The organism is Nocardia fusca NBRC 14340 (assembly GCF_001618425.1).
Classification (GTDB): Bacteria; Actinomycetota; Actinomycetes; order Mycobacteriales; family Mycobacteriaceae; genus Nocardia; species Nocardia fusca.
In genome coordinates this window covers 55,831-112,344 of record NZ_BDCU01000030.1, presented here as the reverse complement: position 1 = coordinate 112,344, position 56,514 = coordinate 55,831, and the positions used below count along the sequence as shown (strand labels likewise).

53 protein-coding genes and 1 pseudogene (2 of these 54 cut by a window edge) are annotated in these 56,514 nt (G+C 69.3%); 21 read left to right on the top strand and 33 right to left on the bottom strand.

The genetic code is table 11. From position 1 onward, the window contains the following. Together NF4_RS19450 and NF4_RS19445 are read left to right on the top strand one after the other, a co-directional pair. Positions 1-1,154, top strand: partial view of an ABC transporter permease family protein gene (locus tag NF4_RS19450; protein ID WP_063128781.1) — the 3' portion only. Its footprint begins 649 nt before the window's first position; the window shows 1,154 of its 1,803 coding nt (coding positions 650-1,803); its start codon lies off the left edge, out of view; it ends in the stop codon at positions 1,152-1,154. Further along, complete coding sequence (locus NF4_RS19445) at positions 1,151-2,881, top strand: tetratricopeptide repeat protein (RefSeq protein ID WP_063128780.1); 1,731 nt, start codon at positions 1,151-1,153, stop codon at positions 2,879-2,881. Before NF4_RS19450 ends, NF4_RS19445 begins: the two co-directional genes overlap by 4 nt. Positions 2,882-2,903: 22 nt before the next feature. On the opposite strand, the gene NF4_RS19440 is transcribed toward NF4_RS19445, so the two are convergent. Beyond that, on the bottom strand, positions 2,904-3,593 hold the full coding sequence (locus NF4_RS19440; RefSeq protein ID WP_369690941.1) for a TVP38/TMEM64 family protein: 690 nt from the start codon (positions 3,591-3,593) through the stop codon (positions 2,904-2,906). A 364-nt stretch (positions 3,594-3,957) separates the two neighbouring features. Between NF4_RS19440 and NF4_RS19435 the strand changes: the two genes are divergently transcribed. From NF4_RS19435 to meaB, 3 genes are read left to right on the top strand one after another with little or no spacing between them, the layout of a single operon-like run. Beyond that, positions 3,958-5,832, top strand: coding sequence for a methylmalonyl-CoA mutase family protein (locus NF4_RS19435; protein ID WP_084533256.1), 1,875 nt, complete (start codon positions 3,958-3,960; stop codon positions 5,830-5,832). After that, the gene (gene scpA, locus NF4_RS19430) at positions 5,832-8,117 is read left to right on the top strand and encodes a methylmalonyl-CoA mutase (RefSeq protein WP_063128778.1); all 2,286 of its coding nucleotides are present in this window, start codon (positions 5,832-5,834) and stop codon (positions 8,115-8,117) included. The genes NF4_RS19435 and scpA overlap by 1 nt, the downstream gene beginning before the upstream one ends. Beyond that, the gene (gene meaB / locus NF4_RS19425) at positions 8,114-9,106 is read left to right on the top strand and encodes a methylmalonyl Co-A mutase-associated GTPase MeaB (RefSeq protein ID WP_063128777.1); all 993 of its coding nucleotides are present in this window, start codon (positions 8,114-8,116) and stop codon (positions 9,104-9,106) included. Before scpA ends, meaB begins: the two co-directional genes overlap by 4 nt. A gap of 124 nt (positions 9,107-9,230) precedes the next feature. On the opposite strand, the gene NF4_RS19420 is transcribed toward meaB, so the two are convergent. The 3 genes from NF4_RS19420 to NF4_RS19410 all read right to left on the bottom strand — a co-directional run bounded on the left by NF4_RS19420 (position 9,231) and on the right by NF4_RS19410 (position 12,117). Beyond that, a complete protein-coding gene (locus NF4_RS19420; RefSeq protein ID WP_084533279.1) occupies positions 9,231-10,052 on the bottom strand; it encodes an amidohydrolase family protein in 822 nt (273 codons plus the stop codon). Between the two features lie 124 nt (positions 10,053-10,176). Next, positions 10,177-11,244 carry a nucleoside hydrolase gene (locus NF4_RS19415; protein ID WP_063128775.1) on the bottom strand — a complete coding sequence of 356 codons (1,068 nt, stop codon included), beginning with the start codon at positions 11,242-11,244 and terminating at the stop codon, positions 10,177-10,179. 105 nt (positions 11,245-11,349) lie between these two features. Continuing rightward, on the bottom strand, positions 11,350-12,117 hold the full coding sequence (locus tag NF4_RS19410; protein WP_084533255.1) for an MHYT domain-containing protein: 768 nt from the start codon (positions 12,115-12,117) through the stop codon (positions 11,350-11,352). Between the two features lie 436 nt (positions 12,118-12,553). On the opposite strand from NF4_RS19410, the gene NF4_RS19400 reads away from it, so the two are divergent. The 5 genes from NF4_RS19400 to NF4_RS19380 all read left to right on the top strand — a co-directional run bounded on the left by NF4_RS19400 (position 12,554) and on the right by NF4_RS19380 (position 17,571). Continuing rightward, positions 12,554-12,784, top strand: a complete 231-nt coding sequence (locus NF4_RS19400; RefSeq protein WP_063128773.1) for a hypothetical protein — start codon at positions 12,554-12,556, stop codon at positions 12,782-12,784. A 55-nt stretch (positions 12,785-12,839) separates the two neighbouring features. Beyond that, on the top strand, positions 12,840-13,742 hold the full coding sequence (locus tag NF4_RS19395; RefSeq protein WP_063128772.1) for a Sir2 family NAD-dependent protein deacetylase: 903 nt from the start codon (positions 12,840-12,842) through the stop codon (positions 13,740-13,742). An 11-nt stretch (positions 13,743-13,753) separates the two neighbouring features. Continuing rightward, complete coding sequence (locus tag NF4_RS19390; RefSeq protein ID WP_063128771.1) at positions 13,754-14,167, top strand: secondary thiamine-phosphate synthase enzyme YjbQ; 414 nt, start codon at positions 13,754-13,756, stop codon at positions 14,165-14,167. A gap of 28 nt (positions 14,168-14,195) precedes the next feature. Next, positions 14,196-15,284: a Gfo/Idh/MocA family protein gene (locus tag NF4_RS19385; protein WP_063128770.1), complete on the top strand. Its 1,089-nt coding sequence runs from the start codon at positions 14,196-14,198 to the stop codon at positions 15,282-15,284. Positions 15,285-15,366: 82 nt separating this feature from the next. After that, entirely contained in the window at positions 15,367-17,571 is a 2,205-nt protein-coding gene (locus NF4_RS19380; protein ID WP_063128768.1) for a molybdopterin oxidoreductase family protein, read from the top strand. Positions 17,572-17,893: 322 nt separating this feature from the next. On the opposite strand, the gene NF4_RS19375 is transcribed toward NF4_RS19380, so the two are convergent. Further along, entirely contained in the window at positions 17,894-18,517 is a 624-nt protein-coding gene (locus NF4_RS19375; protein WP_063128940.1) for a TetR/AcrR family transcriptional regulator, read from the bottom strand. A gap of 144 nt (positions 18,518-18,661) precedes the next feature. On the opposite strand from NF4_RS19375, the gene NF4_RS19370 reads away from it, so the two are divergent. Then, positions 18,662-19,618, top strand: coding sequence for an oxygenase MpaB family protein (locus NF4_RS19370; protein WP_063128766.1), 957 nt, complete (start codon positions 18,662-18,664; stop codon positions 19,616-19,618). A gap of 67 nt (positions 19,619-19,685) precedes the next feature. Here the strand turns inward: NF4_RS19370 and NF4_RS19365 are convergent, their stop codons facing one another. Then, positions 19,686-21,431 carry an N-acyl-D-amino-acid deacylase family protein gene (locus NF4_RS19365; RefSeq protein ID WP_063128764.1) on the bottom strand — a complete coding sequence of 582 codons (1,746 nt, stop codon included), beginning with the start codon at positions 21,429-21,431 and terminating at the stop codon, positions 19,686-19,688. Between the two features lie 83 nt (positions 21,432-21,514). Further along, on the bottom strand, positions 21,515-22,960 hold the full coding sequence (gnd, locus tag NF4_RS19360) for an NADP-dependent phosphogluconate dehydrogenase (protein ID WP_063128762.1): 1,446 nt from the start codon (positions 22,958-22,960) through the stop codon (positions 21,515-21,517). 384 nt (positions 22,961-23,344) lie between these two features. Here gnd and NF4_RS19355 point away from each other — a divergent pair, with 384 nt between their 5' ends. The 4 genes from NF4_RS19355 (at position 23,345) to NF4_RS38675 (ending at position 25,847) form a co-directional block, all read left to right on the top strand. Beyond that, positions 23,345-24,262 carry an alpha/beta hydrolase gene (locus NF4_RS19355; RefSeq protein WP_084533278.1) on the top strand — a complete coding sequence of 306 codons (918 nt, stop codon included), beginning with the start codon at positions 23,345-23,347 and terminating at the stop codon, positions 24,260-24,262. Positions 24,263-24,517: 255 nt separating this feature from the next. After that, a complete protein-coding gene (locus NF4_RS19350) occupies positions 24,518-25,108 on the top strand; it encodes a hypothetical protein (protein WP_232330559.1) in 591 nt (196 codons plus the stop codon). Positions 25,109-25,240: 132 nt separating this feature from the next. Further along, complete coding sequence (locus tag NF4_RS19345; protein ID WP_063128758.1) at positions 25,241-25,642, top strand: hypothetical protein; 402 nt, start codon at positions 25,241-25,243, stop codon at positions 25,640-25,642. A 49-nt stretch (positions 25,643-25,691) separates the two neighbouring features. Next, positions 25,692-25,847, top strand: coding sequence for a DUF6131 family protein (locus tag NF4_RS38675; protein ID WP_085995414.1), 156 nt, complete (start codon positions 25,692-25,694; stop codon positions 25,845-25,847). Between the two features lie 126 nt (positions 25,848-25,973). Here the strand turns inward: NF4_RS38675 and NF4_RS19340 are convergent, their stop codons facing one another. The 13 genes from NF4_RS19340 to NF4_RS19280 form a co-directional block, all read right to left on the bottom strand. After that, entirely contained in the window at positions 25,974-26,759 is a 786-nt protein-coding gene (locus tag NF4_RS19340) for an MHYT domain-containing protein (protein WP_232330558.1), read from the bottom strand. A 452-nt stretch (positions 26,760-27,211) separates the two neighbouring features. Further along, a complete protein-coding gene (locus NF4_RS19335) occupies positions 27,212-27,445 on the bottom strand; it encodes a hypothetical protein (RefSeq protein ID WP_157120457.1) in 234 nt (77 codons plus the stop codon). A 99-nt stretch (positions 27,446-27,544) separates the two neighbouring features. Next, entirely contained in the window at positions 27,545-28,285 is a 741-nt protein-coding gene (locus NF4_RS19330) for an SDR family oxidoreductase (RefSeq protein WP_063128755.1), read from the bottom strand. 210 nt (positions 28,286-28,495) lie between these two features. Continuing rightward, positions 28,496-29,419 carry a hypothetical protein gene (locus tag NF4_RS19325; RefSeq protein ID WP_063128754.1) on the bottom strand — a complete coding sequence of 308 codons (924 nt, stop codon included), beginning with the start codon at positions 29,417-29,419 and terminating at the stop codon, positions 28,496-28,498. Next, on the bottom strand, positions 29,416-29,778 hold the full coding sequence (locus NF4_RS19320) for a hypothetical protein (RefSeq protein WP_157120456.1): 363 nt from the start codon (positions 29,776-29,778) through the stop codon (positions 29,416-29,418). The genes NF4_RS19325 and NF4_RS19320 overlap by 4 nt, the downstream gene beginning before the upstream one ends. Before the next feature lie 226 nt (positions 29,779-30,004). After that, entirely contained in the window at positions 30,005-30,775 is a 771-nt protein-coding gene (locus tag NF4_RS19315) for an SDR family NAD(P)-dependent oxidoreductase (protein WP_063128750.1), read from the bottom strand. A gap of 157 nt (positions 30,776-30,932) precedes the next feature. Then, entirely contained in the window at positions 30,933-31,520 is a 588-nt protein-coding gene (locus NF4_RS19310; protein WP_063128749.1) for a TetR/AcrR family transcriptional regulator, read from the bottom strand. A 58-nt stretch (positions 31,521-31,578) separates the two neighbouring features. Beyond that, complete coding sequence (locus NF4_RS19305; protein WP_063128747.1) at positions 31,579-32,499, bottom strand: oxygenase MpaB family protein; 921 nt, start codon at positions 32,497-32,499, stop codon at positions 31,579-31,581. Between the two features lie 311 nt (positions 32,500-32,810). Further along, the gene (locus NF4_RS19300; protein WP_063128746.1) at positions 32,811-33,440 is read right to left on the bottom strand and encodes a class I SAM-dependent methyltransferase; all 630 of its coding nucleotides are present in this window, start codon (positions 33,438-33,440) and stop codon (positions 32,811-32,813) included. 60 nt (positions 33,441-33,500) lie between these two features. Continuing rightward, positions 33,501-34,217 (bottom strand): oxygen-binding di-iron domain-containing protein, encoded by a 717-nt coding sequence (locus NF4_RS19295; protein ID WP_063128745.1) that lies wholly within the window; start codon positions 34,215-34,217, stop codon positions 33,501-33,503. Between the two features lie 189 nt (positions 34,218-34,406). Further along, the gene (gene lppU / locus NF4_RS19290; RefSeq protein WP_063128744.1) at positions 34,407-34,997 is read right to left on the bottom strand and encodes an LppU family putative lipoprotein; all 591 of its coding nucleotides are present in this window, start codon (positions 34,995-34,997) and stop codon (positions 34,407-34,409) included. A gap of 560 nt (positions 34,998-35,557) precedes the next feature. Continuing rightward, the gene (locus tag NF4_RS19285) at positions 35,558-36,250 is read right to left on the bottom strand and encodes an SGNH/GDSL hydrolase family protein (RefSeq protein WP_063128743.1); all 693 of its coding nucleotides are present in this window, start codon (positions 36,248-36,250) and stop codon (positions 35,558-35,560) included. Then, the gene (locus tag NF4_RS19280; protein ID WP_063128742.1) at positions 36,247-37,650 is read right to left on the bottom strand and encodes an MFS transporter; all 1,404 of its coding nucleotides are present in this window, start codon (positions 37,648-37,650) and stop codon (positions 36,247-36,249) included. The genes NF4_RS19285 and NF4_RS19280 overlap by 4 nt, the downstream gene beginning before the upstream one ends. Before the next feature lie 101 nt (positions 37,651-37,751). On the opposite strand from NF4_RS19280, the gene NF4_RS19275 reads away from it, so the two are divergent. Then, positions 37,752-38,351 carry a TetR/AcrR family transcriptional regulator gene (locus NF4_RS19275; RefSeq protein WP_063128938.1) on the top strand — a complete coding sequence of 200 codons (600 nt, stop codon included), beginning with the start codon at positions 37,752-37,754 and terminating at the stop codon, positions 38,349-38,351. Between the two features lie 42 nt (positions 38,352-38,393). Here the strand turns inward: NF4_RS19275 and NF4_RS19270 are convergent, their stop codons facing one another. The 3 genes from NF4_RS19270 to NF4_RS19260 all read right to left on the bottom strand — a co-directional run bounded on the left by NF4_RS19270 (position 38,394) and on the right by NF4_RS19260 (position 41,891). Beyond that, a complete protein-coding gene (locus NF4_RS19270) occupies positions 38,394-39,527 on the bottom strand; it encodes an NAD(P)-binding domain-containing protein (RefSeq protein WP_063128741.1) in 1,134 nt (377 codons plus the stop codon). A 110-nt stretch (positions 39,528-39,637) separates the two neighbouring features. Then, a complete protein-coding gene (locus NF4_RS19265) occupies positions 39,638-41,221 on the bottom strand; it encodes a sensor histidine kinase (protein ID WP_063128740.1) in 1,584 nt (527 codons plus the stop codon). Next, positions 41,214-41,891: a response regulator gene (locus tag NF4_RS19260; RefSeq protein ID WP_063128739.1), complete on the bottom strand. Its 678-nt coding sequence runs from the start codon at positions 41,889-41,891 to the stop codon at positions 41,214-41,216. Before NF4_RS19260 ends, NF4_RS19265 begins: the two co-directional genes overlap by 8 nt. A gap of 117 nt (positions 41,892-42,008) precedes the next feature. Between NF4_RS19260 and NF4_RS19255 the strand changes: the two genes are divergently transcribed. Together NF4_RS19255 and NF4_RS19250 are read left to right on the top strand one after the other, a co-directional pair. After that, positions 42,009-42,386 carry a PepSY domain-containing protein gene (locus NF4_RS19255; protein ID WP_198165385.1) on the top strand — a complete coding sequence of 126 codons (378 nt, stop codon included), beginning with the start codon at positions 42,009-42,011 and terminating at the stop codon, positions 42,384-42,386. 170 nt (positions 42,387-42,556) lie between these two features. Further along, entirely contained in the window at positions 42,557-43,258 is a 702-nt protein-coding gene (locus NF4_RS19250; protein ID WP_063128737.1) for a dienelactone hydrolase family protein, read from the top strand. Between the two features lie 544 nt (positions 43,259-43,802). Here the strand turns inward: NF4_RS19250 and NF4_RS37880 are convergent. The 5 genes and pseudogenes from NF4_RS37880 to NF4_RS19230 all read right to left on the bottom strand — a co-directional run bounded on the left by NF4_RS37880 (position 43,803) and on the right by NF4_RS19230 (position 47,552). Then, complete coding sequence (locus NF4_RS37880) at positions 43,803-43,970, bottom strand: hypothetical protein (protein WP_157120454.1); 168 nt, start codon at positions 43,968-43,970, stop codon at positions 43,803-43,805. A gap of 176 nt (positions 43,971-44,146) precedes the next feature. Beyond that, the gene (locus NF4_RS19240; RefSeq protein WP_063128735.1) at positions 44,147-44,416 is read right to left on the bottom strand and encodes a winged helix-turn-helix transcriptional regulator; all 270 of its coding nucleotides are present in this window, start codon (positions 44,414-44,416) and stop codon (positions 44,147-44,149) included. A 60-nt stretch (positions 44,417-44,476) separates the two neighbouring features. Then, positions 44,477-45,499 (bottom strand): MSCRAMM family protein, encoded by a 1,023-nt coding sequence (locus NF4_RS39350; protein ID WP_232330576.1) that lies wholly within the window; start codon positions 45,497-45,499, stop codon positions 44,477-44,479. 32 nt (positions 45,500-45,531) lie between these two features. Then, positions 45,532-47,026 (bottom strand): annotated as a pseudogene (locus tag NF4_RS39345) (MFS transporter); the annotation flags it as partial. Between the two features lie 34 nt (positions 47,027-47,060). Continuing rightward, complete coding sequence (locus NF4_RS19230) at positions 47,061-47,552, bottom strand: MarR family winged helix-turn-helix transcriptional regulator (RefSeq protein WP_063034379.1); 492 nt, start codon at positions 47,550-47,552, stop codon at positions 47,061-47,063. A gap of 198 nt (positions 47,553-47,750) precedes the next feature. Between NF4_RS19230 and NF4_RS19225 the strand changes: the two genes are divergently transcribed. The 3 genes from NF4_RS19225 (at position 47,751) to NF4_RS19215 (ending at position 51,222) form a co-directional block, all read left to right on the top strand. Further along, positions 47,751-48,401 carry a nitroreductase family protein gene (locus NF4_RS19225; RefSeq protein ID WP_063128937.1) on the top strand — a complete coding sequence of 217 codons (651 nt, stop codon included), beginning with the start codon at positions 47,751-47,753 and terminating at the stop codon, positions 48,399-48,401. A gap of 331 nt (positions 48,402-48,732) precedes the next feature. After that, positions 48,733-49,638 carry a cyclase family protein gene (locus NF4_RS19220; protein ID WP_063128734.1) on the top strand — a complete coding sequence of 302 codons (906 nt, stop codon included), beginning with the start codon at positions 48,733-48,735 and terminating at the stop codon, positions 49,636-49,638. A gap of 51 nt (positions 49,639-49,689) precedes the next feature. Continuing rightward, positions 49,690-51,222: a long-chain-fatty-acid--CoA ligase gene (locus NF4_RS19215; RefSeq protein WP_063128733.1), complete on the top strand. Its 1,533-nt coding sequence runs from the start codon at positions 49,690-49,692 to the stop codon at positions 51,220-51,222. A gap of 203 nt (positions 51,223-51,425) precedes the next feature. Here NF4_RS19215 and NF4_RS19210 read toward each other — a convergent pair whose 3' ends face one another. The 5 genes in view from NF4_RS19210 to NF4_RS19190 are tightly spaced (at most 48 nt apart) and all read right to left on the bottom strand, a layout consistent with a single transcriptional unit that may run on beyond the window. Beyond that, entirely contained in the window at positions 51,426-52,790 is a 1,365-nt protein-coding gene (locus NF4_RS19210) for a phosphotransferase (RefSeq protein ID WP_063128732.1), read from the bottom strand. Continuing rightward, positions 52,787-53,965 (bottom strand): acyl-CoA dehydrogenase family protein, encoded by a 1,179-nt coding sequence (locus tag NF4_RS19205; protein WP_063128731.1) that lies wholly within the window; start codon positions 53,963-53,965, stop codon positions 52,787-52,789. Before NF4_RS19205 ends, NF4_RS19210 begins: the two co-directional genes overlap by 4 nt. Further along, the gene (locus tag NF4_RS19200; protein WP_063128730.1) at positions 53,962-54,345 is read right to left on the bottom strand and encodes a nuclear transport factor 2 family protein; all 384 of its coding nucleotides are present in this window, start codon (positions 54,343-54,345) and stop codon (positions 53,962-53,964) included. Before NF4_RS19200 ends, NF4_RS19205 begins: the two co-directional genes overlap by 4 nt. A gap of 48 nt (positions 54,346-54,393) precedes the next feature. Next, the gene (locus tag NF4_RS19195) at positions 54,394-55,314 is read right to left on the bottom strand and encodes a hydroxymethylglutaryl-CoA lyase (protein ID WP_063128729.1); all 921 of its coding nucleotides are present in this window, start codon (positions 55,312-55,314) and stop codon (positions 54,394-54,396) included. Next, a protein-coding gene (locus tag NF4_RS19190) for a CaiB/BaiF CoA transferase family protein (RefSeq protein WP_063128728.1) crosses the window boundary here: on the bottom strand, positions 55,311-56,514 show its 3' portion. The gene runs 56 nt beyond the window's last position; only the last 1,204 of its 1,260 coding nucleotides appear in the window; its start codon lies off the right edge, out of view — the gene reads right to left on this strand; it ends in the stop codon at positions 55,311-55,313. Before NF4_RS19190 ends, NF4_RS19195 begins: the two co-directional genes overlap by 4 nt.

Sequence of the window (56,514 nt, the reverse complement as noted above, 5' to 3'; positions counted from 1 at the left end):
GCGACCCCGTGCGATGGACCCGGCTGCAGGAGAAGACCGGGCTCGCGCTGGTATGGCGGCTGTTCACCCTGCAGCGGCCGATAGTCCTGGTGGCCGGACTCGTGGTGGGGGTCGCCGCGGCGCGCGTGTTCGATGTGGTGCTCATCGGCGTACCGGGCTCGGTCCAGTACCAGGTGGACAGTGCCACGGTGTCGTGGTGGCGACTGGCCACCGATCCCGCCACCGCGGGCGAGGCCGCCGCCTACGCCCTGCCCCTCGCCGCGTTGCTCGGGGTGGCGGCCTGGGCGCTGCAGACCGATCTCCGGGACCGTCGCGCCGGTTTCCCGCCCGCCGCCCATCCCACCGGCGAGATACCCGCCGCGCCCGGCGACGGTACTGTCGCCGACCGGGTCCGGGGCGTGGTGATCGGCGCGGTATCGGTGGCCGCGGTGGTACCGCTGGTAATACTCGCGGTGGTGGCCTTACGTGGGCCGGACGGCTGGTCGGTGGCCGCGTTCACCGATGTCTGGCGGGACCGGTGGCTGCTGCATTCGGTCGAGGCGACCTTCTGGGTGGCGCTGCTCGCGACGATCATCGTGGTGGCGGCCGCCGCGCCGCTGGCCTACCGTCTCGCGGTGGCTCCCGCCGGGTGGGTGACCCGCACTATCGTCAGCGGACTCGTGGTGCTGGCAGTGCTGCCGGTCCAGGCGTATCTGGGTCCGCTGGACATCTTCATCGACGACCACGGCCTCTCCGGGACCCGGGTGCCGCTCGTGCTCGTGCACGCCGCGGCCGGGCTGCCGATCGCGGTGCTGATCCTGCGCGGCGCGGTCGCGGCACCGCCCGGTAGCCCGGCGGCGGACGCGTTACGCGGGCTGGCGGCCCCGGGCACGATCAGCCGCCGGCTGCTCGATTCGGCGGGCCCGGCGCTGGGCGCGGTGGCCGTCCTCGAATTCGTTCAGGTCTGGAACGATTTCATCGTCGGTCTGCTGATCAGCGGCGCCGGGGCCTCACCCTGGTCGCTGCTGCTGTGGGGGGAGGCGCGGCAGTTCGGTGAGAACGCCGCCCAGCTGGCCGCCGGTTCGCTGATCGCGGCACTGCTGCCGGTGGCGCTGGTGCTGGCGACCTGGCGGCGCTGGATCGTGCCCGGACTGACCGGCGGGGTGTTGCGATGAGAGAACCGCTACCGCGGACCTCGGTCGTGTCGGGGGTATTGAGCGGTCTGTCGGTGCTTGCCTCGGCCCTGCTGCTGGAACTGGGCCGCAACCTGGTCATGAACTCGTTCGGCGAGAGCGCCGAGGTGCAGCTGGTGGCTTCCGGGCTGCGCTGGCTGGCGGTGCTCTTGGTCGTCCTGGCCCTGTTCTACACCGGTTTCCGGCTGACCGACGAACGGCGGGACCGGCGCCGGTTGCGGCGCCGCCGCGATCTACTCGGGGACCTGGACGGGCCGCCACTCACCGGTCTGCCGGCCCCGCATCCACCGCCGTCGTCCTCCGTGCTCGCCGACGCCGACGACGGCGGCGACAGCGCCGGTGCGGACAACGACGCCGGCAACGATCTCGGTGACCATCCGGTCGCGGCCGCTCTGCACGCCCTGCCGGTGACCGAGTACGACGCCGCCACCGTGCAGGCGATCCTGACGGCGGTCGGAATGGAACTGGCGCTCGTCCCGGGTACCGGGAGCCCCTCGGCCGGGGAGCAGCCGATCGCGCTGGGGGAACGATGGACCGCGACCGGTCTGCTGGAACAGCTGATCTCGGATCGGGTGCTGGTCTGCCACGCACCCCAGCGATACCGGCTCGGCCGGGAGCCACAGGTACCGGACCGCAGCGCCGTGATCGCCGGGCCGATCTGGCAGGCGGCCCTTTTCGCACTGCTGCGCCACAGCGCCGACCGGGCCACCAGCTGGGCCATCGGGGCCACCACGGTGCCGTTCGGGCCGCGGGCCCGCCGCTGGTTCGCCGTGGAGGAGCCGCGCCTGCGCGCGCTGGTGCACCAGTGCTGCCGCGGTGATTTCGCCGCCGCGATCCCACCGGCCACCGCCGCCCAGCTGGTGCGTATCGGCGACGCGCTCGCCACCTGGTATGCCGTCGGCCCAGCCGACAACAGCGAAATGCGCTTGGTAGCAGCGGATCTGGAGGCGCTGGGCCCGGGCGTGCTGGGTGGTCACCACCGGGCGATCCAGTTGCGGGCGGGGACGGCCGCGGGGCCGCCACCGCGGCGGTGGCGTCCGTGGTGGCGACGGGCCACCGGGATCGGTGCCCGTGCCGAACACGCCGCCGGTCTGGCGCTGCTCCAAACGGCCGAAACCCCCGAGGCGCTGGCCGCCGCCGCGGACCGGTTACGGGCGGCCTGGTGGCGGCTGCCGCGTGAAGATCTGGCGAACCAGGTGCGGGTGCTGACCGACCTCGCCGTCGCGCATATCCATCAGGGCCGCCTCGACGCCGCCCAGGATCGGCTGGAGCTGGCGGCGATACGCGCCCGCGCCGACGAGAACGCCGACGGCTGGGCCCGGGTGCACGAGATCGCGGGCGCGGTCGCCTGGGCGCGCGGTGAACCGCGCGGCGCCCTGCGCTGCTGGCAGCGCGCCCTGACCGTCTACCGGGAGCTGGCCGACGACAACGGTATCGGGCGGTGTCTGCAACACCTCGGCGCCGCGGTGCTGGTCGCGCCCGAACACGGCGATCTGGTCCTGGACGGCGCGCCGGCGCACGACGTCGCCGAGGTCCGCCGCTGCGCGCACAGCTGGCTGGCCGAGGCCGGCCGGCATAATCCCGACGCGGCCCATGTCGGCTACTACACCGACCACGCCGCGACGCTCCGTGGCACGGCCGAACCGCCGGATTTCGAGCACTGGCCGCTGGAGGTGCGGGAGGAGGCGAGTTCCACGCCGATCCTGTAGCGCGTCGGACAGCCCCCAACGATCATGACGCGGTGTCGTGTTCCCGGGCCGGTAGGTCGCGGGCGGTGACCGGATCCGTCACCACCGGTTTCCACCGTTGATCGATCACCAGGCCCAGCAGTCCGGCGGCGATACAGGCGATCGAGACCGCCACCATCACCGGATGGGTGCCCCCGGTCAGCGCGTCGGCCAGGATGACGGTGGCGGCGGTGCCGGGCAGGATCCCGATGACCGTCGCGCCCAGGTACGGCCAGAAACGGATCGAGGACAGAGCGCAGCAATAGTTGACCACCGAGAACGGTGCGAAGGCGATCAACCGGAGCGCGCCCACGGCGAGCCAGCCCCGCCGGTGCAGGCGCTCGTCCACGATCCGTACGGTGGGATGGTCCAGGTACACGCCCACCCGGTCGCGTCCGTAGGCGCGGGCCAGGAGGAATGCGGCGGCGGCACTGAGCACGGTGGCGCCCACCGCCACCGCGAGCCCGACCGCGGGCCCGAACAGCAGGCCCGAGGCCACCGTGAACACAGTGCGCGGGACGGGGGCGATGGTGATCAGGGTGTGCGCCACGAAGAACAGCACCGGGAAATAGGGACCGGCTTCCCCGGCCCACTGCTGGATCTGCCCGGGGCTCGGCAGGGGGGTCAGCAGTGCCGCCGCGCAGATGAGGGCGGCGCAGCACAGCAGCAGGACCAGCCGCCGGTCGCGGAGCATTCGGGACACCGGCCGAGGTTACCGGTCGGCCGCCGGATACTCGCCGACCGGTGTGGAGCCGATCGGCCGGGGCCGGCTCGGCCGTCGGAGGACGGCCGAGATCGGAACGCGGTCACCGCGCCGGGCGCCTCTCCCGAGGGCCGCGGCCCGGGGCCGCGGTCGATAGGCGCTACGCGGTTCGCGTGCGGCGAGGTTACTCGCCGGTACTGGTGGCCACGGACGATGCCGTACGGGCATCCCGCTAGCATCGGAGGAGCGGGCTGAATGCTCGTTAACCAAAGTATTCGCTGAGCTGGGCGGATGCCAAGGTACCCGCGCACGCCACTGGTGCGCTTGTACTGGAACGACAATGAGGGAACAGGGTATGCCGATTGCTGCAGAGCCCGCGGCCGGAGCTGATCCGTCCTCGTCCGCGGTGCCCGAATATCCCGCCTGGCGCAAGGGTGTGGCGGGAGTGCTGGCCAAAACCCGCAAGGTCGACGCGGCCGAACTCGGTGCGGAACCCGAAAAGCTACTGAACCAGTCCACCTACGACGGGCTGAGTATCGCGCCGCTGTACACGCGCCGAGACGAACTGCCCGAGCAGCCGCTGCCCGGCGCCTATCCGTTCGTCCGCGGCGGCGACGCCACCCGCGATGTCCACCGCGGCTGGTTCGTCAGTGCCCGGATCGGCGCCGCCGATGCCGCGTCCGCCAACCGGGAGATCACCGGCGGGCTGGAGAACGGCTTGAGCGCCGTGGAACTCGGAGTCGGTGCGCACGGTCTGCCGGTGGCCGATATCGCCGCCGCGCTCGACGGTCTGCTCTTCGAGCTGGCGCCGCTGGCCCTGCGTGCCGGGACCGAGACCGCGGCGGCGGCCGCGGCGGTCTACGAGGTGCTCGACCGGTATTCGGCGCCCGATCGCGCCGCCATCCGGGTCTCTCTCGGTGCGGCACCCCTCACCAGCGCGTTCGCCGGCATCGAGGATATCGGCCTCGCCGAGACCGCGGCCCTGGCCGTCGCCGCCGGACAGCGGTCCGAAACCATCCGGGCGATCACCGTGGACGGCACCGTCTTCCACGATGCCGGCGCCTCCGACGCCCAGGAACTGGGTGCGGCCGTCGCCGCCGGACTCGAATACCTGCGCGTGCTGTCCGGGGAGATGCCGGTCCCCGAAGCGCTGCGTCGGCTGGAGTTCCGGTTCGCCGCCACCGACGACCAGTTCGCCACCATCGCCAAGTTCCGGGCCGCGCGGCGCCTGTGGGCGCGGGTCGCCCACGCGCTGGGCGCGCCGTCGGAGGGCGCGGCCCCGCAGCACGCGGTGACCTCGGCGGCCATGATGAGCCGGCGCGACCCTTGGGTGAACCTGCTACGTACCACCCTCGCCGCCTTCGGTGCCGGGGTGGGCGGCGCCGATACCGTCACCGTGCTGCCGTTCGATTCCGCGCTGCCTCCCGGTGAGCTCGGGGTCTCGGCATCGTTCTCCGAACGGATGGCCCGCAACACCCAGCTGCTGCTGCTCGAGGAGTCCCATCTCGGACACGTCCAGGACCCCGGGGCGGGTTCCTGGTACGTCGAGAGCCACACCGACGAACTCGCCACCGCCGCCTGGGCGTTCATGCAGGAGCTCGAAGCCGCCGGGGGCTACCGGGCCGCGCTGGAGGCGGGTCTGCCGGCCACCCGGATCGCCGAGACGAACACCCGCCGGGAAAGCGATATCGCCCATCGCCGCACCGCCGTGACCGGGGTGAACGAATTCCCCAACCTCGCCGAGGCGCCGTTGTCGGAAGCCGCCCGCACCGCCGGTCCCGGCCGGCGCTACGGCGCCGCCTTCGACGCGCTACGGGATCGCTCGGATGCCTACCTCGCGGCGCACGGTAGCCGTCCGCGGGCGCTGCTGGTGCCGTTGGGCACGGTGGCCGAGCACAATGTGCGGGTCACCTTCATCGCCAATCTGCTGGCGTCCGGCGGGATCGAATCCATCAACCCGGGGCCGCTCGCCGAGAGCGATATCGCCGCGGCGGCACGGGAATCCGGAGCCTCGATCGCGGTCGTCTGCGGTACCGACGCGCGCTACGGCACCGACGCGGCCGGTGCGGTGGACCAACTGCGCGACGCCGGAGTCGGGACCGTGCTGCTGGCCGGTCCGGAGAAGGTCCTGACCGGTATCGAGGAGGCCCGGCGTCCGGACGGGTTCCTGGCGGCCCGGATCGACGCGGTCGCCGCCCTGACCGCCCTGCTGGAGAAGGTGGGAGCCTGATGACGACACAGCGAATCGAGCAGGAGGTCGGCAGTTTCGCCGACGTACCGCTCACCGAGCCGGGTTTCACGCCCGACAAGGCCGACCGGAGCGCGCGTGACTCCTTCGTGCAGGAGGCGGCCGCGGCGAACAACTACGCTCCCGAGCAGCTGGTGTGGTCGACTCCGGAGGGGATCGATGTCCCGCCGGTGTTCACCAAGGCCGATCGTGATGCCGTCGCCGAAGCCGGTTTCCCGCTCGACAGCGTGCCCGGTGTCGCACCCTTCGTGCGCGGGCCGTACCCGACGATGTACGTGAACCAGCCGTGGACGATCCGCCAGTACGCGGGTTTCTCCACGGCCGCGGATTCCAACGCCTTCTACCGCCGTAATCTGCAGGCCGGACAGAAGGGCCTGTCGGTGGCGTTCGACCTGGCCACCCACCGTGGCTACGATTCCGACCATCCCCGGGTGCAGGGTGATGTCGGAATGGCCGGGGTGGCCATCGACTCCATCCTGGACATGCGCCAGCTGTTCGACCAGATCCCGCTCGATCAGGTCAGCGTGTCGATGACCATGAACGGCGCGGTGCTGCCGATCCTGGCGCTGTACGTGGTCGCCGCCGAAGAGCAGGGCGTGGCGCCCGAACAGCTGGCCGGAACCATTCAGAACGACATTCTGAAAGAGTTCATGGTCCGCAACACCTACATCTATCCGCCGAAGCCCTCGATGCGGATCATCTCCGATATCTTCGCCTACACCAGCGCGAAGATGCCGAAGTTCAACTCCATCTCGATTTCCGGCTACCACATCCAGGAAGCCGGGGCGACCGCCGATCTCGAACTCGCCTACACCCTCGCCGACGGCGTGGAATATCTGCGGGCCGGGATCGACGCCGGGATGGAGATCGACAAGTTCGCGCCGCGGCTGTCGTTCTTCTGGGCCATCGGGATGAACTTCTTCATGGAGGTCGCCAAACTCCGGGCGGGCCGGTTGCTGTGGAGCGAACTGGTCGCGAAGTTCGATCCGAAGAACCCGAAATCGCTGTCGCTGCGGACCCATTCGCAGACCTCGGGCTGGTCGCTGACCGCGCAGGACGCCTACAACAATGTGGCCCGCACCTGCATCGAGGCGATGGCCGCGACCCAGGGGCACACCCAGTCGCTGCACACCAACGCGCTCGACGAGGCGCTCGCGCTGCCGACCGATTTCTCGGCCCGGATCGCGCGCAACACCCAGCTGCTGATCCAGCAGGAGTCCAACACCACGCGGCCGATCGACCCGTGGGGCGGTTCCTACTACGTCGAATGGCTGACCCATCAGCTCGCCGAACGGGCCCGCGCGCATATCGCCGAGGTCGAAGCGCACGGCGGAATGGCTCAGGCCATCGGCGAGGGCATCCCGAAGCTGCGCATCGAGGAAGCCGCGGCCCGGACCCAGGCGCGGATCGATACCGGCCAGCAGCCGGTGATCGGCGTCAACAAATACCAGGTCGCCGAGGATCATGAGGTCGAGGTCCTCAAGGTCGAGAACTCCCGGGTGCGCGCCGAGCAGATCGAGAAGCTGCGGCAGTTGCGGGCCGACCGTGATCAGGACGCGGTGGACCGGGCGCTGGGTGAGCTCAGCCGGGCCGCCGCCTCGTCCGAGGGCGGGATGGAGAACAACCTGCTGGCCCTGGCCATCGACGCCGCGCGCGCGAAGGCCACGGTCGGCGAGATCTCCGACGCGCTGGAGAAGGTCTACGGCCGGCATCAGGCCGAGATCCGTACCCTGTCCGGTGTGTATCGCGACGAAGCCGGCAAGGTCACCAACATCACGGCCGCCGGGGATCTGGTGGACGAGTTCGCCGAAGCCGAAGGGCGGCGTCCGCGCATCCTGGTCGCGAAGATGGGCCAGGACGGGCACGACCGCGGCCAGAAGGTGATCGCCACGGCCTTCGCCGATCTCGGGTTCGACGTCGACGTGGGCCCGCTGTTCCAGACCCCCGAAGAGGTGGCCCGCCAGGCGGCGGACAACGACGTGCACGTCGTCGGTGTGTCCTCGCTGGCCGCCGGTCACCTCACGCTGGTGCCCGCCCTGCGGCAGGCACTGGCCGATGTCGGCCGGCCCGACATCATGGTCATCGTCGGCGGGGTCATCCCGCCCGGTGACTTCGACGAGCTGTACGAGGCGGGTGCGGCGGCGATCTTCCCGCCGGGCACCGTGATCGCCGACGCGGCGATCGATCTGCTGCGCAAGCTCGGTGCCGCGCTCGGGCACGAACTCGGTTCCGGCGACAGTGGATCCGGGGTCGAAAGCCAGGGATGAGCACACGTGTCGTCGACGTGGAAGCGCTCGCGCAGGCGGTCCGCTCCGGTGAGCGGGCCGCCCTCGCGCGGGCGATCACCCTGGTGGAGTCCACCCGGGCCGACCATCGGGATCAGGCGCAGCAGCTGCTGCTCCGATTGACTCCGGAAACCGGTGCGGCACTGTCGAACCGGGTGGGGATCACCGGGGTGCCCGGGGTGGGGAAGTCGACCTTCATCGACTCCCTCGGTATGCAGCTGATCGGGCAGGGGCACCGGGTCGCCGTGCTGGCGGTGGACCCGTCGTCCACACGGACCGGCGGTTCGATCCTCGGTGACAAGACCCGGATGGCGCGGCTGTCGATGGAGGAGAACGCCTTCATCCGCCCGTCCCCGACAGCGGGCACGCTCGGCGGGGTGGCGAAGGCGACCCGCGAGACGATCGTGCTGCTCGAGGCGGCCGGGTACGACGTCATCCTGGTCGAGACCGTCGGGGTGGGGCAGTCCGAGGTGACCGTGGCGAACATGGTCGATGTCTTCTGCTTCCTCACCCTGGCGCGTACCGGTGACCAGTTGCAGGGCATCAAGAAGGGTGTCCTGGAACTGGCCGATCTGGTCGCGGTGAACAAGGCCGACGGTAAGCACGAGATCGAGGCGAAATCGGCGGCCCGGGAACTGTCCGGGGCGCTGCGGCTGATCCATCCGCACGATGCGCTGTGGCGGCCGCCGGCGCTGACCATGAGCGGTCTGGAAGGGGTCGGCCTGGAGAAGTTCTGGCAGACCGTGCTGGAACACCGCCGGGTGCTCACCGACGCGGGTGAGTTCGCCGAGAAGCGCCGCCGTCAGCAGGTCGACTGGACCTGGACCATGGTGCACGACCAGTTGCTCCGCCGGCTGGCCGACAACCCGAAGGTGAAGGCGCTGCGCGGCGAAGTGGAGCGCGAGGTCCGGGACGGGACCCTGACCGCGGCGCTGGCCGCGCAGAAACTGCTGGACGCCTTCGACAGCTGAAAAGTTTCCGGTCCCACTGGGCCGGGCCGGTACGCCGGATGATCCGGCCGTGCCGGTGGGAGCCGGGACGGAACGACCGGCCCGACACCGGACCGCATCGACGCCGGGGCTGCCGAGATCCCCGTCAGGGTAGGCCGAACCGGTCGGCGGCATTGCGGTAGCAGACCCGGCGCAACCAGTCGTCGCCCAGCTCGAGTCGTTCCAGGGCCTGGACGGCGTGCCGGTACGGGTACGGGATATTCGGGAAATCGCTACCGAACATGATCCGGTGGCCGTGGTCGAGCAAACGGTGCCGGTCGGCCACCGGGAACGGGACATCGGCCTCGGCGAAATCGGTGAACGCCATCGTGGTGTCCAGCGAAACACCGGAATACCGGTCGGCGAGGTCGAGGAAATCGCGGTATTCGGGCATACCCATATGCGCCACGATCAGGGGCAGGCGCGGAAACCGCCGCAGCACCTCGGCGACCGGCTCGGGCCCGGTGAACGCGCCGGGCGCCGGGCCGGAACCGCAGTGGATGACGGTGGGTACGCCGGCGTCCTCGAGGAGGCCCCAGACCGGGTCGAGCAGGGGGTCACGGGGGTCGTAGGCGCCGACCTGGATATGCGACTTGAACACCCGCGCACCCTGGTCCACCGCCGCAGCCACGTATCCCGCCGCACTCGGCTCGGGGTAGAACGTGGCGGTGTGCAGGCATTCCGGCACCTCGGCGGCGAATTCCGCGGTCCACTCGTTCAGCCATGCCGCCATCTCCGGTCGATGCGGGTACACCAGTGCGGTGAACGCGCGGATCCCGAAGCGGCGCAGCGTCTCCAGCCGGACCGGTTCGTCGGCGCGATAGGTGATCGGCCAGGGGCGCCCGGTGAGCGGCCCGGCATCGTCGAAATACGCCCAGACCTTGCGCAGCACCCGGTGCGGCATGAAATGGGTGTGCACATCGATCATTCCCGGCAGACCCAGCCGCTGCCGGAACTCCGCCAGATACGCCTCGTCGGCCGGAATCTCGTGTGCTCCGGAAGAGTTCACGTTCGTACCTCTCGATCGGATCGAGCAGAGTGCGGCCGGTATCTCATCGCCGTCGGCCGACGGGCTCGCCGACCGGCTCGCCGGGATATACGGTGCGTGCGTGATCGCCGATCCGGGCGATCATGCGGTCGAAGAAGCGCACGGGGTCGGTGCCGACGACGATATCGGCGTTGGGCGGCCGCCCCCACATCCCGGCCCGGTCGGCGATGGTCGCGCCCCGCGTGAGTGTGCCCGTGAGCTCGACGTCCACGGTGGCGGGCCGGGTGCGCGCCAGCGCCGGGTCCAGGGCCACCGCGGCCGCGAACGGGTCGTGCATATGGGCCAGATAGCCGAGGTCGTACCCGTGGTGGAAATCGAAGTAGAAGCGGACCGCGTCGGTCAGGTACCGGATGATCGGGTTGCTCGCCGCCGAACGCGCCGTGGGCGGGTCGGTGGGCGATACCGTCTCGATCGGGTGGCTGCCCGCCCGCTCGGCCAGCCTGATCAGATGGGCGGGCCGCATCTCGATGGTTTCGGTGATATCGAGGGCGCAGATCAGCGGACGGCGGTCCGGCGGGGCGGCGGAGAAGGCGTCGAAGACGACTTTCGCGGCCTCGGGGTCGACGTGGATGTTCCACTCGTTGGTGGGTGTGGTGTTGCCGGGGTGGTCGAACGCCCCGCCCATGATCACGAGCCGGCGCAGCAACCGGGGCAGCTCGGGTTCCTCGCGGAGTGCGAGGGCGAGATTGGTGAGCGGCCCGGTGCACAGCCCGAGGAGCTCCCCGGGATGGCGGCGTGCCAGATTAACCCACATCCGCGCCGCGCTGCGATCGGAGATGCGCCGTGTCGGGGCGGGGAGTTCGGCGTAGCCGACGCCGTGCGGTCCGTGGGTGTCCTCGGTGGTGCGCAACGGGATCTCGAGCGGTTCGGCCGCCCCGAGGGCCACCTCGATCTCCGGGGCCCGGGCCAGCTCGAGCCAGGCGAGATTGTTGATCGCGACCTGGGCCGCGGGCACATTCCCGGCGGTGGAGGCGATCCCCATGATCTCGGCGTCCGGGCTGGCGAGCAGATAGAGCAGGGCGAGGGAATCGTCCACGCCGGTGTCCACGTCCAGGATGATCCGCTGCCGCACCCCATGACACTATCGGGGGACACGGCAGCGGATCCGGCACGGGTCGTGTCACAGTGACGCATTTCGGTCAATTCGCCGAAATGTCGCGATATGGACGACCTCCGGTCAGTCCCGGGTGGGCCAGTAGTTGTCGGTGGCAGGGCGGCGCGTAAGAGAGGCGCCACCGCTCACCTCGGTCAGGCCCAGGTGGAACAGCATGCCCACGGTCAGCAGGCTGACACCGACGATCAGCGGGGTCAGCAGCTGGGCGGCGCCGGCGCCGGAGGGCGCCATATGGTGCTGTTCGCCCAGGTGCATGGCGTACATACCGGTGTAGTGCATACCGGCCACGGCGACGCCCATCACCAGGGCGGCGCCCACGGTGGCCAGCGCGCCGCGCACATTGAGGGTGAACCAGAGCGCGGCGGTCGCGGCGATCACGGCGATCACCATGGACAACGCCACGGTCGACCATTCGTAACCGATCTCGACATCGGTCTTCATGGCGTACATACCGGCGTAGTGCATCGCGCCCACGCCGAGCCCGGTGACCACGCCGCCGACCAGCAGGCTCTGACCGCCCAGCCGCCGCTGCTGGGCCAGGCACAGTCCGAGCCAGACCACGACCATGGCGATCACGGCGCTGACCAGGGTGACGGGTACGTCGTAACGGATGGCGGCGCCGTCGATCCGGAAACCCAGCATGGCGATGAAGTGCATGACCCAGATGCCCGTGCCGCCGAGGGCGACCGATGCCGCGATGAGCCAGCCGTCGAACGGTGATCCGCTGCGTACGCGGCTCATACACCGTAGCGCGAGCAACGATCCGGTGAACGACATGATGTACGCGACCACGGGAGTGAGCCAGCCATGGCTGAAGTGGTCGATCTCCACCGGTGAACCTCCTCGCTGGGGTGGAATCCCGCCCCCGCAACAGCGGAACACGAGCATTCCAAATTGGTGAACGTGCAGGAGGTGAATTTAGAGGACTTATGTCGTAAAAAACAAGCGCCGTGAAAATGACATCGGCGCACTTGTGACATGAAATCGGCGCGACGATGTCCCCGCGGTCGCGCTATGACGTGGAGCACATTACCCGATTTCCTGCTATCGATCCCGGCAATCGTCCGGCATGTCGTTTCCGGTGCCCATGCCGCCCAACTCTTCTGGGTCCCGATGGCCGGCGGTGCGGCCGTGACACCGGTCCGTGTCCTGATCGGCGCAGGTGATGCGGTTCGGGCGGGTGTGCTCCCGCGGCCGGCTCGAGTTTTCGGTTGTGCTGTGCGTCATCGGCCCTCGGCGTAGGCTTCGGACAACTCGAAGGAGACCCATGCCTGGCACATCCAGCCGTCCCACCGCCGTCGAACACGCTCTTCCCGAGGCCGATCTGGCCGAATTCGCCGAAATCCGCAGTGCCGAACGCGCCGAGGCCGCCCGCCGCAGCGCCGTCGCGGCCCGGATCGTGGCCGGCCACGCCACCGATGCCGCCGACTGCCGCAATCTGCTGGCCATGCTCGGTCTCGACGCGGAAGCGGGCAAACTCGCCGGCGTCCAGACCTGAGCGGTGCTCTCCGGCCCCGGGTGGGCGGGGCCGGATCGGCACGTACGCTCGGGGTATGCCCGAAACGGCACTGCTCACCCCGCCGCACCCGGACTCCTGGCCCGATGCCCTCGACGATCTCGTCGAGCTGATCGGCGACCGGCCCACGGTCGTACTCACCGGCGCGGGGATCTCCACCGACAGTGGTATCCCCGACTACCGCGGACCGGACTCCCCACCACGGACACCGATGACCTACCAGCAGTTCGTCGGTGATCCGGTATTCCGGCAGCGCTATTGGGCGCGTAATCATGTGGGCTGGCGGTACATGGACGCCGCCCGTCCCAATGCCGGCCACCGGGCCCTGGCCGAATTGGAGCGCCGGGGCACGGTCACCGGCGTGATCACCCAGAACGTCGATCTGCTGCACACTAAGGCGGGTAGCCGCCGGGTGATCGATCTGCACGGCAGCTATGCCCAGGTGCGCTGTCTGGGTTGCGGAGCCCGCATTTCCCGGATGGTGCTGGCCGATCGGCTGGAACAGGCCAATCCGGGTTTTGCGACCGCTTCGGTGACCGGCCTCGAAGTGGCGCCCGACGCCGACGCCGTGGTCGAGGACACCAGCGGATTCCGGATGGTGGATTGCGCGCGGTGCGGCGGGATGTGGAAGCCCGATATCGTCTACTTCGGGGAGAGCGTGCCGCCGGAACGGGTCGCGGCCGCCTACGAACTGGTGGACGCGGCGGACGTGATCGTGGTGGCCGGGTCCAGCCTGACCGTGCTGTCGGGCCGTCGTTTCGTGCACCGGGTCGCCCGCAACGGCGGCACAGTGGTGATCGTGAATCGCGGCGCCACCCGCAGCGACGGCCTCGCCGACCGGCGGCTGGACGCCGGCTGCTCACCGGTACTGTCCGGACTCGCCGAGCGCTACCGGATCCGGGGCGCGCGTCCCACGGCCGGTCCGGCCGGGCCCGCGTAGGCTGCCCGGATATGCGCAGCACAGTCATCGCGGTGCACACCGGCCGCAGCGAAGTGGTCCATGACATCACCCCGCAGTGCCGGGCGTTCGTGAACGACGCCGGCGGCGACGGGCTCCTGCACATCTTCGTACCGCACGCCACCGCCGGGATCGCGATCCTGGAACTGGGCGCCCACAGTGACGACGATCTGCTGGCCGCCCTGCGGGACCTGCTCCCGGCCGACGACCGGTGGCGGCACGCGCACGGGTCGCCCGGACACGGCCGCTCCCACGTGATGCCCGCGCTCATCGCCCCGTACGCGACCGTTCCGGTCCTGGACGGCGAACCGGCACTGGGCACCTGGCAGTCCATCGCGCTGGTCGATATCAATATCGACAATCCGGAGCGTGAGGTGCGGTTGTCGTTCCTGACCTCCGTGGGATGAACGCGCCCGCCGGGTAACGTCGGCGGGTATGAGCAGTCTCGGAGTCGCCATCATCGGATACGGGCTGGCCGGTGCGGTGTTCCACGCCCCACTCGTGGCCGCCGAACCCCGGCTCCGGCTGGCCGCGGTGGTGACCGGCTCCGCGCAGCGGGCGGAGCAGGCGCGACAGGAGCACCCCGGGGTGCGCGTACTGCCCGATGCCGACAGTCTTTTCGCCGATATGTCCGGGATCGATCTGGTCGTGGTCGCCGCACCCAACCGCGTGCACGCCGAACTGGCCCGGCGGGCGCTCGCGGCCGGGGCGGCGGTGGTGGTCGACAAACCCTTCGCGGTGACCGTCGCGGAAGCCGAGGATCTGCTGCGCTACGCCCGGGGCGCCGGGGGAGTGCTGACCGTTTTCCAGAACCGGCGCTGGGACGGCGATTTCCGGACGGTGCGCCGGCTGGTGGCCGAGGACGCGCTGGGCCCGGTGCGCCGCTTCGAATCGCGGTTCCAGCGCTGGCGTCCGGTGCCCAAGGGCGGCTGGCGCGAACTGGGCGGCCCGGCCGATGCCGCCGGGATCCTGTACGACCTGGGCAGTCACCTGGTCGACCAGGCGCTCACCCTGTTCGGCCCGGCCGCGAGCGTCTACTGCGAGCTGGCCCATCGCCGCCCGGGGGTCAGCACCGACGACGATATGTTCCTCGCCCTGACCCATACCGGCGGTGTGCACTCCCACCTGTGGGCGAGTGCGGTGGCCCCGCTGCTGGGTCCCCGCTTCCGGGTCCTCGGAGACCGCGCAGGCTACGAGGTGCACGGACTGGACCCCCAGGAGGCGGCCTTGCGCGCCGGGCACCGCCCGGGCGACGGGACACCGTGGGGAGAGGCCGACGAAGCGGATTACGGTGTGCTCGGCGCCGGTGACGACCCGGCGCCGTACCCTACCCTGCCCGGTGATTATCCCGCCTTCTACGCGGCCACGGCCGCCGCCGTCCTGGATGGTGCGCCGGTACCGGTCGACCCCGCCGACGCCCTGGCGGGCCTGCGGGTTCTCGAGGCCGCCCGCGAATCGGCGGCGAAAGGTGTCATTGTGTCCCTCGGTGGCGCCTCCGGATCGGCGGGTCCGGGGCTCTGGTGACCGAGGCCGTCCATGCGGCAGATCTATCCGAATTCTCTCAATACACCTTCTGTCCGGTGTCTCAAAGAGTGATGATGGTGGCATGGTCGCACCGAACCCCGCCGCACCCGATACCACCGTCCGGAACCTGCTGCGCACCTGCCCGTTGTGCGAGGCGGTCTGCGGCCTGGAGCTGACCGTCGACTCGCAGGATCGGGTGACCGGGGCGCGGGGTGACAAGCTGGATCCGTTCAGCAAGGGCTTCCTGTGCCCCAAAGGGGCCAGTTTCGGGCAACTCGACGGCGACCCCGATCGCCTCACCGAACCCATGGTCCGGGACCGTGCCACCGGCTCGTGGCGGACCGTGGGCTGGGCGGAGGCATTCGATCTGATCGCCGCGCGCATCCCGGCGATCCGGGCCGAGTACGGCGCTCAGGCGATCGCGCTGTATCTGGGCAACCCCAATGCGCATACCATCGCCGGAACCCTGTACGCACCGGCGCTGATCCGGGCATTGGGGACGAAGAACGTGTTCTCCGCCAGCACCGCCGACCAGATGCCCAAACAGGTGGCCTGCGGGCTGATGTTCGGGGATCCGCTCGCCGTGCCGGTCCCGGATCTGGACCGCTCCGATTACGTGCTGATGCTGGGCGCCAACCCCTTGGAGTCGAACGGTTCCCTGTGCACCGCGCCGGACTTCCCGGGCCGGTTACAGGCACTTCGGACGCGGGGCGGCCGCCTGGTCGTGGTGGATCCCCGCCGGACCCGCACGGCCGCCCGCGCCGACGAGCACCTCTTCGTGCGGCCGGGTACCGACGCGTATCTGCTGTTCGGGATCGTGCACACCCTTTTCGCCGAGGGGCTGACCGACGTCGGTGTCGCGGTCACGGGCCTGGACGAGGTGCGGGCCGCGGCCGCGGAATTCGATCCGGAGACCGTGGCCGCGCGCACCGGGGTGCCCGCCGAGACCGTCCGCCGGCTCGCGCGCGAACTCGCGGCCGCTCCGACCGCGGTGGTGTACGCCCGGATCGGTACCTGCACCGCCGAATTCGGCACGGTGACCCAGTGGCTGGTGGACGTGATCAACGTGCTCACCGGCAATCTCGACACTCCCGGCGGCGCCATGTTCGCGACGGCCGCGGTCCGCGGGATCGTGCGCACCAAACCGTTCCGGCCGGGCCGCTGGCGCAGCCGCGTACGCGACCTGCCCGAGTCGATGGGTGAACTGCCGGTGGCCACCCTGATCGACGAGATCACCACCCCCGGCGACGGGCAGGTGCGGGCGCTGATCACGGCGGCGGGCAACCCGGTGCTGTCGGCGCCGGGCGGCGCCCGGCTGGACGCCGCGTTCGCGGGACTGGACTTCATGGTGAGCCTGGACTGCTATCTCAACGAGACCACCAGGCACGCCGATGTGATCCTGCCGCCGCCGCGTCCGGTGCAGTCCCCGCACTACGATTTCGCGCTGCTGCAGTTCGCGGTCCGCAACTACGCCCGGTTCTCGCCGCCGCTGGTGCCGCTGAGGGACCGGCCGTCGGAGGCCGCGGTCTATGTCCGGCTGGCGGCGGCGGTGAGCGGCCGGCCGCACACCCCTACCGCGGATTACGATCCGCTGACCGCGTTCGACGAGCTCGTCATCGGCACCACGCTGCAGCAGGCCGGTCTCGAACAGCGACGGCACGAGCTCACCGGTGGTACGAGTACCGAACAGCGTCTGGACCTGATGTTGCGGCTGGGACCCTACGGCGAATGGAACGGTGGCCACCTGAATCTGCGTACTCTGCTGGACAATCCGCACGGTCTCGACCTCGGTCCGCTGCGTTCGCGCCTGTCCGAAGTGCTGCGGACCGCCTCGGGGACGGTGGAGCTGGCGCCGGCGGCGCTGCTGGCCGATCTCGACCGCCTGCGTGCCCGATTCGCGACCGCGCCGGCGGAGATGGTGCTGATCGGGCGCCGCCACCTACGCTCCAACAACAGCTGGATGCACAATGCGCCTCGGTTGGTGGGCGGGACGAATCGCTGCACCCTGCAGATCCATCCCGACGATATCGCCCGGCTCGGACTGGGGGAGCAGGCGCTGGTGAAATCCGCGGCCGGGTCGGTCACGGTGCCGATCGAGCCCACCGATTCGATCATGCCGGGGGTGGTGAGCCTGCCGCACGGCTGGGGGCATGCGACCAGCTCTCAGCAGGTGGCGCGGCAGCACGCCGGTGTCAACGCCAATGCGCTGACCGACGATTCGGTGCTGGACGTCCCTTCCGGTAACGCCGTGTTCAACGGCGTCCCGGTGTCGGTGACGCCCGCCTGATCCGGCTCCTCCGCGGTTGCGGATCGAGAGGACGGCGGCCGAGATTCTCCGACCCTGTTTCATCGATCGGATATGGCTGGTCCGCGCCGGTCACCCGAACAATTGATAGCCTAGCGCTGGATTAACTATCACTGTGGAAGTTCGCCGATGCGGTCCTCCTAGATGACGCGGGCCGCCGCGCCAGGAGTCGCCATGTCCCGGGCCCGCGGTGCACCGGCCGGTGGACCGGTTGCGGCCCTGGCGGATCGGCTCGGATCCGGTACCCGCATCTTCGGTAGGACCGGCCGGTGCCGCCGCCGATCGGCCCCGCCCCGAAGGGCGTTCAGTTGCTACCGGGATGGGGATACATCAGCGGGGCGAGGTAGCGGCGGGCGAAGGCGCGGGCCGCGTCGGTATCTCCGAGCGGCAGCACGCCGCGCGGGTTGGAGATGAACGAGACAGTGAGCCGGACGAAGAGTTCGGCCACCACCTCCGGGTCGAAACTGCCGAGTTCGCCGCGCTCCTGCCAATAGGTCAGGAACCGCGCGACCAGCCCGCGGCCCTGCTGGATGACGTCGTCGTCGGCGAGGAAATCGGTGAGCTGGCCGGCCGCGCCGGAAACGCGCAGGCTGCGGGTCAGCAGCTTGGGTGCGGTGGCCTCGCCGACGAACGCGGCGAACATATCCGCCAGCGCCCCGACCGGGCCCGCGGACCGGTGCATCGCATCGGCGACGATCGTTGCCAGCCGCTGCGATTCGGCCATGAGCGCGTACCGGACGATCGCGGATTTCGTGCCGAAACGACGATAGACGGTGGCCACGCCGACGCCCGCGACCTCGGCGATCCGCACCATGGTCGTCTCCTCGAACCCGTGCACGGCGAAACATTCGCGCGCGGCGTCGACGATCATGCGGGATCTGGTGTCCAACTGCTGCAGTTCGGTCCACTGCGCAGCCGTTGATTCCATTCGGATCAGCCTACCGCCTTGCCGCCGCACCCGGCGTGGGCACCGGATCCGCGCGCCGACCATGGTTTCCACGGCGACCGAATGATAGAATGCAGGCGTTAAATCTATCATTTCCCTTTTTCTTCCCCGCCCCGAGGTGACGAGATGGCGACCCACGCAACGGAGCGCACCGCCGAAGAGTCGACCGACCCCCGAGTCCGGCCCGAGGTACTGCGTGAATTTCGCAAACATTCCGGTAGCGTCCTGGCCGGCGCCTTCGCCGGCGCCGCCTTCGACCAGGTAGCGCTGGTCCCGGTGGCCGCCGCCGTGGACCGGACCGGCCGGTTCGAGGAGAACTTCGCCGATCGCGGGGTCCGCAGCGGCGTCTCGGCGATGATCGCGCTGTGGGGTGACTCCGACGACCGCCGCGCCGAAGCCGAATGGCTCAAACTCAGGCACCGCGATGTCCGTGGGTCCGGCAGCGCGGCGTTCGGCGAGGTCAAGTACAGCGCGCTGAATCCCTTCACCTGGAAATGGATCGCGGTGAGCGGCATCTTCGTCGTGCTGAACACCTTCACCTACTGCACCGGGACCGAACTGCGCCCGGAAGAGGAGGAAGCGGCCTATCAGCAGTTGCGGGCCGCATTCGCCGATCTCGAACTGCCCGGCGCCGCCGGGAAACTGCCGGCCGATCTCGCCGCGGCGCGCACCTACTACGACCAGATGGCGACCCAGGAACTGGCCGAGAATCCGTTCCTGGTCCAGAAGTTCGCCGACTTGACGAAACTGCCGCTGCCGACCCTCGGGCTGCCGCCGCCGGCTCGCCGGGCACTGACCCCGATGTGGCTGGTGCTGCGACCGGTGGCCGGGCACGTGATCCAGGTGTGCTCGTCCAAAGCCATGCATCCGGCCGTGCAGCAGCTCACCGGATTCGAGCTCACACCACGCCACGACATGGAATTCGCGCTCTACGTGTGGCTGTTGCGGCTCGCCTGGCGGACGCTGCCCGACCGGTTGCTGATGCAACCCCTGGCCTACAACCGCTTCCAGTACGAGAAACTCGTAGCCGCCTGCCGCCGCTACGGTCTCGAATCCTTCGCGGTACCCGCCGACCGGCGCTGAGCACTTCCGGCGCCGACCATCGCCGAGGGGACACCGTGACAACGATCGAGAACTCCCCGGAACTATCTCAACGCTGCCCGGCCCGCAGGAAGCGTCCGGTACGAGTGCTGCCCAGGGCCGGATCGGCGGTACCGTCACCGAAGACGTACCGCCCGCCGATGTACACCGCCGAGACGGCGGCGTCGTTGCGGTTGACCATCCGCTCCAGTCCGCCGTACTGGGCCACCGGGCTCTCGGCGTAGGCGTCGAGCGAATCGTCGAGCCCCGCCGGATCGATCACGACCAGATCGGCGCGATCGCCTTCGCGCAGGCGACCGGCGTCGATGTCGTACCAGTCGGCGAGTTCGCCGGTGAGCCGGTGCACCGCCCGCTCAAGTGGGATCACCGGAGTGCCCGCCTGTTCGGCCCGGTACATCCGGCGCAGGAAGCGGAGCCCGAAATTGTAGAAGGCCATATTCCGCAGATGGGCGCCCGCGTCGGAGAAGCCGAGCTGGATTCCGGGATGGGCGGCGAAGCGGTCCAGGATCTCGGGCCGGTGGTTCGATATGGTGGTGCGCCAGCGCAGTTTGGTGCCGTGTTCGAGTACCAGGTCGAGGAAGGCGTCCACCGGGTGCAGCCCGCCTCGGTCCACCCCGACCTGTCCGAAGGTCTTACCCACGACCTCCTCGTCCGGGCAGCTCACGATCTCGGCGTCGAAGAAGTCGCGGTGCCAGACCCGCAGCCCGAATTTCGCGTCGTAGTCCTTGCGGAAGCGGCGGCGGTAGGCCTCGTCGGCGAGCAGCGCGTCACGCTCCACCCGGTCGGCCAGGTGCAGGGCCGCCGCGCCGGACCCGAACTCCTCGAAGATCACCAGATCGATACCGTCGGCGTACACCTCGAACGGCACGGGCAGATGCTGCCAGCGGAAATCCCCGCCGAGCGCATTCACCAGCCGCGCCAGTGTGCCGATCAGGACGACGGCGAACGGGTTGGCCTTGATATCGGCGGCGGACAGCAGGCTGGTCTTGAGCTTGCGGCGCCCGATACCCAGGCTGCTGAAGATCATCGCCCCGAGGCTGCGCGGTGACGTGATATCCGGCCCGCCCTGCAGAACCCGGCCGCGCCGGCGCAGGATCGCATTGAGGCGGCGGCGCTCCTTCGCCCGCGCATAGGTGGACGGCAGCGTACGTGAACGGCAGGTCTCGCCGTCGACCTTGTCGAACAGCAGTTGCTGCGCCGACATACCGAGGAATCCGGCGTCGAGTGCCTCGTGCAGCGCCGCCTCCATATCCGCCAGCTCCGCGCGGGTGGGGCGGACCTTTTTGCGCGTGGCGCGGTCCAGGCCGAGGCGGGCGGTCCGGATATCCGAATGGCCCAGCATGGCCGCGATATTCGGGCCCAGTGGCAGCTGCTCGAGGGCGGCCACGTACTCGCGGGCGCAGGACCAGGTCTTGGTCTCGTCGAGCGTATCGATCACATGGCGGCGCGGAATGGCCTCTACGCGACCGAAGATATCGCCCGCGCCGGTGGGGTCGATATGCACGGTGGACAGTGAGCACGAGCCCAGCAGCACCGTGGTGATGCCATGCCGGACCGATTCCGACAGCGCCGGGGACTTCAGTACCTCGATGTCGTAGTGGGTGTGGATATCGATCATTCCCGGCAGGACCCATTTGCCCGCCGCGTCCACCACATCCGGACAGCCGGTCTCGTCGAGCGGTTCCGCGGATACGGTGACGACCCGGTCGCCGCGCAGTCCGAGATGGCGAATCGCGGACGCCGCGCCGGTACCGTCGAACCAGCGGCCACCCTTGATGATCGTGTCGTAGCTCACACCTCATTGCAACTGGTCGGATGACCGGAGTCAAGAGGACGTGTGCGTCGCCGGGCGGACCGCCCCGCCCGGCGACCCGGTGTTCAGCCCGCCGGGACCTCGGAACGGTCCTCGCTCCACAGCGTATGGAACTTGCCCTCGGCGTCGACCCGCTCGTAGGTGTGCGCGCCGAAGAAATCGCGCTGGGCCTGGGTGAGTGCGGCGGGCAGCCGTTCGGCGCGCAACGCGTCGTAGTAGGACAGCGAGGAGCCGAATGCCGGCACCGGGATACCGAGCAGCGTGGCGGTCGAGACCACCCGCCGCCAGCTGTCGATCGCCGTCTCGATCGCGTCCCGGAAGTACGGCGCGAGGATCAGGCTCGGCAGCGTCGGATCGGTTTCGTAGGCCTCTTTGATGCGATTCAGGAAGCGGGCCCGGATGATGCAGCCGCCGCGCCAGATGGTGGCCAGATCGCCGGGAGTGAGATCCCAGCCGTATTCGGCACTGCCGGCGGCGATCTGATCGAACCCCTGGGCGTAGGCCACGACCTTGGAGGCGTAGAGGGCCTGCCGGATGTCCTCGGTGAACTGCGCGATATCGGTGGGCTTGGCGGCGAGTTCGCCGGCGGCGAGTCCCACGGCCGCGGCGCGCTGCCCCCGAGACCCCGACAGTGCCCGGGCGAACACGGCCTCGGCGATACCGGTCACCGGAACACCCAGATCGAGCGCGGATTTCACGGTCCAGCGTCCGGTGCCCTTCTGCTCGGCCGCGTCCACGATCACATCGACCAGCGGCTTCCCGGTCAACGCGTCGACCTGGTTCAGCACCTCGGCGGTGATCTCCACCAGGTAGCTCTCCAGCTCGCCGGAGTTCCACTGGGTGAAGATATCGGCGATCTGCTTCGGATCCAGGTCCAGTGCGGCCCGGAACAGGTGGTACGCCTCACCGATGAGCTGCATATCGGCGTATTCGATACCGTTGTGCACCATCTTCACGAAATGACCGGACCCGTCCGGGCCGATATGCGTGCAGCACGGGGTGCCGTCCACCTGGGCGGCGATGGACTCCAGCAGCGGTCCCAGCGATTCGTAGGATTCCGCGGGTCCGCCCGGCATGATCGACGGTCCGTTGAGGGCCCCCTCCTCGCCGCCGGAGATGCCGGCGCCGACGAAGTTGAGGCCGCGGGCCCGGAGCGCGGCCTCGCGCCGGATGGTGTCGGTGTAGAGGGCGTTCCCGCCGTCGATGATGATGTCGCCGGTTTCCATCGCGCCCGCGAGTTCTTCGATCACCGCGTCGGTGGCGTCGCCGGCCTTCACCATGATGAGCACCCGGCGCGGCTTCTCCAGCGCGGCGACGAACTCGGCGATGGTCTCGGTGCGAACGAAATCGCCGTCGTCGCCGTGCGCAGCGAGCAGCGCGTCGGTTTTGGCGACACTGCGATTGTGCAGTGCCACCGTGTAGCCGTGCTTGGCGAAGTTGCGGGCGATATTGCTGCCCATCACCGCCAGGCCGGTGACCCCGATCTGTGCACGCGCTGCGGAGGAAGTCATGAACCAGCTCTTTCGTTCGACTGTTCCAACATTTCGGCGGGTCCACCGGGCCGCGATGATCGTGGAGACCGGCCGCGCGTCCGGCGTGTGCCCTGTGTTCTTTCTACCGGGTGGCCCCGCCGGGCCGTGCGCAGACCCGCCGACAACCGATCCGCACGGCCGGGCCGGGCCCGCCGGCGGTGGGGTCGCCGTACCGGAGCATCCCGGCCGCGTGGCCCGGCGTTCTCCTGCCGAGTGGCTCCGGAGGTACCCGGACCGAGCAGCGGCTTTTCGTGAACGACCGCGAGACATACTGGCGCGCAATGGATGAACCGTAGAAGTCCGGCGACGATCCGGTGCGCGAATGGGTACACCGGAGGGGTGCGGTACAAATTCTTGCTCACGATGTCGACCGCGGTACTGACTGTCGCGGCGTCCCTGTTCACCGTCCAACCCGCCGCGGCCGCCCCGGGGCCGCGGGTCGACGCGGAGAAACCGATCGACGGTCGCGCGATACTGCTCGAGGTGTACTCACCTGCCATGGACACCGTGGTGACCAACCGGGTCATCCCCGCGCCGGATGGGGGACCGGCGCCCACGGTGTACCTGCTGACCGGGATCGGTGGCGGTGCCGACGGTATCTCCTGGTGGGACGATACCGATGTCCGCCAGTTCTTCGGGGACAAGAACGTGAACGTGGTGATGCCGATCGGCGGTGCCTACTCGATGTACACCGACTGGCACACCGACGATCCGGTGGTCGGCCGCGCCCGCTGGCAGACCTACCTGACCCGGGAGCTGCCGTCGGTCGTGGACGCCCGGTTCGGCACCACCGGACGCAATGCGATCGCCGGGGTGTCGATGAGTGGCGGGTCGGCCGTGGACCTCGCCATCCAGGCGCCGGACCGCTACGAGGCGGTCGCGTCCTACAGCGGATGTCCGTGGTCCGCCGACGCCGCGGGAATCGCGATGGTCAGCGCGCAGGTGGTGCGGGGCGGCGCCGATCCGGGCAAGATGTGGGGTCCGCCGGGGTCCGCGGGCTGGCAGGCCCACGACGCGTTCGCGCACGCCGCCCGGCTGGCCGGAAAGACCGTGTACCTCTCCGCCGCGTCGGGTATGCCCGGCGAGATCGACCGGGGCTGGGGGTTCCCGCCGGTCGAAGCCGTTGCCGCCGCCTGCACCTCGGCCTTCGCCGGCCGTCTGGAGGAACTCGGCATCGGCGCGGTGCACATCGACCGCCCGGCCGGCGCGCACACCTGGGGTCAGTTCGAATACGACCTGCACGATTCGTGGCCGCATCTGGCGCGGGCCATCGGCGCCTGACCCCCTGAGCCGCCCGCCGGTCTCCGTCGGCCGCCGGGCGGATCGGCGGTGGCGGCCAACCGGCCCGCCGCCGCCCTGGACCCCGCGAGCTGAGCGGCACGGTCACCTCGAACTCGTCATCCCGCCGCCGAGAATCGATCGGTCGTCGCCAATACCCTGCTCGGGGGCGGGATTGATACGGCCGGACCTGCCTTACCCGTTCTTCCGGTCTTCGCGGGCCGGACGGCATGCCGATATGACTGGTCGTTCGTCCAGGTGAAAGACTGGGCGGGTACCGCCCGACGCGGCACGGCACCGGTGGGTGATCCGGCGAAAGGAAGATCATGCGGATATTCGGTACGGCCGCGGTCACCGCGCTGCTGGCGACGGCGATCGCCGGGCTGCCCGGCGGGCACGCGGTGGCGTCACGGCTACGCGCTGTACCTGCTCAACGGCCTGCGCACCACCTACCCCGAGCTGGACATCGAATCCTTGCTCACCGATTCCGGCCGGTACTGTCTGGAACGCGCGCGCACCGAATGCCTGTCCCCGTTCGGTGACGAACTGGTGACCCACGGTGTGGTGATCGGAGACCTCTTCACCCGGCCGTTGGCCGATATCCCGGATCTGCGCGGGCTGCTCACCCGTTATCTCGGCCTGCCGGAATCCGGCTACGACAGACCACTCTTCCTCGGGCAGGGACTGCTCGACACCGATGTGATCACCCCGGAGACGCTGCGGTTCGCGGCGGTGCTCGGGGCGAACCGGCAGCCGGTGACGCTGAAGGTGTACCCCACCGATCACGATGGTGCCGTGAACGATTCGCTACCCGACTCGGCGCCGTTCGTCCGCGACCTGTTCGCCTGAGTTCCGGCCGTCCGAGTCCCCCGGGGCCACTCCCCGGTGAACCGGACTGGCGGACATGGCCTTCCCCCCGTTTGACATCGTCGTCGCCGGGAATAGCGGGAGCATAATGTTCCTCGACCCTTGGGAATTGCCATGATCATTGTTCTCGGGCTCGTGATCGCCGTCGCGGCGGTTGCCGCCGGTGTCGCCGGCGTCGCGGCCAATACCAGTGATGTCAATCGGCTGACCAGCGAATTCTCGGTCTTCGATTACCACTTCGCCGGTACCACCGGTGAACTGTTCCTCATCGGCATCATCGTCGGTGTGGTCGGCGGGCTAGGGGTGGGTCTCGTCTCCGCCGGTGCGTGGCGATCCACCCGCCGGGGTCTGGAGACCCGTCGTGAACTGCGGCAGTCACGTAAGGAGATCGCCGCCGCCCAGGCGGATCTCGCCAGGACCAAGGAACCGGCGACGAAGCCTGCTCCGGCGGCTCCGGTCTGGTCGATGAGCAAACTGCTGCGCAAGCCGGGCAAGGGCGCGGCCACCGCCAAGTGATCCCTGTCCCTCGCCCGGATATCGAATATCGAATCAGAAAGTCAGTGTCATGATCGTTCTCGGACTTGTTCTGCTCATCGTCGGTTACCTGCTCGGTATCGGCGTGCTCACCACCATCGGCCTCGTTCTGCTCGTGGTCGGCGCGGTTCTGGCCATCGCGGGCTCGGTGGGCCGGCCCGTCGGCGGCCGCCGGCACTATTACTGACGCCGTCCACCGGCGACTCCATCCAGCGGCCGCGGCGGTGCGGGCGATCCACGTGGATCGCCCGCACCGCCGCGGCCGTTCTCGGGGTCGAGACCGGAACCCGGTGGGATCGGCGCGTTCACCCGTTCAGCGCACCGGCCGCCGCTCGCGTGGCCGGGGGTTCGTCGCAGCCGGGGCTCCGGGTCCGTGGGGATTGGTCAGCGCCATGCTCACGCCGATGAGGAGCACGACGGTGACCACGCTGATGGCGCCGAGCAGCGGTCCCAGAATCTCCAGTGGCTCGGCGCCTTCGGGCGCCGCGGCATCGGGGACCTGGTGCGCGTGCATCGCGGACATACCGGTGTAGTGCATCGTTGCCACCGCCGCGGCCATGATCAGCGCCGCGCCCAGGGTGGACGCTATTCCCCACGAGCGCATGCTGAACCACAGCGTCGCGGTAGCCGCGACCGTGGCGATGACCAGGGACAGCGCTATGCGGGCAGGGTCGTATTCGATATGCGCGTCCGTGCGCATCGCGGCCATGCCGGTGTAGTGCATGGCCGCGATGCCGAGGCCGGTGACGGCACCGCCGGTCAGCAGTGCCGGAAGGCCCGAGCCCGGTGTGGTCACCAGATACAGGCCGATGGCGACCACGCCGATCGAGGTCCCCGCGCTCAGCAGGGTGAGCGGGACATCGAAGCGTATCTGTGCGCCGTCTATGGAAAAGCCCAGCATCGCAACGAAATGCATGACCCAGATACCGGTGCCGCCGATAGTGATCGCGGCGAGCGCGAGCCAGAGCAGCCGGCGCCGTCCGTGGCGGGCCTGCCTGGTGCACTGCAATCCGATGGCGCATCCGGTGGCCGAGAGGAAATACGCGAGGGCGGGTGTCAGCCAGCCGAACGCGAAGTGTTCGAGGTGAAGCATGTCCATCCAACGTTCCGCCGGGAAGCCCGGAGTTTCTGTGTAAGGCTAAACAGTACGACGCCCGCCTGGATGGTGTGCTGATCATTTGCTTGAATTGGTGTGGCATCAATCACATTCAAGTTTTGCGGTGTGTGATTCCGCAATATTGCATTGGCTATCTTGAGGGTGCATTTTCGGGGCAGATTTGCGGCGAGGTGAGCACCGGGGCGCCGGAAAGGCCGATGTTGCCACACTGTTGGAAGATCCCCGCTGCCGCTCCTGGCGAAACACCTTTTTTGGAAAGCGTGTGGTTCGGATTTCGGGCTCGCGTGACTACGCCCTTCTCCATCGCTGATAACTGCTCTATAACTGGTACATAACTTCTCGGCGTCGGTTCCGTAATCGGTGAAACGTTTCGATCGGCTCCGGCCGCCGGGCACGGCGACCGGGAGCCGGCTCCGACGGTCTCGGCGCAGTCGTCACCGCTGCGGCGAGCCCTCGCATTTCATCAGTTCCGACGCGGAGGTGACCCGGGAGTCGAACACTGTCCACAGCGACCCGTCCGTCAACCGCCGCAGGACGAACCGGTACTTGCCGTAGCACGCCCGCGAGGCCGTCGTCAGACGAGTCCTTCCCACCACTCGGTAGGGATATCCGTCGATGTGCACTGTCGGGTTCATGATCTGTTCTCCCCTTTCGCCGTTGTCGGTCATCGGCGGCCACTGTGGCAGGGAGGTGCTGAAGCCAGGCTGAAGCGGCCTGAAGGCCGCTTCAGGAAGCAGGGAAGATGTCGGTCGGAAGCGCTGTCGAGGTCAGCGGTGTGCGTCCAGCCAGTCCCGGTAGTGCGTAGGCGCCAGATGCGCGTCCGGTCCGGCGAGGAGTTCGTCGCCGGTGATCGCGGCGAACATGCCGGCGGTGTCGTCGGTGACGACGATCCGGTCGTCGTGCCGGGCGAGCAGGGTCATCCGGCCGATTTCGTCGAGCGGGAGCACATCGGGTCCGGCGACATTGCGAATACCCTGCAGCGGGGAGCCCAGCGCGACGCCCACCACCGCGTCGACGACATCCGCGGCCGCCATCGGCTGCAGCCGGGTCGCGGGCAGCCGGACGACGGTGTCATCGGCGGACCAGGACATCACCGCGTCCATGAACTCGAAGAACTGGGTGGCGCGCACGATCGAATACGGTGTGGGGCCTTTCCGGAGCAACTCCTCCTGCAGGGTTTTGGCCCGGTAGTAGTCCAGTCGAGGTACCCGGTCCACGCCGACGATCGACAGCACGACCTGGTGTTTCACCCCGGCGCGGTCGCCGGCGCCGAGGAGGTTGTCCATCGCGGTGCGGAAGAAATCCAGTGCGCCCTCGTCGAAGGTCGGGGAGTTGGCCAGCCCGACCACCACGTCGGCGCCCGCCACCGCCTGGTCCAGACCCTCGCCGCTGATCAGGTCCACGCCGGTGGACGGCGCGGCGGGTACGGCGTCGTGGCCGGCCGCCCGCAGTTTCCGGACGACCTGGGAGCCGATCCGACCGGTACCGCCGATGACTGTCAGCTTCATGTTGCTCACCTTTCACCGCCTGCCGCCGGGCAGGCCGGGGTTCAGAGAGTCCGATGTGCACTGAAATGTCGAGAGGCGGCCGGAGAGTAACCGGCCGCGCGAACCGGGTGATCACTGTGCTGCTGTATCCAGGATCGCATCAGTGATTCCGGCGGCCGCGGCCCGGCCACCGGAATAGATTATTTCGAGACCTGCGCGGCCCGGCCGAGATCAGGTGGTGAGCCGTGCCTCCGGCATCAGGCGCGTGATCGACAGATCTCGATGGGCTATCCCGGGACCGTGCTCGTGCACCGGACGCAGCGCCTCGATGACGTTGACGCAGGTCAGATGGTCGGCCGGATGGAGCCCTTCGGTGAAGCGGAAGCGGACGTTGGCGATGCCCCGCGCCGTATCGGTCGTGGTGACCAGCTGATAGCGCAGCGGCGCCCGATCCTCGGTGGTGGTGGTCCAGATGGAGCGATAACTCAGCCCGGGCCCCAGCCCCCGATCGACGATCACCTTCTGGACGGCCCCGGAACCGTCGGTGATCACCTCCACGGTGCTGCTCGGGGTGTCGGCGGCACCGGCGGCGCTGTGGAACACGGCGTCGTCGAGGACGCGCAGTCCCGCCGTGTAGTAGCCGTCGACCGCGGCGGCGCCGGCGACGGCGGCCTCGGACCCGGTGGCCCCGATACCGATATCGTGCCGATCGCCCCACGGATACACCCCGGCCTCGGGAAAATCGAGCTCCTCGACCAGTTCCACCCGCCGGATCCCCCGGGTCACCTCCGTCAGTGATCGGATGAGCCGGGCGGGAATCGTGGCCTGGAAGGCCCCGGTGGCGTGGAAGGTGGATCGTCCGGTGCGGCAGGCATCCAGCAGTGCGGGCGGCGGAATCCGGCCGTCCAGCGGCGCGGTGGATATCACGTCGTAGCCGTCGCTCAGGAGCTCCGGTAGCACGCGACCCGGTGTATCCGCGGCGATCTCGGCGAACGTCGGCACGTAGACGACGCACGCCGTGCCCGCCGGCGGGGACCGCAGGGTTTCGATCCGCGCGGATACCTCGAGATGTGCTCGCGCGCGGATCCGGTCGGCGATCCGGTCGGCGAAGGGGCCGGCGCCGAGCACCGCGACCGCGAGCGTGGGTGAACTCATGACGACTCCAGAAGGTAGTGAGGAAGCAGGTCCGGAATGACCACACTGTTACGCAGCTCGATGACACCGGGGTTGCCGTCGAGAGTGATCACATGGCCGCCGGCCGGGCTGCTCGGATGATCCTGACCGAACGCGTTACCGGTGACCTTCATATCCGCCACCGTCCGCCGCACCGAGAGCGGGGACCGCAAGGCGGACAACCAGGTCGGCATGGACGGATTGTGCCAGGTGGCCGCCGACACCACGTTCTTGCCCGAGACTCCGACGCCCTCGAAGTCGGGTGATTCGAGGGCGCTGCGCAGGGCCCGCTCGCCCATATCGCCAGCGCCCCGGATGATCAGCCGATATGGACCAGTCACCACCGTCTCCTTGCCGCCGCTCGCGGACTTTCTAACACACCGTCGGATGTGACACGCCAGGTCTGGGCGGCGCGGGCCAGGGGATATCGAAAAGGTCCACAGTACAAGCGGATTCTGCGCGATGTGGCAATCGGATGTGATCCGTCGTTCATCTTCCGTGCGATGTCTGTGACGCGGGGGATCGTGATCGGAGCGGCCCGTGGTGGTGTGGGTTCCGGATCGAAATTCAGCGGGCGACGGTACCGCCGTCGACCAGGAAGGTCTGACCGGTGACGAAACTGCCGGCGTCCGAACACAGCAGTAGCGCGGTGCCGACCATCTCGTCGGGTTCGGCGATCCGGCCCAGCAGCGTGGCTCCGGCCATGGCCGCGACGAATTCCGGTGGATTCTTGCGGACCATATCGGTGTCGACGGCGCCGGGGGCCATGGCGTTCACCCGGATGCCGTCGGCGGCGAATTCGGCGGCCATGGAGCGGGTGAACGACAGCAGGGCCGCCTTGCCCGCCGCGTACATCGACAGCGCGGGTGCGAACTGCAGGGCCGCGACCGAGCCGAGATTCAATACTGCCGCGTGTTCGCTGGCCCGCAGATACGGCAGGGCCGCCTGGACCAGGAACAGCGGTCCCTGCACATTGACGCCGAAGGATTTCTCGACCGCCGCGGGTTCCATGGTCGCCAACGGCTGGGCGAGGGCGTTGGCCGCATTGTTGACGACGATATCGATACCGCCGAAGGTGTCGGCGGCGGTCTGCACCAGTGTGCGCAGTGCTTCGACGTCACCCAGGTGGGTCGGTACACCGATCGCTTCCGCGCCGAGTTCCCGCAGCCGGGCCGCCGCCTGCTCGCACGCGTCCGGTTTACGGCTCGCCACCACGAGTCGCGCGCCCGCGCAGGCGAATCCCTCGGCGATGGCGAGCCCGATCCCCCGGGTGCCTCCGGTGACGATCGCGGTCCGCCCGCTCAGGTCGAACAACTTCTGAAAGGAGTTGTTGTCCACTGGATCAACCTTTCGATCGGCGGGCCGTGACCCGCTCGGCGGCCCTAGGATGCACCACGGCCACCGGCATTTGTATCAGTACTCGGATCGGTACCGAGCGGGCGGTTCCGGTCGGTGCGACCGGGCTCCGGGACGGTCGTGCGGTGCCGTGTCCGGTTCACCACACGAGCCGCGCGAGATAGCGGCGGGAGTACTCGCGTACCGCGGCCGGATCCGAGATATCCAGCTGCCCTTCGGGATCGAGCAGCAGCGACACAGTGAGCCGGACCAGCAGTTCGGAGACGGCCCGTAGGTCCGCCTCCGGCATCGTCACACCGCTGCGGCGCAGCGTCCTCGCGACCCGATCACCCGCCTCCGCGATGGGCAGACCCCGCGGCCGTCCGGCGGGCCCCATGAGCAGTTCCGGTTCGCTGGTCACGATGCGCCGGGCCAGCGGTGACCTTTCCAGGAGTTCGAAGAAGAGGGTGAAACATGCGGCCACCGCCTCGCCGGGTTCGCGGCCCGCGGCCGCCCGGGCCAATTGCTCGAGCAGGGTATCGGTCTCGCGGAGGACGAGAAGCTCGAACAACGCGTCCTTGGTGGGGAACCGCCGGTAGAGTGTCCGGCGGCTGATACCGGCGCGGAGGGCGATATCGTCCATGGTGGCGCGCCGGACGCCGTACTGTTCGAACTCCGATCGGGCGGCGGCCAGGATCCGCTGGACCTGTGGATCGGTCCGGCGCCCGGTAGCCGTATCGGGGGTCATCGGATCCCACCGGAAGAACCGGCGACCGGCCGGCGGGTACCGGGTCCGTGGCCCGGCTTCACCGCCTCGGCTTTCCGTTGTGGATCCGGCGTGGATCGACTCGGGCGCGTTCCCACGCCCGTGCTGCCCACGGCGTGTACAGCACCCGGACCGGGAGCCGGTTGAACAGTGGATTCGCCGTCCGCATGACCGCCGCGAAACGCTGGAACCGTCGCTCCGACCGCTCGTTCCAGGGCAGTTCGCAGACCTCGCGCATCTCCTGGGGCAGGGTTCCGATCAGGATCGTCCGCAGGACGGCATCGATCGGTGCGGCGACTATCCGCCACAGCGGCCGGGGGAGCCATCCGGGGCCTGGGATCCCCTTGCGGAGATAACCGGTCGCATACCAGATGGTGCGGGTCCGGACGAACCGGCCGAGCATCCGCTCCCAATACGCCTGGAACTCCTCATAGGTCTGCGGTTGGTTACGGGCGCTCACGCCGTAGAGCTGATACCAGAGCTTGCTCTCCTCGAAGATCTGGACCTTCTCCTCGTGGGACAGCCGCCGGATGAACGTATCGGTGATGTAGAGGACCTGGTCGACGAACGTGGCGTGGGCCCAGTAGAACAGCTCCGGGTTGAGCGCGTGATAGCGCGAGCCGTCGCTGATGGTGCCCCTGATGGACCCGTGGAAGTCCCGCACCCGCCGGCCCCAGTCGTGCGGGTCTTCGCTGTAGACGGTCTGCATGATGGGTGGGGCGCTGCGCCGGGCGCGGCCGAGGAAATCACCGAAGATCACCGAATGGTCCTCGACGCCCTGCGCGAGTTGCTCGATGCAGTTCTCGGTACCCGCGAGCCGCTGGAAGCCGAGCAGGTTGCGGACGTCGCCGTGGAACTTCCACACCAGCGAATCGGGCCCGAGCCGGAGCGCCGGTTCGGCGATCTCGTGGACCGGCATCGGCAGGCCCTCGCGGATTCCCGCGTCGGATTCGGTGGTCATCGGGCACCTCCGTGGCGCTTCGGTCACGGAGCATTGGCACAGATCCGTGACTTTGTGCCATCCACCGTAGAACCCCGGCCCGCACGGCACAAGGGCCCGATGCCCCCGCGCTACCGTGCGGGCCGGGCGGCTACGGATCCCGGATATGGCGATGAGCCCCATCAGCGGCATGGTGAGCGGGAAGGAGGCTCGGGCGCCGTCGAGAACCCGCAGCAGACCGCCGTCTGCACGGTCCACGACGAGCACATCGGTGAACGTAGCGGCCGTTGCAGGCGATGATGCTGCCGAGCAGGCCGGCCGCCGGGCCGCGCTCAGTCCGCGCGGGAGAACACCGCGACCAGGAACTCCGAGGAGTCGGTGAACGGCCGCAGATCCCAGGTCGACAGCAACAGATCGGCGGTGAGACCCTGCTCGGCGGCGTCGGCGCGGAACTCCGCGAAATCGTAGCCGCGGTCGGCGCCGAAACCGGTGACCACGCGGCCGTGCGGTGCCAGATGCCGGGCAAAACCGGACAGCGCCGCCGCCCGGGTCGGCGGCGCCAGGAATGTCATCACATTGCCCGCGCAGACGATCACATCGAAATCGGCGGTCACACCCCGGGCCGGCAGATCCAGTTCGGCGAGATCGCCGACCAGCCAGGTGGGACCGGGATAGTCGGCCTCGGCGGCGGCGATCAGCACCGGGTCGATATCGACACCGACCACCGTGTGACCGGCATTGTGCAGGTGGCCACCCAGGCGGCCGGGGCCGCAACCCGCATCGAGGACCCGGCCACGCCGGCCCAGCATGGCGTCGATCAGCCGGGCCTCCCCGAATATGTCGTGGCCTTCCGCCGCCAGCGTCCGGAACCGCTGCACATACCATTCGGAATGCGCGGGGTCGGCCGCGGTGAGTTCCTCCCAGCGGCTCCGTATGCGGTCCGACGGGGTATTCGCGCTCATCCGGTTCCTCTCGCGTCGGCTCACCCGGGGCGGTGGCACCGGATCGAACCATACGTGCCGTCAGCCCGCCAGCCGGTTCTCGTAGACCGTTGCGAGGTTGCGCAGGGCGGCCGACCCGTCACCGGTGAAGCTGGAGCCGTGCATCACGGCCAGTGTGGTCGGCTGCAACCCGGCCAGCCGGTGCAGTGTCGCGGGTACGGCCGGACCCAGCGACGTGGCGTGGAAAACGTCCTCGGCCACCTCGGCCGGTCCCACCAGATCGGCGCCGGTGAGGGCCGGCCCGTCGCCGAGCTGAGTCATCAGATCGCCACAGAACAAGACGCCGGTCGACTCCTCGTAGAGCACCCGCGCCTCCCAGTTGTGCGGTGCGTGTGGTGTATCGAAGTGCTGGATCCGGCGGTCACCGAGATCGATGATCTCGCCGTCGGCCAGGCGCCGTGGCCGCCGATCGGCGAGATCGTCCAGCGAGACCTGGCAGCCCACGGCGCCGTGGGCGACCTGGGCGTACGGCGCCGCGGCCAGGAACAGATTCATCGCCCCGCTCTCGTCGGCCTCCAGATGGCCGAAAGTGATCCAGCGGAGGTCTGCCACGGGTCGTATCCGCGCGATCGCCGCCGAAACCGAAGGGAACAGCGCGCGCATACCGGTGTGGAACAGCAGGGGTTCCGCGGCGTCGACGAAGAACTGATTGAACGTGAAACCGGTAGGGCCCACCTCGGGGACGAAGGTGGAGAAGCGGTAGACACCGTCGGCGATCTCGTCTGTTCGGATATCCATCACAGCAGTCCTGGTAGCGCCAAACCCCCCGCCGAGTACCTGACAGAACGCGTCTTCGAGCAGCGGATCCCAGTGTATCTCCGCTGGTCGGCACCGAACAGGGCCGGGAAATCCGGTGGCCGGGCAGGGCGCGCGTGGCCTCACACCCCGAGGTGAGGCCACGCATGCCGGTAGCCGGACGCGGTGCCGCTACACCTCGGCGACGCAGGTGACGAGCTGACGCTCGTCATAGGTGTAGTAGCTGGTGGCCTCCGCGGGGCACCCGGCTTCGTCGGTGGTACCGGTCAGGATCTTCAGCACGTGCACGGTATCGGGCTTACCCGGCGTGCACGGGCTGTGCGTGGGGCTGTCGCTACCCGACGGAATCGTCATGCACTGACCTTCGACCCAGTCGATGTCCAGGCACAGCGCGCCCTGCTCCTGGCCGGCCAGGGTCACATAGTAGGTCTGGTCGACGTCGGACGCGCAGCCGTCCTGGGTGGGGGCCTTGGCGACCACCTTGTAGTTCGAATTCTCCGAACCACACTCGGCGTGGTCGATCTCCGCGTCCATCATCGTCCCCGACAGCGTGACACAGTCGCCGATGGCGGCGTCGAAATCGACATCCCCGCCCTCGTCGGCTCCGTTCTGTCCGGGCACGGTGGATACCGCGCTCGCCGACGAACTCTGCGCCGAGTCGTTCCCGCCGGTACACGCCGACAGGGTCAGCACCGCACAGCCGAGTACAACGAGGCCTGCCAGCACACCGGGAATCCGGAACACGGGCGAACGTCTGGACATGCGAACTCCTTCATGGAAATACGTGAGGTGAACAGTGTTCGGGCAGTACATGATTCGGAACGGGTACGCCGGAATGTGGTGTCTGCGGGGAACGGAGCCGGGCAGGCCCCCGGCCCCGCGACCGCCGCCGGGAGTACCGGCCGTGCAGGGTTGCCCGGACATCACGACCTGCCCCCGGTGGCCGGTGACGGTCGCACGGAGGGCCGATTACTTCGGTGACACACCGCCGGACGACGGCAGTGCGAGTGATGCCCGGCCGGCGTGGCCGAACGCGGCGGCGACGAGATCGACTGTGGCGGTATGCCGTTGTCCCGGTGGACCGGCCACAGGCGAATGCTCGCGTGAGCTTACCGGTCGACCCCCCGACCCGCGGTGATCTCGGGGACGGTCACCCGTGCCCCGGCTCCCCGCCGCGCCCGTGACCTACGGCCGTAGCTTCCCACGTCGGTACCTACTCCTCCTCGCTGGTGCCCGGCGCAGATCTTAACCGCTCGCGCCGACAAAGTGGATCCCTCGGACAGGTTCGCTTGTCCGAGGGATCGAGGAGAGGTCGCCGATCGTCAGATCGATCCGGCGGCGGCCGAGATCCGCGCCGCCAGGGCGCGGATCATCTCGGTTGCGACGACCGCGTGCCCGCCGGTTCTGAAATGGATGAGATCTGCGCTCATGAGGTCCGGGCGCAATCGCAGCGGATGGTCCCAGAAGTCGACCAGCACCGCGTCGTACCGGCCGGCCACGTCACGGACGATCGCGTTGAGCTCGGCCATCCGCGGCCGCATCGGCCGCATCGGCGCCATCCGTTCGGTCTCCCAGACATCGGCCACGGTGAACGCGCACAGCTGGGCGCCGGTAGCGGCCAGCGCGGAGAAAGCGGTTTCGAGATTCGCGTGCAGCCGGTCGGTATCGCCGCCGGGATGGAACAGGTCGTTGCCGCCGCACGATATGTGCACGAGGTCGGGCCGGAACTCCAGTACCGGCGCGAGCTGTTCGGCGAGCAGCTGATCCGAGGTGGCGCCGATCCGCCCGGTGTTCAGGTATGCCGTCTCGGGGTGCACCGCGGTGAGGGCCTCCGCGACGCGGTCGGCCCAGCCGATGTCGCGGTAGCCCGCGGACGCCTCACCCACTCCCTGGGCGATGGAATCGCCGAGCACGGCGTAGCGCCGCCAGGGCGCATCGCGTAAGAGGGCGCGGGCACTGCCGGGGGAGATCAGCATCGGGTCGTCGGATTCGGTGCGGCCGTGGTGGTCTGTCATATCGACTCCTGTCGGGACGGAACGGCGATCAGGCAGGCCGATATGGCGGCGAAGCCCGCGCACAGCAGGAACAGGGTGTGGAACCCGGCGAGCGGGTCACCGGGGTGGGCGGCGAGCACCGCCGCCAGGACAGCGATACCGAGCGCGCCGCCGAGCTGGCGCGCCGTCAGGTTCATCCCGGTACCGGCCGCGAAGCGATGTGGCGGTAGCGCGTTCGCCGCGGTGGCGCCCAGGACGGTCACCACGATTCCCACACCGCCGCCGCCGAGTATTCCGGCCGGGATCCACGCCGACCACAGCGCCGGAGTGGGCCCGAACATCCCGGTGCTCATCCAGGCGAGCGTCGCGAGGAACATCAGTACCCCGAGGACCCCTGTCCAGCGCCGGGGGCCGGGCGCGGTGATGCGGCCGGTGAGCGCCGCGGTCACCATCGAGGCCACCGCGCCCACGCTCAGCGCCGCGGCCGAACCCAGGACGGAATATCCCCACATCTCGTCGAGGAACATCGGCCCCGCCAGCAGCCATGCGAACATGGCGGCGCCGAACGCGAACGAAGCGGCATTGGCCAGCGCGAATGACCGGTTCCGCCAGAGGTCCACGGCGAGCGCGGGATTCGGATGCCGGAGGGATCGGCGCAGCGCGGCGAGCGTGAGCAGGGCGCCCAGGCCGAGGGCGCCGAGCGTGCCGGGTGCGGTCCAGCCCCAGCGCTGCCCCTCGGTGAGTCCCGCGACGAGCCCGCCCAGACCGGAGGCGACCATGACCGTGCCCACCGGGTCCGGCAGTGCACCGCGCGTCCGCTCGGTATCCGGTGCCAGGATGCGGAAGGCCAGACCGGCCAGAGCGAGCGCGATCGGCACATTGATCACGAAAATGGAGCGCCAGCCGAACAGTTCGACCAGCGCGCCGCCGAGCGCGGGACCCACAACCGCGGCGAAACCCCCGGCCGCCGACCAGGCCGCGATGGCGCCGCCGATCCGTGCGCGCGGGGTGCCGGCGAGCAGCGCGCCGAGGGCGGAGGGCACCATCAGCGCGGCCGTCGCCCCTTGGGCCACGCGGGCGGCGATGAGCAGGCCCGCGGTCGGCGCCAGCCCGCACAGCAGGGAGGTGAGCGCGAAACCCACCAGGGCGGTGAGGAAGACCGTGCGTCGTCCCACCGCGTCGGCGATCCGGCCGCCCGGGGTGAGCAGCGCGGCGAACGCGACCGCATAACCGCTGACAACCCAGGTGAGGGTGGTCAACGAGGTGGCCGGATGGTCGCGGGCGAGGGAGGGAAAGGCGATATTGACGACCGACAGGTCGAGGAACGCGAGGAAGGCCGCGCCACTGGCGACGAGAAGCGCGCCGGAGCCGCGTTCGGGGGTGGACTGCGGGCCGGGGGCCCGCACGGACGATGCGGTCATGGGAATCCTGGAAGCCGAGGGAAACAAAACGTACGAACGTTCGTAAAGAAAATACGACCGATCGTTCGTATTGACAAGAGGGCGGTGTCAGAATGGGACGTATGACGGAGGCGATCACGGATCAACGGCTGGTCAAGGGGGCCCGATCCCGGGCGGCGATCGCCCGGCGCGCCGCCGATGTGGCGTCGGTCGAAGGGCTCGCGGGCGTCAGCCTGGGCAGACTGGCGACTGATCTGGGCATCAGTAAGAGCGGGATCGCCACCCTGTTCAAAACGAAAGAGGCGCTCCAGTTGGCCGCGATCCGGGCCGGTCGCGACGTCTTCGTGGAACAGATCATCACGCCCGCCCTGCGGGTACCGCGCGGTCTACCCAGGGTGCGCACGCTGGTCGAACGCTGGCTCGGTTACATCACCGACCCGGTGTTCCCCGGCGGCTGCTTCCGGGCCGCGGTGCTCGCCGAATTCGACAGCCGGCCGGGGCCGGTTCGCGACGCCGTCGCCGCGGACCACGAGGAGTGGATGACGTTCCTGGCCGGGGAGATCCGTAAGGCTCAGGAACTGGGTGAGCTGACCGGGCGGAACGCGGCGGCGCTGGCCTTCGAGCTCGACGCGATCGTCGGCGCCGCCAACGTCGCCCGCCAGCTCGGCGACGACGAGCGAGTCCTGATCGCGCGCCGGATCGTGGCGGATCTGCTGCACTGACCGCTCGCGAAGGGCCGGTGGCGGTGTCGTGGCGAATGTCTTCTACTCGCGGAGAGCGCCCCGTTCGAGGCCCAGATAGCCGGTGAGTTCCGCCGCGGCGGCCCGCCCGGCCCTGTTCGCGCCGATCGTACTGGCCGACGGCCCGTAGCCGATCAGGTGGATCCGCGGATCCACCGCGACTCGGGTGGCGAGCGCGCCGCTCATGGTGATTCCGCCGCCCGGACCGCGGAGTCGCAGTGGGGCCAGATGGTCCAGCGCACTGCGAAAGCCCGTGGCCCACAGGATGACCTGCGCGGCCTGGAAACTACCGTCGGCCCAGCGCACACCCTCGGGCTCGATATGGTCGAACATCGGCCGCCGCCGCAGGACGCCGCGTTCCCGGGCGGCGCGGAGCCGGTCGTCCAGCGGGAGACCGGTCACCGAGACCACCGAGCCGGGCGGAAGCCCTCGGCGTACCCGATCCTCCACGATCGCCACGGCCCGGCGGCCCGCTTCCACGTCGAACGGCGCCTCCCGGAAGGCGGGTTCCGAACGCGTCACCCACGTGGTGCCGGTGACCCGGGAGATCTCGTCGAGCAACTGGACCGCGGAGATTCCACCACCGACGACCACCACGTGCTGCCCCGCGAACTCCGCCGGATCACGGTAATCGCGGGTGTGCAGCTGCCGGCCGGCGAAGGTCTCCGCGCCGCGATAGTGCGGTACGAAAGGATGCTCCCAGGTTCCGGTGCCGTTGATCAGGCCGCGCACCCGAAGCGTGCCCGCGCGGTCGGTCTCGGCGTGCAGGAGGCCGTCGTCTCCGGATCGATCGCACACCACCCGCACGCTCACCGGCCGGCGCACTCGGAGCTCGAAATGCTCCTCGTAGCGCTGGTAGTAGCGCGGCACCGCGGTCGCCGCCGGGACCTCGGCCCCGGCGCCACCCGGATCGGCGTTCTCGGCGAAGGGCATACCGGGCAGGTCGTGCACCCGGTTCACGGTGCTGAGGGTCAGTGACGGCCAGCGGAACTGCCAGGCGCCGCCGGGGCCGGGCGCATGGTCGACGATGAGGAAATCCTGTCCCGGCACGAGCCCGCGCCGCCGCAGGTGGTATCCGGCCGACAGACCGGACTGCCCGGCCCCGATTACCAGTATCGGGAAATCCGGTTCCGCCGGATGTACTGCCTGCTGTGCCATGGTCGCCGATGCTAGTGCGCCCGCGCCACCGGGAACCGCCGGCCACAACCCGGCGGCCCGTACCCGCCGAGCGGTCCGCTCGCCCGCCGCTGCGGCGGGCACCCGGGCCCTCAGCGGGTCATCGGGAGTTCCACCACGAATCGCGCGCCGCCGGAGTCCGCGGGCTCGACCCGGATCGTCCCCTCGTGCCGTCCGACCACATCGCGCACGATCGCCAGGCCCAGGCCCGCACCTCCTTCGTCTCGGCTGCGGGCGTCATCGAGGCGCACGAAACGCTGGAATATCCGCTCCCGATCGGCCTCGGGCACACCCGGGCCGTCGTCGGTCACCACGAGCACGGCCCGGTCACCCCGCCGCTCCAGCGTCACCCGCACCGCCGTCGCGGCATGCCGTTGCGCGTTGTCCACGAGATTGCCCAGGACCCGGGCCAGTTGGGTCCGGCTACCGGTGACGGCGAGCTCGTCCACACCGAGACCGGCGCCGACCGGTAGGCGATCGCCGACCCGGTGGGCCAGTTCCTCCCGGACCAGCGCCGGGAGCTCGACCCGGTCGGCCCGGGGCTGTTCGCCCGCGTCGAGCCGGGCCAGCAGCAGCAGATCGGCCGCGAGGTGTTCCAGCCGCACGGTGTCGCCGAGCAGGCCGTCGAGTTCGAGCAACCCCGGATGCGCCTGCGCCACTTCGAGCTGGGTGCGCAGACTGGCGATCGGGCTGCGCAGTTCGTGTGCGGCGTCGGCGATGAACCGGCGCTGACGTTCCGCGGACTGCTCCAGTGCCGCCAGCGTGTCGTTGGTGGTGACCGCCAACCGGGCGATCTCGTCACGGGCGGCGGGTTCGGGAACCCGGCGCGACAGGTCGCCGTGCATGATCTCGGCGAGCTCGGACCGGATGGACTCCACCGGCCGCAACGCCCACCGCGTGACCAGCCAGGTCACCGCGGCGACCACGGCGAGCAGCGCAGGCAGGCCGATCAGCATCGCCCGCCGCACATCGGCGACCGCGCTGTCGGCGGTATCCAGCGACGCGCCCGCGTAGACGGTGACCGGTTGCCCGTCGGGGGTGGTGCCACCGAGCGCGGCGACGCGATAACTGTCGGGCCCGGAATCACCCACTGCCAGTTCGGTCTGCCCGAACACCGGTTCGGTGGCGGCGGAAGCGCCGCCGCCCCGCGTGGCTCCCGCCCCGCCGGAACCGGCCGCGCTGCCGGTGCCGAAGCCGGACCCGGTATCCCCGGGGCGGGGCGACTCGTTTTCGTCCTCGTCTCCGTCCTCGGATTCCGATTCCGAGTCGTCGTCCTCATCCGCTGCCTCATCGGATTCGTCGTCCGCGGAATCCTCGCCGTCGCCGGACCGTGCCTCCGTATCCGGCCCGAAGCCGGCCATCGGGGCCCGGCCCCGCAGTTCCTCGTCGGCGGCGAGTACCCGCCCGTCCGCCGAAACGACCTGCACCGGTTCGTCGTCGGGATCCGGCAGCCGAAGGTGTGCGAGTGGTGTTCCCGCCTCCAACTGCCCGGCGATATCGCGCGCGGTGTTCGCGGCCTGCAGATCCGCGCTCTCGACCAGATTGCCGCGTAGGGCCGCGAGCAGGATGAGCCCGGTGGCGGTCAGGGCGATCGCCACCACCACGGTGGCCGCGACCGTGGTCCGCGCCCGGACCGAGTTCCACCAGGCGCCGCGGCGGCGCGCCCGCTCACCCACGCTCGGCCGCCATGCGGTATCCCGCGCCGCGTACCGTCAGAATGGTCCGGCAGCCGAAGGGGGTATCGATCTTGCGGCGCAGGGTGCTGATGTAGACCTCGACGATATTCGGGTCGCCGTCGTAGGCGAAATCCCAGACATGGTGCAGGATATCGGCTTTGGAGACGACCTGCCCGGCGCGCACGGCCAGATGCTCCAGTACCGCGAATTCTTTGGCGGTCAGGACGATCTCGCGGTCTCCGCGCCGGCAGCCGTGGGTGGCGGGGTCGACCACCAGATCGCCGACCCGCAGGACGCGCACCCCGCCGCGGGTGCGGCGGCGCAGCAGCGCCCGGATCCGGGCCACCAACACCACATAGGAGAACGGTTTGCTGAGGTAGTCGTCGGCGCCGGTGTCCAGGCCCTCGGCCTCGTCGTACTCACCGTCCTTGGCGGTGAGCATCAGCACCGGTGTTTCGTGACCCGCGGCGCGCAGGGTCGCGCACACGCGGTAGCCGTTCATACCGGGCAGCATGATGTCCAGGATGATCAGGTCGTACTCGGTGATGGTGGCGCGGTGCAGTCCCTCGGCCCCATCGTGTACGACGTCGACCGCAAAACCTTCGGCCGACAACCCTTTCGCCAGTGCGAGGGCGAGCCGTTTCTCATCCTCCACGATCAGCAGACGCATCCACCCAGAGTGTCAGACGCTTCCTGAAAGGTTCTTCAGGTGACTTCAGGTCACCTTCAGTATCGGCTTGCCACAGTGATGACCGTATTCGGGACGTACACCCCAGGAGGTTTCACCATGGCAAGCGTTATTCGTCACGCGGTCGCCGGTCTGCGCTGGATTCTGATCGGCACCGCGGTCGTGGCCGTGGTCGCCGGTGCCGCCGTCGGCGTCGCCACCGTTGCCCTCGGGCACACCCCACCGCACGGCACCGTCGCCCTCGATCGCCCGATCGCGGAGTGGTCTCTCGTCGCCGATCCCGGGATCGATCGCATCCAGGCCATGGACGCCGCCGTGGCCGCGGTACCGGATAGCAGGGCGGTCGCGGCCGAGTTCGAGACCGAGCACCGCGGGCCGGTGTGGGAGGTGGAAGTCGTGACCTCGGCGGGCGTCGAATACGAGGTGACGGTGGACGCGAACACCGGTGAGATCATCGGTGCGGCCGAACACGATTGATCCGCCCCGTGCGTGTCCGGGCGCCGGGTACGGGCCGGCTGCCGCCCCGGTGCGGCAGCCGGCCCCGCCGCGCAGGCGAGGTGCGGGAGCGGGCGGCGCGGCGATGCGACACTGGATTCGCTGTCGCTGTTGTCTGCGAGAGTTCCGGATCGAACAGAAGGTGACCGCCGATGACGATGATCGAGGTGCCCGCGCCCGACGGCGAAATCAAGGCCGTATGGGAGACGCCCGAGGGTCCGGGACCGTGGCCCGCGGTGGTGCTGCTGCACGACGCGGTGGGGCTGACCGCCGATCTGCGTCGCAATGCCCGCATGCTGGCCGACCACGGCTATCTGGTGATCGCGCCGGACCTGTTCTCCCGCGGGCCGCGCTGTATCCCCGGCGTATTCCGCGATCTGCTGTTCACCGGCGCGGGCAGGGCGGTGCGCGATATCCTCGCCGCGCTGCGGCGGATACGCGACGATTCCTCGTGCACCGGCCGGGTCGCGGTGGCCGGTTTCTGTATGGGCGGTGGTTTCGCCCTGCTCACCGCGCCCCGCGGTTTCGACGCCGCCGCTCCCTTCTATCCGACCAGCCGGGGCGACTACGCGGAGATGTTGCGGGGCAGCTGCCCTATCGTCGCCAGCTACGGCCGGTTGGATCCGATCAATATCGGCCGAGCGCACCGGCTGGAACGGGTACTCGACGACTACGGCGTCGCCCACGACGTCAAGACCTATTCCGGGGTCACCCACGCGTTCGCCAACCGGCTTCCCACCGAGCCCGTCCTGCGAGTCGCCGGTCTCGGTTACGACGAGAAGGCCACCGAAGACGCCTGGCGACGCGTTTTCGCCTTTTTCGACGCACACCTGAAAAGCCCTTCGCCGCACTGACTGCCGCTGCCGCGGTCGACGGCGGAACCGATACCGCGCAGCCGGCTTCGTGTTCCCCACAACGGGAAGCCATCGGCCGGAAATCCAAGCCGTTGAATATCGTACCGTTCAACAACGGCATAGTTGCCGCTGCTGCGTCCGGCGTCGTGTCCGGGCGGTTCGGTTCGACGGAAGCAGGTTCGAGATGTCCAACAACTTCTTTATGACCTTCATGATGATGATGATCATGATGATGATGTTCTGAGTTCCTCGCGTGGCCGACCGGGCTCGACGCCGATCGCTCGGCCGGGTCGCCCGAGAGCTTTTGCTCTCGGGCCACATCGGCTCAACGGTCGGCGAGACCGCCCGGTGAAACGGATGAGCAGGTCACCCGGGGCGGCGACCTGCTCATCCCGGCGCACGCTCCTCGCCGAGCAACGCGCGCTCTTCCGGTTGGCTCGATGATCAGTACAACGGGGTTTCAACGGGACTGTGCCGGACTGTCCTTATTGCGGCACGACATGCCGGCGGCACCGGCCGGTCAGGGATGTGCACTAGCGAATTCTCAGATGCAGAGGTAGGCGCTGCCGAGATTGAGGCAGATCCCGATAACGACGGAGCCCTCGACCGGGGTGGCGGACGGGGTGGCGGCGGAGGCGAGCGGGGCCGCGAAGATACCGAGAGACAGGGCCATCGCACTCGCGGCGAAGATCTTGCTGATTCTGGTCGACATTGCACATCCTTCGGTCGGGGTGAACCATGGACATCAATTCGCGCAGCATCATCAGTTTTCGCTGCTCGCAATGCCGACACCAGACAAGAAAGCATCAATTTTCCCTGGACGGAGTCACGGTAGGGTTACCGATAAGCGCGACGGGTCGCGCGAGATCGCGGTGACCGAGGGATCGATCAGAGCCGCCCGGCGTCGAATTCCTCTCGGCCGCGCACGATATCCGCGTGGTTCGCGCGTGCCCGGTCGGCCACGGCGTTCACCACCACCGCGCGGCTTTCACGCCGCGGCGACAGGGAGTATTCGACCCGAGGCGGTGCGGTCGGGTGCGCCCGGCGGCCGATCAGCCCGTCGCGCAGGAGATTTCGGATGCCGACGGTGGGCATGCGCTGGGACAGGCCGGGAATCGCCCGCGGCAACTCGCTGAAACGCCGTGGCCCGGAACGCAAGCCGTGACCGAAGGGCTTGTCGGAAAGGGAGCGACAAGCCCTTCGGGGTTGCGCGGCGGGTTACTCCTGCCCGTCGGTTCCGTACCCGAGTTCGACGTCGTAGCCGACCTCTTCGCCGGAAATATCGATCTGCCCGGTGACCGGCGGATAGCCGCGGGCCACGACCGTGTACCGGCCTTCGGGGAGATCGGGCACGATGTAGCGGCCCTGCTCGTCGGTGCGCGCGGTGGCGGCCACATCGCCGGTGGCGTCGAGGACGGTGATCTGGATATCGGTCACCGGCCGCCCGCCGTCGGCCCGGGCCGACCCGGTCAGCACGGCCATCGGCGCGAGTTCGATATCGTGCCGCAGCCGGCCGCTGTCGGGCACGGTGAGCGCGGTCGCGCTCGGGCGCATGTGCTCGGCGACCGCCACCAGTGTGTAGGTGCCGGGAACCACGCCGTGGCAGAGGTAGGCGCCGTCCTTGCCGGACGCGGCCGTGGCGACGACCTCGCCGTACTGGTCGGTCACCGTGACCGTCGCGCCGGCCAGCGGCGCACCGCCGCGGGTCGAGCGGACGGTGCCCGACAACTCGCCGAGCCCGGAAAGGGTCAGGTCCATGCGCTGTGGCTGCGCGGCGTGCGCGACATTGACCGCGGTCGGCCGGTGACCCGGCGCCGAGACGATCAGCACATAACTACCCGGGCCGGGGGCGTTGACGGTGTAGCCGCCGTCGCCGGACCCGCTCGCCCGCGCGACCTGGTGTCCGCGCTGGTCGATCAGGGTGAGCGCCGCCCCGGGGACCGGGCGCCCGTCCTCGCGGGTGATGTGCCCGTGGAACGAGCCGCTCTCGTCACCGGCCCCGGAGTACCGGGTGGTCGGCAGCGAGGTCTGTGCGGTGACGGCCGGGCCGTACACGCCGTGACCGTTCTGTCCGGCCGGCGCCTGCGAGGTGAGCGCGCCGACGGGTACGGGTGCCGGTTCGGTCCGCGGATCGTCGGCGGTCTCGGGTACCGGGGCGTGGTGCCGGCCCACCGGCTCGGCCACCGCGGGGGTGCGGTCGAGGTCGGCCAGATCATCGGGCACCTGGGCCTCGGTCCCCATATCGGTGGCGGCCGCGGGATCGGCCGTCGGCTCGATATCGATCGTGCGCCGCAGCGGGCGGTTCGGCAGCAGTGTCGCGGCGATGAGCGCCACCACACAGGTCACCGCGGCGATCAGGAAGATCCGGCCGGTGGCGTCACCGTAGGCAAAGCGCACGATCTCGGCGATCGGGGCGGGCAGCGCCTTCAGGTCCAGATTGCCGCTGCCCGAGGAGGTGGTGTGGATGCCGAGTTCGGCGAAACGGGCGGTGGACAGTTCGCTCACCCGGGTCGCCAGCACCGAGCCCAGGACCGAGACGCCGATGGCGCCACCGAAGGTACGGAAGAAGGCGACGCTGCTGGACGCGGCGCCGATGTTCTGCACGCTCACGGTGTTCTGAACCGCCAGCACCAGGTTCTGCATCATCATGCCGACGCCCGCGCCGGTGACGGTGATGAAGCAGCCGATCAGCCAGATGTTCGTGGCATGGTCGACGGTGGCCAGCAGGGCGAACCCGACCACCAGCAGGGCCGCGCCGCCGACGACGAAGGGCTTCCACTTGCCGAACCGGGTGATGAGCTGACCGGAGATCACCGAGGTGACGAGCATCCCGGCCACCATCGGCGAGGACAGCAGACCCGCCGCGGTGGGGGAGTAGCCGCGGGCGGTCTGCAGATACTGACCGAGGAACGTGGTGGCGCCGAACATGCCGACACCCACGGCGATCGAGGCGAGGATGGCCAGCGCGGTAGTGCGTTCGGTGACGATCTTCAGCGGGATGATCGGATCCTTCACCCGCGATTCGACGAGCACCGTCAACGCCAGCAGCAGTACACCGCCGCCCACGTAGAGTGCCGATTCGGTGGACCACCACTCGTAGTACCCGGCCTTGCCGGCGAACGAGACCCAGATCAGCAGGACCGAGACACCCGCGGTGAGCAGGGTGGCGCCGAGCCAGTCGATGCTGACGCCCTCTTTGCGGGTCGTCGGCAGCCGCAGTGTGCGCTGCAGGAGCAGCAGAGCGATCACGGCGAGCGGAATGCAGATGAAGAAGCACCAACGCCAGCCGAGGGGGCTGTCCACGATGACGCCGCCCAGGATCGGCCCGCCCGTCATGGAGACCGCCATGACCGCGCCCATGTAGCCGGAGTACCGCCCGCGTTCACGCGGCGGAATGATGCTGCCGATGATCGCGACTACCAGTGCGGTCAGCCCGCCCATTCCGACGCCCTGCAACGCGCGGGCGGCCAGGAGCAGTCCGACATCGTGGGCGAAACCGGCGATCACCGAGCCGACCACGAAGATGATGATGCCCAGCTGCACCAGCGTCTTCTTGTTGAACAGGTCGGCCAGCTTGCCCCAGATCGGTGTCGAGGCCGCGTTGGTGAGCAGGGCGGCGGTGATGACCCAGGCATAGGCGGTCTGCGAAGCCTGTAGATCACCGATGATGGTCGGCAGGGCATTGGCGACGATGGTCGTGCTGAGCAGCGCGGTGAACAGCGCCGCCAGCAGACCGGTCATCGCTTCGAGGATTTCGCGATGGCTCATGGCGAGCGGATCGCGAGAGGCTGGCGCCTCGGTGTCAGACATCGGCTCTCTCTTTCGAAACCTGCGGGTTCTCGTCCGCCGTGCCACAGCGGTCCCTGGAGTTGAGGGAATTCCGGAGGCGGCGCATCACCTGATAGGCCTGTTCCACGTCGTCCTCGGTCCAATCGCCGAGGGTTTCCTGGAGGTGCCTGGTGTGCAACGCCCGGACGCGGTGCAGCAGATCCTGGCCGTCCGGGGTCAGCCGGACCAGGCTGGCGCGGCCGTCACTGGGATCGGCCTCGCGGCTGATGTATCCGGCGGCGGCCAGTTCGGTGATGTGCCGGCTCATCGCCGAGGGGGTGATACGGAGATCGGCCGCGAGGCCCACCTGCCGGCAGGGACCCGCCGTCTCGAGGGTGGACAGGACGCCGAGCCCGCCGGGGAGCAGCCGGCCCGCGTCGGAATGGGCCAGCGTGCTCCGGAGGGCACGGCCGATGAGGAACATCTCGCCGAGGAGGTTCTGTGTGGTATCCGCTGAGACTGGCACGGTGGCTCCAAACGATGATTAGTTCACTACGCTAACTAAAAATAGATCAGTTGCTTGCGGTAATCAACTATCGCAAAACGGACACCGGCGCCTCGGCTCGAGCCCGACTCCCCGGAAGCCCGCTCGGTTAGCCTCGGGTGGAACCGAATATCCGAACCGGGTGCTGTATCCGGTCCGATCGAAAGGGTAATTGTGCCGATAGAGCTGGACCTGTCGACCGATGAACTGCTGTCCACCACCCGGGCGGTGCGCAAGCGCCTCGACCTCGAGCGCGAGGTCCCGCTCGAGGTCGTGCGGGAGTGTATCGAACTGGCGGTCCAGGCGCCCAGCGGTTCGAACCGGCAGGGCTGGCACTGGGTCGTGGTCACCGATGCCGAACGCAAGCGTGGGCTGGGGGAGTTGTACCGGAAATCCTTCGAACGCTACGCGGCGTCGAAGTACTTTCCCGGAAACCAGGCCGGTTCGGGCTCCCCGGAGGACGCCGCCCGGCAGCGTATCGCGAGTTCGGCGACGTATCTGGCGGAGAAGATGGGCGAGGTGCCCACTCTGCTCGTGCCGTGCATCGAGGGGCGGGTGGACGGGGCCTCGGGTGCGCAGAGCGCCTCCCACTGGTCGTCCCTGTTCCCGGCGGTGTGGAGCTTCTGCCTGGCCGCGCGTTCCCGCGGGCTCGGTACGGCCTGGACCACCCTGCATCTGAGCTACGAGCGCGAGGCCGCCGACATCCTGGGAATCCCGTACGACACGGTGTCCCAGGGCGCGCTGCTCCCGGTCGCCTATACGAAGGGGACCGATTTCAAGCCGGCCGCCCGCGCGGATCTGGACCGGATCGTGCACATCGGAGGCTGGTAGGCCGGCCTCTCGCGACCTCGCCCGGGTCCGGCCGGGGTAGGTGCTCCGCTACCGGCGGGCGGGCCCGGCCTCGCCGGCCGATCCGGCTGCGGTGCCGCATATCCGCACGCCCACCGGGAGGTTGACCGCATTGCCTCCCGGCGGGCGTTCTACGTAGAGGCGAACGGCGCGGTGGGCATACCGCCGGGAGCAGGGGCGTCCGACGCCGAGCCGGGCGAACATCGGACTCTTGACAGGTGGCGTGTCAGCGATCACACTTGCCACGGAAGTTGACATGACTGTCACGTCAGTCTCAGTGAGTCAGGAGGCATCGGTGCCTGCAGTTCCCGATATGCGCGCGCTCGGGCGAGAAGTGAGCAACTGGGGTCGCTGGGGGAGTGACGACGAGCGGGGGACCACGAATCTCATCACCCCGGAGCGGGTTGCCGCCGCGGCCGGCCTGATCCGGACCGGCGAGGTCTTCCATCTGGGGATCCCTCTCGACGGGGACGGTCCGCAGCCCGGCGGCCCGCGTATCAACCCCATCCGGCTCATGTCCGAGAACGGTCAGGAGCAGGTGCTTCCCGGTGGTTTCAAATGGGCCGACGACTACGTCTTCATGCCGCTGCAGGCGGGCTCGCAATACGATTCGCTCGCCCACGTGCACTACGACGACCAGCTCTACAACGGCTTCGCCGGGGACGGTGTCTCGGTCAAGGGCGCCGACAAATGCGGTATCCACACCCAGGCGGGCGGCATCGCCGGGCGCGGTGTCCTGCTCGATATCGCGAAGGCACGCGGCGTGGACTGGCTCGAGGCCGGTACCGCGATCGGCCCCGAGGAACTCGACGAGGTCGCCGCGGCCCAAGGTGTCACGGTCGGCGCGGGCGATATCCTGCTGATCCGGACGGGCTGGCGCAAGAAGTTCCTGTCCGACGGCGATGCCGCCGGGTTCATGGCGGGAGAGCCGGGACTGAGCCTGAACTGTGCGACCTGGCTGCGGGAACGCGATGTGGCAGTGGTCGGCTCGGACAACTGGGCCGTCGAGGTGATGCCCGGCGAGAACCCGGGCGCCGCGTTCGAACTCCATATGGTGCTCATCCGGGATATGGGCCTGACCCTCGCCGAGATGCTCGACTTCGAGGATCTGTCCGAGGCGTGTGCCGCCGACGGCCGCTACGACTTCTTCTACGCAGGTCCGCCCCTGCAGTTCACCCGCGGCATCGGCTCGCCGATCAATCCGCTGGCGATCAGATGAGGACGGCCATGAACGCGATCGCGATGCCGCGGTGGGAAGGAAGCAGGACCCGTGCTGGTCGGTGACATCGTCGAATACGGCGCACGTAAACATCCGGACCGTATCGCGTTGCGGTTCGAAGACCAACGGATCGGCTACCGAGAGCTGCGCGATCGCAGCCGGAGGCTGGCCAACGCCCTGCTGGGCGTGGCCGCGCCCGGGGACCGGGTCGCCGTCCTCTCCGCCAACTGCACGGAGTACTTCGACTGCTACTACGGCGTGCCGATGGCCGGTATGGCGCTGACCATCCTGAACTTCCGGTCCCATCCGGATCAGGTGGCCGCGCTGCTGCGGCACTCGGGCGCCGGGGTGCTGATCGTCGCCGCGGAATTCGCCGATCTGGTGGCCCGGATCCGGGCGGAGATCCCCGGCGTGCACACCGTGGTATCGATCGGCGGTCCCGTCGAATCGGCCACGGCGTGGGAGGAATTCGTGGGTGGGGCGGAGGCCGTGGAGCCGCCGGTACGCCCGGCGGCCGACGATACCGCCTGGCTGGTGTACACCAGCGGGACGACCGGTACCCCGAAGGGAGTGATGCTCAGTCATCGCAACCTCCTCGCCGGGGTCACCTCGTCGGCGTTGCAGTGGGACCTGCCCGAGGACACGGTGTTCCTGTTCTGCTTCCCGCTGTGCCATGTCGGCGGATATGTCACGCTGGTCAACCATCTGCTGGGCGCCACCGTCGGGTTCCTCCGGACCTACGACAACACCACGTTCCTCCGGTTGGTGGACGAATGGCAGGTCACCCAGACCGGTTTGGCGCCGACGATGATCAGCTTCCTGCTCCGGGACCCCGCGCTGGAGACCAGCGGGCTGACCACGTTGCAGGCGGTCGGTTACGGGTCGGCGGCGATTCCGGCCGCGGTGCTGCGGGAGGGGTTGCAGCGGTTCGGCTGCGACTTCTACCAGGGCATGGGCATGACCGAACTCGCCGGCAATGTGCTGCATCTGGATGCCGCGGCGCATCGTCGGGCGGCAGCCGGCGAAACGGGCCTGCTGATGTCGGCGGGTAAACCGATGCGCTTGGCCGATATCCGGGTCGTCGACGACGAATTCGCCGATGTCGCGGTCGGTGAGATCGGCGAGATGGTCGTACGCGCCGATCAGGTGACGGCCGGTTACTGGAACGATCCGCAGGCGACGGAGGCCGCGTTCACCGACGGATGGTTCCGCACCGGGGATCTGGTCCGGCAGGACGACGAAGGCTTCGTCTACATCGTCGACCGGAAGAAGGATCTCATCATCAGCGGTGGCGAGAACGTCGCCTCGCTCACCGTGGAGCAGGCGCTGTACCGGCATTCCGCGGTCGCCGAGGCCGCCGCCATCGGCGTACCCGATGAGACCTGGGGCGAGGTGGTCTGCGCGGTCGTGGTGCCGCGAGCCGGAGCGACCGTGGCGGCCGCCGATATCATCGCCGGCTGCCGGGAGCATCTCGCCGGTTTCCAGGTGCCGCGGCGCGTCGAGTTCGTGGACGCGCTTCCCAAGAATGTGACCGGGAAGATCCTCAAACGAGAGCTGCGCGAGCGGTTCTCACCTGCGAGATGAGGGAACGGGGCCGGTCGGGTGGGCAGACCACCCGACCGGCCCCGCAGCAGGGGCGACCCGGTGCGCAAAAGGCGAAGGACCCGGTTCCGGCTGTACAGCCGGAACCGGGTCCTTCGTCGTGAGGTGCGCGGGAGGCCCGATCCGACGACGCGCTGCCGGACGGTCCCGGGGCGGGGATCGTCCGGCAGCGTGTGTGGTCCGGGTCAGCCGAGCCGGCGCGGATTCGAAACCCGCAGCCTCGCCTCGACAGCGGCGGTCACCGCGACGCGGACCCGCGCGTCCCGGCCGGCGAGAGTGCCCGCATGCAGTCGTTCGGCCAGGGCCGCCTCGGAGGGACAGTCCAGGGCGCGCAGCAGATCGCGCACCCGGTCCGAGGGCCCGGCACCGGCTCGCAGTTCCCGGCCGCCGATCTGCAGCAGGGACGCACAGATACGCAGCAGATAGCGTTGCGCGGTAGCGTCCTCCGGCAGAGCCGGGCCGATCTCCCCGGTGAGTGTCTCCGTCACGAGCTCCAGGATCTCGGTGAGGTCCGGGCGATCGTGGACCGTCGGCGCCGGGGCCTGCGGTGCGCTGTCGCCGGGAAAGGCTTCGAGCAGGCCGAGAACGTCGAGCAGGTCGTACTCGGATTCGCAGACCCGGCGCCCGATGGCGGCCAGTTCGAGCGAATGTTCGGCGCCGCCGAGATGGCGTTCGGCCTGGAATCGGCTCAACACCAGCCATTTCAGTGTGCCGAAGACTTCCCACCAGTGCAGTTCGGCCGGCGACGGCCGGTCGCCGGTGGCCCGCTGGTAGCCGTCCAGGAGCTGGTCTCTGGAGCCGAGCCCGCCCACCGGTGCCGCCGCGCCGAAGCGCCAGGCACGAACACAGAGCCAGCCCAGGTCCTCGATCGGGTTGCCGAGATGGGCCAGTTCCCAGTCGAGTACGCCCCGGATGCCGTCGGCGTCGATCAGCAGGTTACCGAGCCGGAAATCGCCGTGCACGAGGCAGGCCGCTCGATCGGGTGGCGGGTTGTCGCGCAGCCAGCGCAGGCCGAGTTCCACCGTGGGCCGGGGTTCGGCCAGGTCCCGATAGGTTCTTTCGATGGCGTCCAGGGGATCACGGTCGTCGAGCGCGGTGAGCGTCGTCACCGGTGTGCGATGGACCAGCCCCAGCACGTAGCCGAAATCCTCGGCGAGATGCGCACGGACGGCGGCGAAGCCGGGATCACGCTGCAGCTTGCGCGGGATCGACTCGCCGGGGACGGTGTTCATCAGCAGGTACGGGGCATCGATACCGGGCGCGGTGTCCCCGGAGGCGAGTACCTCGGGAACCGGCACCCCGGCCCCGGCCGCGGCGCGCAGACACGCCACTTCGGCCCGCATCCGGTCGATCTCGCCCCGGCCCGGCGGGTCCCGGCGCAGCACCGCGGTGCTCTCGCGGCCGGTGTGATCGGTAGCGCGCACCGCGTAGATCTCGCGGCTGGCGCCGCCCGTGAGCCGGCGCACCTCGGCGCCCGTGAGTTCGGTGCCGGTGGCGGCGGCGAGGACGGCACGTACTCCTTCGGCGAGTGTGGCCGACGGCGTCGTCACAGCCACGGTGCGGCCCCGGGGTCGCGCAACAGGCGCCGCGCGGTGGACATCCGGTGCACCTCGTCGGGGCCGTCGTAGACGCGCGCGTAGCGTGCCTGCCGGTACATCCGCTCCAGCGGAGTATCGGCGGTGAGGCCGAGCGCGCCGTGTACCTGGATGGCGCGATCGATGACATCGTGCAGCATCCGGGCGCCCCAGAACTTCACCAGGCCGACACGTACGCGATAGTCCGCTCCGGCGTCCATCGCCCGCGCGGCGTCGAGGGTCATGAGCCGCGCCGCGTGGATCTGGGCGGCGGATTCGGCGATATAGCGGTGGATCTCGCCCTTCTCCGCGAGCAGCGACCCGTGCGCGAAGCGGGTGTTGGCACGGGCGCACATCAGTTCGTAGGCGCGCTGGGCCTGGCCGAGCCAGCGCATACCGTGGAAGATCCGACCGGCACCGAGCCGGTCCTGGGCCACCGCGAAGCCCTTGCCGCGTTCGCCGAGCAGACTGTCCAGGGGGACGCGGACGTCGGTGAGACGGACCTCGTAATGATCACTGGGGTCGTGTCCCATCGTCGGGATCGAGCGCACGATCTCGAAACCCGGCGTATCGCTCGGCACGATGATCGCGCTGATCCGGGCGTGCCGGGGCGCGCTGTCGGGTTCGGTGCGGGCGAACACGGTGCACAACGCCGCCTGCTCCGCTCCGGTGGTGAACCATTTGTGCCCGTTGATCACCCAGCTGTCGCCGTCGGGTACGGCGCGGGTCTCGATCAGCGTCGGGTCCGAGCCCGCGACCTCGGGTTCGGTGAGCCCGACCGACGGCAGGATATCCCCGGACACCAACCCGGGGATCCAGCGCCGGCGCTGTTCCTCGGTGCCGTGCAGATGCAGCATGATCGTGTCCTGCATGGTGACCGAACCGACCGCCAGCTGCCCGAACTCCGAGCGGCCGATGATCTCGTTGAGGTAGACGAAATCGAGGAACGGCAGGCCGCCGCCGCCCACCTCGGCGGGATGGCCGAGTGCCCAGAGACCGAGTTCCTTCGCTCGTGCGCGCAGACCGGCGAGCGCCTCCCGCGCGGTGTCGTCGTCCCGGGCGAGCACCGGTTCCCGGGGGATGACCTCGTCGTCGATGAACCCGCGCATCCGCGCGGTGAGTTCGGTGAGCCGGGTATCCATCGTCGTCATCCCTTCCGGCCGGTGGTGAACTCGCGCAGCGGCCGGGTCGCCGCCGAGTCGACGTATTCGGCGATGCGGGCGATGCGTCCGTCCCGGACCTCGACGAACAGACACGCCGCCACCTCGAGCAGCCCGTATCCGGGGAGTTCGCCGCGCAGGACGTGCTGCTGGGCGAAGCCGGCGGGCAGCGGGTACCGGCGGATGTCCTCGTAGCGCATGTCCACGAGGGTGCGCGAGAGCCAGCGCAGGACCCGCAGATTCTCGGTGACGGTTTCCTCGGTGCCCTTGTCGTTGTGCCAGATCCGGGCGTCGGGCGCGTACAGCTCGGTCAGGGTCGCTTCATCGCCCGCGCTGACGGCGGCGAAGAAACGATCGGCCAGATCGTTCATCGATGTCCTCTTCTTTCGGCATGACCGGTGGCATGGCCCCGGCGGTGTTCAGCGCCCGGGCGCGGACGAGGGGTGCAGGCGCCCACCGGCGCGGAGCAGATTGCTGTCGGCGGTCTTGCCGAGCAGATCGGCGGCCAGGCTCGCTGCGGCGAGGGTCGCCGGCAGATCGATGCCGGTGGCGATACCGCTGTCCTCGAACAGGTAGACCAGTTCCTCGGTCGCGATATTGCCGCCGGCACCGGGCGCGAAGGGGCAGCCGCCGAAACCGCCCGCAGCCGCGTCGAATCGGCGGACCCCGTGCAGATAACCCGACCACGCGTTGGCCAGGCCCTGTCCCCGGGTGTTGTGCAGATGCAGCCCGATCTCCACTCCGGGGACCGCGGCGTGGACCAGGTCGACGACCTCGGCGGTCCGGCGCGGGGTGGCCGTGCCGACGGTGTCGGCGACCGAGAGACTGTCGGCGCCGGCCGCCCGGGCGCGCGCCGCGATCTCGGCGACCCGGTGCGGCGGGGTAGGGCCGTCGAAGGGGCAGTCGAAGGCGATCGCGATGATCACCTCCAGCTCGCCGCCCGCGCGGTGGACCATCTCGGCGACGGGGTCGATCAGGGCGATCGACTCTTCGCTGGTCCGGTCGACATTGGCGACACTGTGCGCATCGGAAGCCGACACCACGTACTCGAGCCGGGTCACGCCCGCGGCGAGCGCCCGGCGGACCCCGCCCGGTCCGGCGACCAGAGCCGAGAACGTCACGTCCGGCCAGCGGTGTAGCCGGGCGGCGACCAGTTCGGCATCGGCGAGCGCCGGTATGGCGCGCGGGGACACGAACGAGGTGACCTCGATCCGGCCGACTCCCGTGGCCGCCAGTGCCGCGATCAGTTCGAGTTTGGCCTCGGTGGTGACGGGCGCCTCGATCTGCAGCCCGTCACGCGGCCCGACCTCGCGGATATCGACCTGTGCCGGGGCGGTCATGCGATGGTTCCCTGCGCGTGCAGTTCGCCGAGTCGGTCGGGGGTGTAGCCGAGGATTTCGCCGAGGACCTCATCGGTATGGGTACCCGGGCGACCGGGTCCGCCCCAGCGGACACCGCCCGGTGTCTCGCTCAATTTTGGTACCACGCCGACGCCTTTCACCGGTATCGGGTCGTATCCGGGGTCGGCGGGCTCGGCCGAGGGATCGCGGTGATCGACGAAAAGATCGCGGGCGAGGAACTGTGGGTCGGCCATCACCTCGGCGACCGTGTTGACCGGTCCGGCCACGACACCGGCCGCGGCCAGCAGGTCGATGAGTTCGGCCGCGGTGAACTCCACCGCCCATGCCGCGATGATCTCGTCGAGTTCGTCCTGGTTGCGGCCGCGCGCGGTGTGGTCGATATAGCGGGGGTCGGTCGCGAGTTCGGGGCGGCCCATGGCTGCTGCCAGCCGCCCGAACACGGTGTCCTGGTTGGCCGCGATGATGACCCACAGACCGTCTTTGGCGCGGTACAGATTCGAGGGCGCGATCCGGTCCAGCCGGGTTCCCGACGGCTGCCTGATATGCCCGGTCTTGTGGTAGTCGGGCACCGTGGATTCCTGGATCGCGAGGGATGCCTCGGTGAGCGCCGCGTCGACGATCTGCCCGCGGCCGGTGCGTTCCCGCACCAGGAGGGCGGCCAGGACGCCCTGGAAGGCGAACATCCCGGCGAGGCTGTCGCCCAGCGACAGGGCGATACGGGGTGGGGCCTGGCCCGGAAAGCCGTTGAGGTACCGGAGACCGCTGACGCCCTCGGCGACCGAGGCGTAGCCCGGCCGGGAAGAATAGGGCCCGGTCTGGCCGTAGCCCGAGACCCGGGCGAGTACGAGCCCGGGCGAGACCGCGGTCAGCACGTCGTAGCCGATTCCCCAGCGCTCCAGCGTCCCCGGCCGGAAGCTTTCCACCACCACATCGGCGGTGCGGGCCAGTTCGAGGAAGATCTCGCGGCCCGTATCGGTCCGCAGGTCGATGCCGACGCAACGCTTGTTGCGGGCGTGGACCGTCCAGAAATACTGGTGGCCGCCTTCGGCCTGACCCCATTCGCGTAACGGGTCGGGCCGGTCCGGCGCTTCGATCTTGATGACATCCGCGCCGAGGTCACCGAGTAGCCGGCCGCAGTAGGGCCCCGCGATGAGCGTCCCCAGTTCCAGGACGCGATAG

Bases quoted from the DNA above. Each gene is read 5' to 3' on its own strand.
- NF4_RS19445 (WP_063128780.1), top strand. From the start codon at position 1,151: ATGAGAGAACCGCTACCGCGGACCTCGGTCGTGTCGGGGGTATTGAGC.
- NF4_RS19440 (WP_369690941.1), bottom strand. From the start codon at position 3,593: ATGCTCCGCGACCGGCGGCTGGTCCTGCTGCTGTGCTGCGCCGCCCTC.
- NF4_RS19435 (WP_084533256.1), top strand. From the start codon at position 3,958: ATGCCGATTGCTGCAGAGCCCGCGGCCGGAGCTGATCCGTCCTCGTCC.
- scpA (WP_063128778.1), top strand. From the start codon at position 5,832: ATGACGACACAGCGAATCGAGCAGGAGGTCGGCAGTTTCGCCGACGTA.
- meaB (WP_063128777.1), top strand. From the start codon at position 8,114: ATGAGCACACGTGTCGTCGACGTGGAAGCGCTCGCGCAGGCGGTCCGC.
- NF4_RS19420 (WP_084533279.1), bottom strand. From the start codon at position 10,052: ATGATCGATGTGCACACCCATTTCATGCCGCACCGGGTGCTGCGCAAG.
- NF4_RS19400 (WP_063128773.1), top strand. From the start codon at position 12,554: ATGCCTGGCACATCCAGCCGTCCCACCGCCGTCGAACACGCTCTTCCC.
- NF4_RS19395 (WP_063128772.1), top strand. From the start codon at position 12,840: ATGCCCGAAACGGCACTGCTCACCCCGCCGCACCCGGACTCCTGGCCC.
- NF4_RS19390 (WP_063128771.1), top strand. From the start codon at position 13,754: ATGCGCAGCACAGTCATCGCGGTGCACACCGGCCGCAGCGAAGTGGTC.
- NF4_RS19385 (WP_063128770.1), top strand. From the start codon at position 14,196: ATGAGCAGTCTCGGAGTCGCCATCATCGGATACGGGCTGGCCGGTGCG.
- NF4_RS19380 (WP_063128768.1), top strand. From the start codon at position 15,367: ATGGTCGCACCGAACCCCGCCGCACCCGATACCACCGTCCGGAACCTG.
- NF4_RS19375 (WP_063128940.1), bottom strand. From the start codon at position 18,517: ATGGAATCAACGGCTGCGCAGTGGACCGAACTGCAGCAGTTGGACACC.
- NF4_RS19370 (WP_063128766.1), top strand. From the start codon at position 18,662: ATGGCGACCCACGCAACGGAGCGCACCGCCGAAGAGTCGACCGACCCC.
- gnd (WP_063128762.1), bottom strand. From the start codon at position 22,960: ATGACTTCCTCCGCAGCGCGTGCACAGATCGGGGTCACCGGCCTGGCG.
- NF4_RS19355 (WP_084533278.1), top strand. From the start codon at position 23,345: ATGTCGACCGCGGTACTGACTGTCGCGGCGTCCCTGTTCACCGTCCAA.
- NF4_RS19345 (WP_063128758.1), top strand. From the start codon at position 25,241: ATGATCATTGTTCTCGGGCTCGTGATCGCCGTCGCGGCGGTTGCCGCC.
- NF4_RS38675 (WP_085995414.1), top strand. From the start codon at position 25,692: ATGATCGTTCTCGGACTTGTTCTGCTCATCGTCGGTTACCTGCTCGGT.
- NF4_RS19340 (WP_232330558.1), bottom strand. From the start codon at position 26,759: ATGGACATGCTTCACCTCGAACACTTCGCGTTCGGCTGGCTGACACCC.
- NF4_RS19335 (WP_157120457.1), bottom strand. From the start codon at position 27,445: ATGACCGACAACGGCGAAAGGGGAGAACAGATCATGAACCCGACAGTG.
- NF4_RS19330 (WP_063128755.1), bottom strand. From the start codon at position 28,285: ATGAAGCTGACAGTCATCGGCGGTACCGGTCGGATCGGCTCCCAGGTC.
- NF4_RS19325 (WP_063128754.1), bottom strand. From the start codon at position 29,419: ATGAGTTCACCCACGCTCGCGGTCGCGGTGCTCGGCGCCGGCCCCTTC.
- NF4_RS19310 (WP_063128749.1), bottom strand. From the start codon at position 31,520: ATGACCCCCGATACGGCTACCGGGCGCCGGACCGATCCACAGGTCCAG.
- NF4_RS19305 (WP_063128747.1), bottom strand. From the start codon at position 32,499: ATGACCACCGAATCCGACGCGGGAATCCGCGAGGGCCTGCCGATGCCG.
- NF4_RS19300 (WP_063128746.1), bottom strand. From the start codon at position 33,440: ATGAGCGCGAATACCCCGTCGGACCGCATACGGAGCCGCTGGGAGGAA.
- NF4_RS19295 (WP_063128745.1), bottom strand. From the start codon at position 34,217: ATGGATATCCGAACAGACGAGATCGCCGACGGTGTCTACCGCTTCTCC.
- lppU (WP_063128744.1), bottom strand. From the start codon at position 34,997: ATGTCCAGACGTTCGCCCGTGTTCCGGATTCCCGGTGTGCTGGCAGGC.
- NF4_RS19285 (WP_063128743.1), bottom strand. From the start codon at position 36,250: ATGACAGACCACCACGGCCGCACCGAATCCGACGACCCGATGCTGATC.
- NF4_RS19280 (WP_063128742.1), bottom strand. From the start codon at position 37,650: ATGACCGCATCGTCCGTGCGGGCCCCCGGCCCGCAGTCCACCCCCGAA.
- NF4_RS19275 (WP_063128938.1), top strand. From the start codon at position 37,752: ATGACGGAGGCGATCACGGATCAACGGCTGGTCAAGGGGGCCCGATCC.
- NF4_RS19270 (WP_063128741.1), bottom strand. From the start codon at position 39,527: ATGGCACAGCAGGCAGTACATCCGGCGGAACCGGATTTCCCGATACTG.
- NF4_RS19260 (WP_063128739.1), bottom strand. From the start codon at position 41,891: ATGCGTCTGCTGATCGTGGAGGATGAGAAACGGCTCGCCCTCGCACTG.
- NF4_RS19255 (WP_198165385.1), top strand. From the start codon at position 42,009: ATGGCAAGCGTTATTCGTCACGCGGTCGCCGGTCTGCGCTGGATTCTG.
- NF4_RS19250 (WP_063128737.1), top strand. From the start codon at position 42,557: ATGACGATGATCGAGGTGCCCGCGCCCGACGGCGAAATCAAGGCCGTA.
- NF4_RS37880 (WP_157120454.1), bottom strand. From the start codon at position 43,970: ATGTCGACCAGAATCAGCAAGATCTTCGCCGCGAGTGCGATGGCCCTG.
- NF4_RS39350 (WP_232330576.1), bottom strand. From the start codon at position 45,499: ATGGGGACCGAGGCCCAGGTGCCCGATGATCTGGCCGACCTCGACCGC.
- NF4_RS19220 (WP_063128734.1), top strand. From the start codon at position 48,733: ATGCGCGCGCTCGGGCGAGAAGTGAGCAACTGGGGTCGCTGGGGGAGT.
- NF4_RS19205 (WP_063128731.1), bottom strand. From the start codon at position 53,965: ATGACGACGATGGATACCCGGCTCACCGAACTCACCGCGCGGATGCGC.
- NF4_RS19200 (WP_063128730.1), bottom strand. From the start codon at position 54,345: ATGAACGATCTGGCCGATCGTTTCTTCGCCGCCGTCAGCGCGGGCGAT.
- NF4_RS19195 (WP_063128729.1), bottom strand. From the start codon at position 55,314: ATGACCGCCCCGGCACAGGTCGATATCCGCGAGGTCGGGCCGCGTGAC.